We start from the raw sequence: 57,057 nt of genomic DNA on the forward strand, positions 1-57,057 counted from the left end.
GCCACCTGTCACCCAGAAACGTTTCCGCGCACAGAAGCGACAGATTGTGCGATGCGGGCGAGGCCGGCGCCCGGTCGAAGAATAATAAAATCTTCGCGCGCCGCGACCGCCCCTTCGTCGGGAGGTGCAAACCACTCGCGCGCAGCCTCAGAACATGTGATCGAAAGGAAAACATAAGTGCAGGACAGAGCGCGCGCGACCCGGAGGGTCCTCCTGGAATCCGCGGCCCGCCTATTCCTTGAACGGGGCTATGCGGGAACGAGCGTCAACGACATAAGCGAGCATTCGGGAAGGACCAGCGGAGCGATCTATTTCCATTACTCCAGCAAGGAGAAACTGGCGCTCGCCGTCGTACGGGAACAGTTCGCCACGTGGCCGCAACTCGTCATCCCCTATTCGGCACCCGGAATCCCGCCACTGGAGAAACTGGTGACGCTCAGTTTCGACGTCGCCCGGGCCCTCAGCGAGGACACCGTGGCGCGGGCCGGTGCGCGGCTCTGGGCGGAACGCCGCAGCATCGACGCCGCCGTGCCCACCCCGTTCGACGCCTGGGTGCCCGCGGTGACGCGGCTTCTCGCCGAAGCCAGGGTGAGGGGCGAGCTCGCGAGGGGCATCCAGCCGTCGGGAACAGCCGTGACCCTCGTGTGCGCCTTCTTCGGCGTGTGCGCGCTGGCCGACGACGTGCCCGGCGCGCGGGACTGGGCCGACCGGCTGGAGCGGTGGTGGCTGCTGGTACTGAACTCACTTCAGGCACAGCCGGATTCGGGAGCCCTGGTCGCCCGGGCGCGATTCCGGACCCCCGTCCGCCAGGAGGGTCCGGCGTCTTCCGGCGTGCGATGAGAAGAAGCCGGGGAGACCCGGCCGTCTTCGGGCAGCGGTCGTCCTGTTCCTCGTCCGCTCCCGCCCGGGCCTCCCCTCGCCGTCACTCAGGAGGTGGCCACGGGAAGCGCGCCCCGTCCCCTGGATCTCCGGCGTCCCGGCCCGCACCGCATACCCACGACCGGCTCAGAGCGCGGTGAACGCCCCCTCCACGGCCTCGCAGGTCGCGGCGAGTTCGTCCTCGGTCAGGGCCGCCGAGACGAACCAGCACGCCATTCCGTACGCGTTGCTGTGCACACCCCGCTTCAGGAGTTCGTGGCGGAAGGTGTCGTACCGGGTCTGGTCCGCGCGCAGCAGGTCGCGGTAGCCGCGGGTCGGCGCACCGTCGGGGGTGAACACGATCTGGAACATCGCGCCGACGCCCTGCACCGCGCAGGGAATGCCCCGGTCACGGGCCGCCCGCCGGACCGTCTCCATCACCCGGCGTCCCGCCTCGTCGATGCGCTTGGTGACGGCGGGGTCGGCGAGCGTACGCAGTGTCACGAGGGCGGCCACGGCGCACAGCGGGGAGCTGTTGTAGGTGCCGCCGTGCTTCACGCGCCCCTCCGCCACCGGTTCCATGAGCTCGCGCCGTCCCGCGAAGGCGGCGATCGGCAGCCCGCCCCCCAGGGCCTTGGAGTACACGGCGATGTCGGGCACGACCCCGAACAGGCCCTGGGCGCCCGCCGGTCCGGTCCGGAACCCTGTGCACACTTCATCGAAGATCAGCACGATGTCACGCCGTGTGCACTCCTCCCTCAACAGGTCCAGGTAGCCCGGATCGGGCATCGTGCACGCGTTGTTGGCGACGATCGGCTCGCAGATGACGGCCGCCAGCTCGCCCCGGTGGGCGTCCAGGACGGCGCGCAACGCGCTCACGTCGTTCCAGGGGCAGACGATCACGTCGTCGACCACTCCCGCCGGGATGCCGGGCGAGTGCGGCACGGAGCGAGGAGCCTCGTACGGGCCGGCCTCCGCCTCACTCGGCCGGTTCGAGATCGCGAGGGTGTCGGTCCATCCGTGGTAGTGCCCCTCGAACTTCAGGATCCGTGACCGTCCCGTGTACCCGCGAGCGGTCCGTACGGCCCCCTGTACCGCCTCCGAGCCCGAGTTGGCGAACCGCACGAGATCGGCGCACGGCACCATCTGCTGGATCTGCTCGGCGAGTTCGACCTCCGGGACGTTGCAGGTGCCGAACATCGTTCCGGACCCGATGACGTCCGTGAGGGCTTCCGTCAGCAGCGGGGAGGCGTGGCCGAGTACCGCGCTTCCGTAGGAGATGAGGTAGTCGATGTACTCGTTCCCGTCGACATCCCGGATGCGGGCGCCGGAGCCGCTGTGCATGTAGAGCGGGTACGGATGCGGGCCCGTGGAGGTGAGCCTGGAGGACGAACTGATGCCGCCCGCCAGCGACTTCCGCGCCCGTTCGAACCAGGCCCGGCTGCTGTCCGTACCGTGCAACGCCTGGAATCCGCCATTCATGGGGTGCTCCCGTTTTGGTGAGGATGCGGGGGGACAGTCTCGGGTGGCCGGCCGCCGGAGGGGACGGCGGAGAGCATCGGTGCGAGAGGGGTGTGCGCAGTGGCCGGTAGGACAGCTGTCATCACGGGGGCCGGGAGCGGTATCGGCCGGGCCTGCGCACTGGGCCTGCTGGCCGACGGGTGGACGGTGGTGCTGACGGGCCGCCGGGAGCAGCCACTGGAGGAGACCGCCCGGCTCGCCCCGGCCGCGGAACGTGGACGGGCGGTGGCGCTACCGGCCGACATCACCGTGCCGGCGTCCGTCGACGAGCTGTTCGCCGGGGTGGCCGATCGTTTCGGCCGGCTGGACCTGCTCTTCAACAACGCGGCGGACACCATGCCGTACACCCGCACCGAGAACGTGGGTGCGGAGGACTGGCACCGGGTCATGGACTCGATCGCCACCGGCACCTTCCTCTGCTCACGCGCGGCGTTCCGGATGATGAAGGACCAGTCCCCGCGCGGCGGCCGGATCATCAACAACGGCGCTCCTTCCGCCCAGGTGCCGAGACCGGACTCGATCGCCTTCACCGCGGCCAAACACGCGGTCGCGGGACTGACCCGCTCGCTCTCCCTCGACGGCCGCAGGTACGACATCTCCTGCGGCCAGATCGACATCGGGAACGTGACACCCGCGGACCGGCCTCAGCCCGCCGTTCTCCAGGCGGACGGTTCACTGCGGGTGGAGCCCACCATGGACGTGCGGCACGTCGTCGACACCGTCCGCGCGATGGCCGCCCTGCCTGCGGGGGTGAACATCCAGTCGGTGCTGGTCATGCCCGCCGCCATGCCCTACGTCGGCCGCGGGTAGCGCGCGTACGTCGAGGCCCGCCACGTACGCCCTGGCACCGCCCAGGGAGGTCAGCCGGCCGCACCCCTCCCAGGCGAGCATCCGGTGCAGCCCGTCCAGGTGGATCAGGCCTTCCCGGACCGTCAGCCCCTCGTAGTCCTCCCCCGGCACGGCACGGGTGCTGAGGAACACGGGACTGGGCGGCCCGGCCTTCTGCCGGTCCAGTTTGAGCGCGCACAGGGGGTTGGTCCCCGCGTACGACGAGCCCAGTGCGGCCAGGCGTGCCGACGCCGCGCCGAGGGTGAGCCCCGACTTCGGGATGAGCTCGTGCTCACCGCCCTCGCCCAGGTGCCAGGGAAGTACGACGCCCAGCAGCTCGGCGCGGTCCAGCTCCACCAGGTGCCAGCTGCCGCCCAGGGTCAGGTCCGCGTTGTGCAGGTGGGTCAGCGCCTCGTCGTTCGAGTTCGCCGCGTCACTCCCGTCGAGCGGGTGCTCCTCCGCGAAATGCCCGAGCACCGCGGTGAACGTGACGCTCTCCAGAACCTTCATGCAAGCGGTCCTTCACCCTCGTGATCGGTCTCGTAGGCGCGGAAGTGCCGCTCCTCGAACAGGTTCGGCCACATGCTGCGGGCGAGTCCCCGCTCCCGGGCGACGGCCAGCACCTGCCGCCAGTAGGGCTTGACGGGCGGCCACTGTACGCCCGGCCCCGTGCGGCAGTACGAAGCATCGATCATGTACCGGAAACCCGCACCCTCCACGGGCCCCGGTGCGGCGCGCCGGGTGTGGAAGAGCGCCGAGTGCAGGATCACGGTCGATCGGGGCGGTAAGGCGTCGACCAGGACTTCTCCCGGCAGCACCGCTGTCCCCAGCTGGACTCGTGCGTCCTTCTCGGCCACCTCCCGGTGCGACCCGGGTAACAGTGCCAGGCCGCCCATCGCGGGTTCGAGGCCGCCTATGTAGTGCAGGGCGTGGATCATCGGGTGGGTGCGGTCACGCTGGGGCCGCTGTTCGTAGTCGTGGTGCCAGCTCTTCCCGCTGCCTCCGGCGGGCCGCCGGTCGCTGTGCAGGTGATGAAAGACGAAGTGCGGTCCCAGCAGTTCGCCCAGCAGCTTCAACAGCGGTGGGTGGACGGCCAGTTCGCCGTGCGCGGACATGTGCAGCTCGACCACCGGGGGCGGGCCGAACTCCTCGGGCCGACGGCAGGCGTCGATGGACCGTTGCCGCAGCCCGGTACCGACCCAGTGGTCCACTTCCGGTGAGAGGCGCGCGACGAGGGAAGCCGGCAGGAAGTCCGGCAGGACGAGATACCCGTCCCTGGAGAACCTCGCCGCGTCGACGGCCGAACCCGCATAGTCGCTCATGGAGCAAACCTCCCGCGTTCATCAGGGCGCCGGGGAACAGGAGGGAAGCTATCCGGCGCTCCACCTCCTCACGCATCGATTAGAACGAATGACCGAAAGTACGTCCGTGGAAGGCGAGGTGACGGGCGGGAGTCCAGCAGCCCACGGCCGGCACACCGGCGCGGTCGCGGCGGGCGGACCGCGTCACCGTCCACGGGCCGGGCGGGCCGCCCCGGTTCCGCGCAGCCGGCCGTACCGCTCCACGCCGCCGTCCGGGAGCCGGGAAACGGACTCCGCCCCCTGGCCCGAACGAGCCCTACCGAGGAGCCGTTCGCGTGGTGAGGTCCTCGTCCGTGATGGGGCGTACGACGCGGCAGGGAGTCCCGAACGCGACGGTCATCGGGGGAATGCTGCGGCTCACGACGCTGCCGGCGCCGATGACGGACCCGTAACCGATGCGCACGCCGTGGAGGACCACCGCGTTGCTGCCGATCCACACCTTGTCCTCGATCGCGATCGGTTCGGAGAACCGTCCGAAGTCCGCCCGGCGCGAGGGATGCACCGGGTGTCCCGTCGTGGTCAGCGTCACGCCGGGAGCGATCATGACGCCGTCGCCTATCCGGATCTCCACGTCGTCGACTAAGGTCAGGTTCACGTTTCCGAAGAAGTCGTCGCCGATGTGCACGTTGCTGCCGAACCCGGCGTGGAACGGCGGCAGGAGCACGGTGCGTTCACCGACCGAGCCGAAGATCTCGACGAGCAGCGACCGCCGTCTTCCCGGTTCGCCGGGGGGCGTGTGGTTGTACTCGAAGATCTGGTCCGTCCGGCGGCGAGGAGCCTGGAACGCCGCCTCCGACTCGGTGTGGACGAGCCCCTTGGCGATCCGGTCCCGCACCGCCTCGTGATCATCTGTCATGGGACGCTCTCCTCATCTCCGTTTCCCGGGGCGCCGGAGGGAAGCCCTCGGCCGGCCGCTCGCCCCGAGCGTACGGTCCGGAGGCGCATGCTCTCAGCCGATTCCGGTCTGCCCGCCGTGCGGATGCGGCTGGTGCCGAAGGGTCGCGGCACGATCCAGCACCGGTACGGGGCGCGGGGCTTCACGGTGCATGATGTCCTCCGTGATGAACAGCGCGGACCCGTCTCCCGCCCGGATACCCGGCTACGACGGCGGCCCTCTCACGTACCGGCCCGGGCTCCTGGACGAGCCCCTGTTCTGGCTCGGGCACCTCCACTCGTGCGCTCGGAGCGAGAACACCGAGGAGCTGTTGTTCGGTGCGGACCACGACGCGGCCGAGACCTTCCACAGACGGCTGTTCGAGCGGGCCGAATGGCCGGTCTTCACGCTCGCGCTCACCGGGGATCACCGTCTGCACGTCGTCTGCCGCACGTGCGCGGACGACCCCGGGACCGACTACCTCCTCCACCACCCCGGCTGGGACCGCGCCGAGGTCCTCGCGAGGGACGACGGTCACTTCATGGGACCGGGCCTGTCCTGGCCGGAGATCGTCGCCGCCTCGGACAGCCTCCGCCCGTCGGACACCACCGACGACCGTCACGCACGCCTGCTGCTCCTGCTTCCGGCGCTCGGTGACGACGCGGTGCCCGACGACGCCACGGGACGGGTGGCGAAGGCGCTGCGCGCACGGACCGGAGTGGAGGACCCGGAGGCCCTGGCCTCCGCGCTGCTGGAGGACCAAGGGGCCCCCGGCCCCGCGCACTGGACGGCCGCAGCCTACGGATTCTCCGTCAATGACGGCGCGCACTCCTTCCGGAACCCGGCCAACCGCTTCGCCCTGCCGACGGGACGTCTCGCCCGTGTGGCCGCCGCTCTGAGGCCTGCGCCTTGGAGGGGCACGGTGTGACGCCCCCTCTCCCGGCGGGCTCCCGGCGGGCGAGGACGGGGGTGTCGACACCGTGGCCGGATCCTGAACCTGGGCCTGGACCTGGGCCGCCGTATGCCGCTCGGCGTCGAACAGGGGCGCCGGAATGGCATACGGCGGAATTAATCAGGGACTTACGGTGCAGGCGGAGAGCAGACAGAGATTGAATCCCTGGGTATTGCTCGGGCCGGCATGTCCTCCCGGTCCGGAATTCCCCACCGCGCAGCGCGCGAGGAGGCACAGATTGCCTCCCTGGATTCCGCGATAGGAGCCGAGCCGTCCGCCATCGGTCCAGGCGCGGGAGCCGGCCGTGGACCGTGTGTCGGTGGCGGCGTACCCCGTCGGTTCCGTCTGCACGGGGGCGGCCTGACGGGTGGTCGCCGCACCCGCGCCGGGTGCGGCCGCGAGGAGCAGTACCCCTGCGGCGGCGGTGGTGGCCGCCCAGCGCAGGGCGGCGGTAGGGGCAGGATTCATGGGCTCTCCAGACAACGCGGGCAGATGATCGGACGCGGGTGGTTCGTTCCCGCGGTTCACCCGGATGGGTGCCTGGCGGGATCCCGCCACCAAGTTGGCCGGTACGCGCCAGCGAAGTGCAAAACGTCGAGCCGCCCACGTGACCTGTGTCACGTGAGCAATCCGAGGCCCCTGCGCCTACGAACCACTCATGTGAGAGCCCATCGGGGGAAGCGACGACGGATCGGAGGTCGACGGCGTGCACGGGCGTGATGAGAGGTCAGCTTCGCAATCGCGATGCACGGGTCAACCGTTCATGCCGGACGTGCCTCCACGACGGGCGTCCGCGAGCCCCTGTGGCCCGGGCATCCGCGCCGAGCCGGAGTCCTCCTCGTGGTGACGCGGACCGTCTCCGCCACCTGGCCCACCCGTCCTGTTCCGCCCTGCTCCCCGCACCGGCCCACCCGGCCCGTGCTCCCGCAGGTCTTCCACCGAGGTGAAATCGCGTGACCGACGCAGCACACAACGGGACCCCGCCGGACACCCTGCGCCTGACAGCGGGACAGCGGGGAATCTGGTTCGCCCAGCGGCTCGATCCGGCGAATCCGTCGTACAACGTGGCGGAGTACGCCGATATCCGGGGCCGGGTGGACCCCGGTGTTCTGCGGCGGGCCGTGGACATCACCGCGGCCGAATTCGAGGCTCTGCGCAGCACTTTCGCTGAAAGGGACGGAATTCCCTTTCAGCGCGTACACCGGTCCGCCGACATAGAGGTGCCGCTGATCGACCTCTCGGACGCCGCCGACCCGCACGCCGAGGCCGTGCGGCGTATGGAGCTGTCCCTGGCGGAACCCGCGGACCTCGGCAGCGGCCCGCTGGTGCGGATGACCCTCTACCGCCTGTCCGGGACCCACCACCTCTTCCACCAGCAGGTGCACCACCTGGCGCTCGACGGCTACGGGGCCGCGCTCGCGCTGGCCCGCATCGCCGAGGTGTACACCGCCCTCACCGACGCTCCGGACGCCGAACCGCCCGCCCGCCCGGCCACATCGCTCGCCGCTCTCCTGGAGGAGGAGGACGCCTACCGTTCCTCCCAGCAGTACGACCGGGACCGCGAGTTCTGGGACGGCCAGATGGCGGGGCTGCCGGTCCCCGCCGGGATGTCGGGCAGGAGCGGGCCTCCCGGACACGGATCGCTTTCGGTGCGCCGGGAGTTCACGCCCGAGGAGACGGCACGGCTGCGGGCCGCCGCCAAGCGGGCCGGAACGGGCTGGCCGACGTTCTTCATGGCGGCCCTGGCCGTCTGCCTGCACCGGAGCAGGGGGCTGGGTGAGGTCGTCCTCGGTCTGCCGGTCACCGGGCGGCGGACCCCGGCCGCCCGCTCCACGCCCGGGATGCTCAGCAACGTACTGCCGCTGCGCCTCGCGATCTCACCCGCCGACCGGGTGGCCGACCTGGCGAAGCGTGCCTCCGCGGGGGCGCGTGCCGTCCTGCGGCACCAGCGCCACCCGTCGGAGAGCCTGCGCCACCGGCTCGGTACGGCAGGGAGCCGGACGCCTCTGACCGGACCGTCGGTCAACATCCTGGCCTTCGACGAGGCCCTCCGCTTCGGCCCGCACACCGCGACCCTGCACAACCTCTCCATCGGCCCGGTCGAGGACATGGCCGTCGCCGTGCACGCCTCGTACACCGGGGGCGGGATGCACGTGGACCTGCTCGGCAACCCGGACCTGTACGCACGGCGGGAGCTGGCGGACCATCACGCACGCCTGTGCCGCGTGGTCGAGGCCTTCGCCGACGACCCGGAGCGTACGATCGGCTCGCTGCGCATGGTCGGTGACGACGAGCACCTCGACGTCCTTGGCCTCGGGGCCGCCCAGGTCTCCGTGAGGCGGAGCGGCGAGGGAGGCCCGCTGCCCGAGCAGCTCGCCCGGCAGGCCCGCAGCACCCCGGCGGAGACCGCCGTGGTGAGCGCGGACAGCCGCCTCACCTTCGCGGAACTGGACCACCGGGTCGACGTGCTCGCCGGGGTGCTGGCGGCCCGGGGAGCCGGGCCCGGAAGCCGGGTCGCCGTCGGCCTGCCCCGGTCCACCGGTCTGGTGGTGGCGATGCTCGCGGTGATGCGGACGGGGGCCGCGTGCCTGCCGCTGGACCCGTCCTATCCGGCGGACCGGCTGGCCTTCATGATCGAGGACTCCGGGCCGGTCGCGCTCGTCGCGACGGCCGGATCGGCCCGGGCCATCGATCCCCGGGGCAGCGTGCCGCTGGTCGACCCGGCCGGAGCGACGGCGGATGCCGCCTGGACCCGCCCCGTTCCGCCGGGTCCCCAGGACGCCGCGTACGTCATCTACACCTCCGGTTCGACGGGCAGGCCGAAGGGCGTCGTGGTCGAGCACCGCTCCCTCAGCAATCTGCTCGAACACCACCGGCGGGAAGCGCACGCACCGGCCGTGGAGGCGCTGGGACGACGGCTGCGCGTGGCCCTCACGGCGGCCACTTCGTTCGACGCCTCCTGGGACCCGGTGCTGTGGATGGTCGCCGGCCACGAACTGCACGTCGTCGACGACGACGTGCGCCGGGACCCGCAGGCGCTCGTCGAGTTCCTCCTCGCGCGGCGCATCGACGCCGTCGAGACGACCCCCACCTATCTGCGGCAGATGCTGACGGCGGGGCTGCTCACCGGCGCGGACCACCGGCCCAGGGTCATCGCCCTGGGCGGCGAGGCCGTCGACGACGCGCTGTGGAAGGAGCTCGCCGACGACCCCGGGCTGCTGGTCTTCAACTACTACGGTCCGACGGAGACCACCGTCGACGCGGTGACGGCCCGGGTCACCGCGGGGTCCCCGGTCATCGGACGGCCGGTGGCGGGTGCGGGCGCCTACGTCCTGGACCCCTCGCTGCACCCGCTGCCGCAGGGCGCCACGGGCGAGCTGTACCTCACCGGTGAGGGGGTGGCCCGGGGTTACGCGGGCCGCCCGGGGCTGACGGCGGAACGTTTCATGCCCGACCCGTTCGGCATGCCCGGCGCCAGGATGTACCGGACCGGGGACCTCGCACGGTGGAACGAGGACGGCGCGCTGGAGTTCCTCGGCCGCAGCGACCGGCAGATCAAGGTGCGGGGCTTCCGCGTGGAGACCGGCGAGATCGAGGCGGCCCTGCGCTCCCGGCCCGGAGTCCAGGACGCGGCGGTCACCCTGGTCTCGCCGCAGGACGGACCGGAGCGGCTGGCCGCCTACCTGGTGGCTTCGCCGTCGGCCGGCCCGCCCCGGCACGCCGAGGTACGTGACGCCCTGACGGCCGTACTGCCCGCCCACATGGTGCCGGCCGCCTGGGCGACGGTGCCGCGGCTCCCGGTCACCCCCAACGGCAAACTGGACCTGGCGGGCCTGCCGGAAGCGGTGCCCGTCGCCTCCGACGGGGGCGCGCCGCGCTCCTCGGAGGAGTCGCGGATGTGTGCCCTGTTCGCGGAGTGCCTGGGTCTTCTCCGGGCGGGCCGGGACGACGACTTCTTCCTGCTCGGCGGCCACTCCCTGCTGGCGATGCGGCTGATCGGCCGGGTGCGCGGCGAGTTCGGCGCGGAGCTGCCGATACGGGCGCTGTTCGCGTCGCCCACTCCGGCCGGGCTGGTGGCCGCGCTCGGCGACGCCGCACCGGCCCGGCCGGCCGTGGAGGCGGTGAGGCCGCGCCCGGACCGGCTGCCGCTCTCCTTCGGACAGCAACGGCTGTGGCTCCTGGAGACGCTGGGCGACGCGGGCACCTCGTACCACCTTCCCGTCGCCCTGCGGCTGCGCGGTGCGCTCGACCGCAGGGCGCTCGCCGACGCGCTGGCCGACGTGGTGGCACGGCACGAGAGTCTGCGGACGGTGGTCGGCGAGCATCCCGACGGCCCGTACCAGCGGGTCCTGCCCGAGGCGTCCTCCCGGCCGCCGCTGCGGGTCATGGCCGAGGCGGATCCGCTGCGGCCCGACCCCGCGCCCTTCGACCTGCGCAGCGAACTCCCCGTCCGCGCACAGCTGTTCCCCGCCGGGCCCGACGAGCACGTGCTGATCGTGACGCTGCATCACATCGCGGCGGACGGCTGGTCGATGGAGCCGCTGACGCGGGACCTGTCCGCCGCCTACGCGGCACGCCGCTCCGGGTCGGCGCCCGGGTGGTCCGCCCTGCCGGTGCAGTACGCCGACTACGCCCTGTGGCAGCGCCGTCTGCTCGGTGACACCGCGGCGCCGGACGGTCCCGCCGGACGGCAGATCGCCCACTGGGCCGCATCGCTGGAGGGGCTTCCCGAGGAGTGCGCCTTCCCGGCGGACCGGCCTCGCCCGGTCCGGTCCTCGGGGCGCGGAGGGAGCGTCCCGGTCCGGATCGGGGCCGATGACCACCGCGCGCTCGTCCGCCTCGCGGGCGACTGCGGGGCCAGCGGCTTCATGGTGCTGCACGCGGCACTGGCGGCGCTGATGTCACGTCTGGGCGCGGGCCCGGACATCGCGATCGGCACCCCCGTGGCGGGTCGCACCGACGAGTCCCTGTCCGACCTGGTCGGCTTCTTCGTCAACACCCTCGTCCTGCGCGCCGACACCTCCGGCGCGCCGGACTTCCGCGAGCTCGTCCGGCGGGTGGCGCGGGCCGATCTGGCCGCGTACGCGCACCAGGACGTCCCCTTCGAGCGGATCGTGGAGGAGCTGGCCCCCGCGAGGTCGCTGTCCCGCCACCCGCTGTTCCAGGTGATGCTCAGCCTGAACAACACCCCTCCCCCGGAGCCGGTGTTCGACGGTCTGCTGGTCGCTCACGAGGCGTCCGTGGGCAGGAGCGGCGCCAAGTTCGACCTGACCTGGGACCTGACCGAGCTCCGCGACGGCCGGGGAGCCCCGGCAGGGATCACCGGAGAGCTGGAGTTCAGCGAGGATCTCTTCGACCGCGACACGGCGGCACGGTTCTGCGAGCACTTCTCGCGGCTGCTGTCCGCCCTGCTCGCCGATCCGGGCCGTCCGGTCGCGGACGCCGAATTCCTGACGGCAGGGCAGCGCGCCGTCGCACTGGACGAGGTGCCGCGCGGCGTCGCCGAGCCGCTCACCGGCGCGTCGCTCGCACGGCCGGGCGGGCACGACGGGGACTGGACGGTGGTGGACGTCCTGGAGACGCGCGCCGCCGTACAGCCGGGCCGCACCGCGGTGGTGGCCGCGGACGGCCGTCTCGGCTTCGGCGAACTCCTCGCCCGCAGCGACCGGCTGGCCGCCGCCCTCGCGGAGGCCGGGGTCGGCGCGGGCGACCGGGTGGCGGTGGCCCTGCCCCGCACCTCGCTGCACATCGTGGCCGTGCTCGGCGTGCTGCGCGCGGGCGCGGTGTACGTCCCGGTCGACCCGACGCACCCGCGTGCCCGCAACCAGCTGATCCTGGAGACCGCGTCGCCCCGCCTGGTGCTGGCCACGGCCGGGACGCGGGCGGCGCTGCCCGCGACGGCGGACGTGCTGCTGCTGGACGGGGCGGAGGCGTGGCGCGGCAGCGAGGCACCGCTGCCGCCCCCGCCGCGTGGCCGGGACGCCGCCTACGTGCTCTACACCTCCGGCTCCACCGGGGTGCCCAAGGGGGTCGTCGTGGAGCACCGGTCCCTGGCGAATCTGCTGACGGGTCACCGGGAGCGGCTGATGGAGCCGGCGGAGGCGGGCAACAACGGCCTTCCGCTGCGGGTCGCGCTCACGGCGGCGATGACGTTCGACGCGTCGTGGGACCCGCTGCTCTGGATGATCGCGGGCCATGAGCTGCACCTGGTGGACGACGCCACGCGCCGCGACCCGGAGGCGCTCACCGCGCTGCTGCACGAACGGGCGGTCGATGTCCTGGAGACGACGCCGTCCTTCGCCGAACAGCTGCGCGCCTGCGGCCTGTTCGCCCCGGGCCGGCCGCGTCCCCGCGTCCTGGCGCTCGGCGGGGAAGCGGTCAACGACGCCCTGTGGCAGGAGCTGGCCACCCTGCACGACGTCGCGGTCTGGAATCTCTACGGACCCACCGAGAGCACCGTCGACAGTGTCATGGGCCGTGTCGTTCCCGGCTCGCGCCCCCACCTCGGCCACCCCGTGAACGGCACCCGGGCCCGGGTGCTGGACGCGCGGCTCCGGCCGGTCGCCCCCGGCACCACCGGTGAACTGCACCTGGCGGGACCCGGGCTGGCCCGTGGGTACGAGAACCGGCCGGCCGCGACCGCGGCCCGCTTCCTGCCCGACCCGTACGGCGCGCCGGGCACCCGGATGTACCGCACCGGGGACCTGGTACGGCGCAAGGAAGGGCGCCTCGAGTACGTGGGGCGGGCCGACGGCCAGATCAAGGTGCGCGGATTCCGGGTGGAGACCGGGGAGATCGAGACCGTGCTGGCCGGTCACCCCGATGTGGCGCAGTCCGCCGTCGCGGTGCGCCCCGGGGCCGACGGCGAGGGAAGGCTCGTGGGCTGGGTGGTCGCCGCGGACGGCCGTGAGCCGTGCGCCCGGACGCTCCGCACGTTCGCCGCGGGACGGCTGCCCGCCCATATGGTTCCGGGCACCGTCGTCCCGGTCGCGGCCCTGCCGCTGACCGCGCACGGCAAGGTGGACTTCGCGGCCCTGCCGCTGACTCCAAAGGCCCCGGCGAGCACGGACGACGATCCGCCGCGCTCCGCCCCGGAGGAGATCCTCTGCGCCCTCTTCGCCGAGAGCCTGGGGCACGAGCAGGTCTCCCGCGGCGACGACTTCTTCGAACTCGGCGGCCACTCCCTGCTGGCGACCCGGCTGATCGGCCGGATCCGTTCCGCGTTCGGCGTCGAACTGCCCGTACGGGCCCTCTTCGAGTCCACCACCCCCGCCGCGCTGGCCGAACGGCTGGGTGAGGCCGGGTCCGCCCGGCCCGCACTGCGCCGGGCCGACCGGCCGGACCGGCCACCGCTCTCCCCGGCACAGCAGCGCCTGTGGTTCCTGCACCAGCTGGACCCCGGGACCGCCGCCTACCACATCTCGTTCGCCGTACGGCTGCGCGGGGACCTGGACCACCGGGCGCTTCGCCGCGCGCTCTGCGACGTGCTGGCCCGGCACGAGAGCCTTCGTACGCTGGTCAAGGCCGGTGACGGGGAGCCGTACCAGGCCGTGCTGGCCCCCGGTGACGCACGCGTCAGCCTGCCGGTGACGCCGGTGGACGGCACGGCTCTCGACGCGGCGCTGCGGGATTCCGCGGCGGCCCCGTTCGACCTCTCGGCGGAGGTCCCGTTGCGCGCCGCACTGTTCCGTACCGCGGAGGAGGAGCACACACTTCTGCTGACGATTCATCACATAGCGGCCGACGGTTGGTCGATGGGGCCTCTGGCGCAGGATCTCGCCGGTGCCTACGCGGCCCGGACCTCCGGACGCGCCCCGAGCTGGGAGCCGTTGCCGGTCCAGTACGCCGACTACACCCTCTGGCAACGCGGCCTGCTGGGTTCCGCGGACGACCCCGGCTCGCTGGCCGCAGGTCAGCTCTCCTACTGGCAGGGCGTGCTGGCGGGCGCCCCGGAGGAGACTCCGCTGTCCGCCGACCGGCCGAGGCCCGCCACCGCCGGCGGCCGGGGCGGCATCGTCCCGCTGTGTCTGGACGAGGAGACCACGGCGGGCGTGGCCCGGTTGGCGAGGTCTTCGGCCAGCAGCGCCTTCATGGTGCTGCACACCGCGCTGGCCGCTGTGCTGCACCGCACGGGAGGCGGCAACGACATCGTCATCGGTACGCCGGTGGCCGGGCGGACGGACGAAGCGCTCGATCCGCTCGTCGGCTTCTTCGTGAACACCCTCGCCCTGCGCACCGACCTGAGCGACGACCCGTCCTTCGAGGCTCTGCTGGCCCGGGTACGGGAGACCGACCTGGCCGCGTACGCCCATCAGGAGCTGCCCTTCGAGCGGCTGGTGGAGGCGGTGCGGCCGACCCGATCGACGGCACGCCATCCGCTGTTCCAGGTGATGCTCGGCCTGAACAGCCACCGCGCCCCCGAGCTGAACCTCCCCGGCCTGCGGGCGCGGGCCGAGGGGGTGGGCACCGGTGGCGCGAAGTTCGACCTGTCGTTCTCCTTCACCGAGCGGCCCGCCGCCGGGGGTGCGGGAGCGACGCTGGAGGGCACGCTGGAGTTCAGCCGCGACCTGTTCGACGAGGCCACCGCGCGGCGGATCGCCGGCTTCTTCGGCCGGCTCGTCTCGCTCGCCGTCCGCGAGCCCGGCACCCGCATATCCGACCTGCCCCTGATCGGCGCCGAGGAGAGCGAACGGCTGCTCGCGCTCGGCGACGGCGGCGGATCCGGGGAGGGACCCGCCACCGTGCTCGACCGGTTCGCGGAGACCGTGGCCGCGGCGCGAAGCGGTGACATCGCGGTCACGGCCCCCGACGGCAGCGTGTCCTTCGCCGAGCTCGACGACCGCTCCGACCGCATCGCCGGACTGATCGGCGCGGAGGGCGTCGGACCGGGTGAACCGGTGGCCGTGCTGCTGCCGAGGAGCGTCGACTCGATCGCGGCTCTGCTCGGCGTGCTGAAGGCGGGGGCGGTCTACGTCCCCGTCGACGACTCGCTTCCGCAGGCCCGGATCGACGTGGTGCTGGCCGACGCCCGCCCGGGCCTGGTCCTCACCTCCGGTACGGCGGGGGCCCGTGTCCCGGCCGAATGGCGCCGGACGGACCTCGATGGCCGGCTGACCGGCTGCGGGCCGGAGGGGAGCGCCCACCGGGCTCCGGCCGCCCGGCCCGGGGCCACGAGCCCCGCCTACCTGCTGCACACCTCCGGTTCCACCGGCCGCCCCAAGGGGGTGCTCGTCGGGCACGGTTCACTGGCCCGGCTGCTGGAGCACCACCGCCGCCGTGTCTTCGGTCCGGCGGTTCGCGCGAGCGGCAGGCCCCGTCTCCAGGTCGCCCTGACCGCGGCCCTGTCCTTCGACGCCGCGTGGGACCCGGTGCTCTGGATGATCGACGGGCACACCCTCCATGTGCTGGACGACCTGACCAGGCGCGATCCGGAGGCGCTGGCCGAGGCGGTGCGCACGCGCGGCCTCGACGTCCTGGAGTCCACGCCCACCCACGTCCGCCAGCTCCTGGACGCGGGCCTGTTGACTCGGCCGGCGCACACACCGGCCGTCCTGGTCCTCGGCGGCGAGGCGGTGCCCGCCGCCCTGTGGAGCGCGCTGCGGGAGCATCCGGCAGTGCGGGCCTGGAACTTCTACGGGCCGACCGAGGCGACGGTCGACACCCTGGTCGCCGACGTCGCGGAGTTCACGCGTCCGGTGCTCGGCTCACCCGTGGGCGGGGCCCGGGCCTATGTGCTCGACGGCCGGCTGCGGCCGGTGCCGGTCGGCGTGCCGGGTGACCTGTACCTCGCCGGGGACAGCCCCGCGCTCGGATACCACGGCCGCCCGGGCGAGACCGCGCTGGCCTTCCTCCCCGATCCCTACGGCCCGGCCGGAGCACGGATGTACCGAACCGGCGACCGGGCGGTACGCGCGGCGGACGGGGCCCTGGAGTTCGCCGGGCGCGGCGACGGTCAGGTGAAGGTGCGCGGCTTCCGCGTCGAGCCGGACGAGATCGCGGCCGTCCTGGAGACCCACCCCGATGTCGTCCAGGCCGCGGTGGTGTCGCACGGGGACGGTCCGGCGGGGGCCCGGCTCGCCGCGTACGTGGTGACGGGCGCACGGCCCGGCGAGGACGCGGAGGCCGCACCGGTCACGGCCCTGCGGGACCACGCGGCAGCGCGGCTGCCCGCCTACATGGTGCCGTCCGGGTGGCTGACCGTGGACCGGATTCCGCTCACCCCGAGCGGGAAGCTCGACCGCGCCGCCCTGCCGGACCCGTCGGACGGGGCCTCCGCCACCGGCCCGGGCCGCAGCCCTCGAAATCCGCGGGAGGACGTGCTCTGCACCCTGTTCGCGGAGGTGCTGGGCTGCGAAGGGGTACTGATCGACGACGACTTCTTCGCGCTGGGGGGTCACTCCCTGCTGGCCACCCGGCTCATCGGCCGTATCCGGACCACACTGGGTGTGGACGTCAGCATCCGCGGACTCTTCGAGGCGCCGACCGTCGCCGCACTGGCGGAGCGGCTGCTCGACGGCGCCCAGGACGACCCGCTGGCGACTCTTCTGCCGCTGCGCACCACCGGCGGCCGGGCACCCCTGTTCTGCGTCCACCCGGCAGGCGGTCTGGCCTGGTCGTACGGCGGGCTGCTCCCGCACCTGGACGACGACCAGCCGGTGTACGGACTCCAGACACCGAATCTGAACGGCACGGCGCCCTTCCCCGCGAGCATCGAGGAGATGGCCTCCGTGTACGTGGCCGAGCTGCGGAGCGTCCAGCCGCACGGGCCGTACCACCTCTTCGGCTGGTCCTTCGGCGGCAACGTCGTCCAGGAGGTGGCCGTGCAGCTCCAGGAGGCGGGTGAGCGGGTGGCGCTGCTGACCATCCTGGACGCCTTCCCGCTCGCTCCGCTGGACGATCTGGACAGCGCGGACCGCGACACCGTGTTCCGGGCGCTGCTGGCCAACATCGGCGTCGGGGAGGGGGCCCTCACGGACACGAAGGAGGTCGAAGCTGCCGCCGTGCGGGAAGAGTTCCGGCGGGCCGGCAGTCCCCTGGGTTCGCTGGAGCCGGCCACCATCGACGCGATGGTGGACAACTTCGCCGGCCAGGCCCGGCTGATGCGCTCCTACACCCCGCGCACGTTCCACGGTCCGGTGCTGTTCTTCACCGCCACCGAGGGACGCCCGCGCGACACGTTCACACCCGGCCTCTGGTCGCCGTACGTCGACGGGCACATCGAGAACCACGACGTGGCGTGCACGCACGCCCGGATGATGGCGCCCGCCGCGAGGGAACAGATCGGCACCACCGTCTCGGCCGCCCTGCGCGCCACCCATCACACCGCACAAGGAGAACTCTCATGACGAATCCGTTCGACGACCCGCAGACGCAGCACCGTGTCCTGGTCAACGACGAGGGACAGCACGCGCTGTGGCCGTCGTTCGCCGTCGTACCGGCCGGCTGGGACGAGGTGTTCGGCCCGGCCGGGCACGACGCCTGCCTGGAGTACGTGGAGCTGAACTGGACCGACATCACCCCGAGGAGCGCACGGGTGCGGGTCGCCTGACCACGGCCGGCCCGCCCCCTCACCCGCGCGACGAAAGGCACCCATGTCCACACCGCACTCCCGGACGGCGATCCGCGCCGAAGGGCTCACCAAGAGATTCGGGAGGAAGCGGGCGCTCGCTGGCGTGGACCTCCAGGCGGAGCCCGGCACCGTGCTCGGGGTCCTCGGCCCGAACGGTGCGGGCAAGACCACGACGGTGCGCGTCCTGTCCACGCTGCTGCGGCCGGACAGCGGACGGGCCTGGATGGCCGGGCACGACGTGCTGGGCGACCCGGAGGGCGTACGCCGCAGCCTGGGGCTGTCCGGCCAGTACGCGGCGGTCGACGAGAAGCTCACCGGACGGGAGAACCTCTACCTCGTCGCCCGGCTCTACGGCCTCGGGCGGCGCGCCGCGCGCCGCAGGGCCGGGGAGCTGCTCGCCGGCTTCGACCTGGAGGACGCGGCGGACCGGCCGAGCGGCACCTACTCGGGTGGCATGCGCCGCCGTCTGGACCTGGCGGGAGCACTGGTGGCCCGGCCGCCGGTCGTCGTGCTGGACGAGCCCACCACCGGGCTCGATCCGCGCGGCCGGGCGGACACCTGGCGGGCCGTCAGGGATCTGGTGGCCGAGGGCACGACCGTCCTGCTGACCACGCAGTACCTGGAGGAGGCGGACCAGCTGGCCGACACCATCGTCGTCATCGAGCACGGGAGTGTGGTCGCGCGCGGCTCCGCCTCCGAGCTCAAGGCCCGGGTCGGCGGCGAGCGCCTCTCCCTGACCGTACGGGCACCGCGGGCACGGTCCGCCGCGGCCGACATCCTGTCCTCGCTGGGCCCGCACCGGCCGGAACTCGAAGCACGCACGGGGCGCTTCACCGTCACCACGGACCACGGTGCGCAGACCCTGGAGTACGCCCTCGGCTGCCTGCGGCTGGCGGGCATCGCGGTCGCCGACGTGGAACTGGCCCCACCCACCCTCGACGACGCCTTCCTCGCCCTCACCGGGCAGCCGGCCTCGGCCGGTGAGCCGCCGGCCGACGTCGTCGGCGCCGGTGGCCGGGGAGGCACGCGGTGAACACCCTCCGGCGCCTCGGGCGCGACTCCTCGATCATCGCCTGGCGCAACCTGCTCAACCTGCGCCGCACCCCCGGCTCCGTCATCGCGGCCCTGGTGCAGCCGGTCATGTTCGTCCTGCTGCTGGCCTACGTCTTCGGCGGAAGCCTCGGCGGGGCCTCCTACCGGACGTTCCTCATGGGCGGCATCTTCGCCCAGGCCGTCACCTTCAACGCCGCCTTCACCGCGCTGGGCCTGGCCAACGACATGGACAAGGGGATCGTCGACCGCTTCCGCTCGCTGCCGATGCCGGCGATGGCCGTGCTCCTGGGCCGGACCCTGTCCGACCTGACGATGAGCACGGTGACACTGGTCGTCACCTCGCTGTGCGGACTGCTGGTGGGCTGGCGGATCGCCGCGTCACCGGCCGACGCGCTGCTCGCCTACGCGCTGATCCTGCTGTTCGCCTTCGCCATGTCCTGGGTCGGAGCGGCGATCGGTCTGCTCGCCCGCAGCGTCGAGGTGGCGCAGAGCGCGGGGCTGATCTGGCTGTTCCCCGTCACGTTCGTGTCGTCGGCGTTCGTCTCGACGCACACGATGCCGGGCCCGTTGCGCACGGTCGCCGAGTGGAACCCGGTATCCGCCACCGCGACCGCCGTCCGGCAGCTCTTCGGCAACCCCGCGCCGGGCGGCGTCCCGGCGGCCGGCGGCTGGCCGGTCGTCCACGCCCTGCCCTACGCGGCCTTCTGCGCGTGCGTCATCACGGCGGCGTTCATGCTGCTCGCCCTGAGGAGGTTCCGCCGCATCACCCTCGGCTGACCGCGCGTCCGACGGCGGAGGTGCCACGGTCGCGGGAGCCGGTGGTCAGGGGGCGGGAACGGGGCCGCCCGGCCGGAACCGTTCCACCCCGACGATGTGCCGCACCCTGAGCGGACGCACGATCACGGCGACCCGCCGCTCCCCGGGCATGGCCCACTCGAAACGCTCGGCGCCCAGGTACTTCCGGGCCAGCCCGTCCATGTGGTCGCGCGCCTGCTCACCCTCGACGAAGCGGACCACCTCGCCACTGATCTGTACGCGGTCGAAGGGATCCGCGTGGTCGGCGTGCGAGAGGTAGACGCGGGGGTCACGGCGCAGGTTCTCCTCCTTCACCCGGCCCACCGAGGTGTTGAACGAGAGTTCGCCCTCCGCCTCAAGATCGACCCACATGGGGCTGACCCGCGGCGCTCCGTCGGCGAACACGGTGCCGACGTACCAGATGTGAGGGGCTCGCAGCCTCGCGCGGACGGCTGCGTCGAAGGTCGCGGTCATGGGGCGAGGCTATCGGGCAGGGCTGCCCCTCCGCCGAAGGCACCGGCCGGTCAGGGCCGGCCGATCCCCAACTGCCCGACGTGCTCTCCCGGCTCGGCGAGCGCCGCGACTTCATCCGGGCGTGTCGGAGCGTCTCCCGCTCCACCTCGCCCTCCACCGCGAGGAACGGGACGTCCGTGGAGCGCACTCGGGACCCCTACGGTCCCGGTCATCTTTTCGCCGCCCCTGACGACGTGGCAGGTGTGCACACTCTCCAGGTCCGCCAGGTGACCGGTCCGGTACCGGGAAGCCGTGCGGTGTCCGGCCGGCGATCACGTCCGGCCCGGCATGTGCAGGTGAGGGGGCGAGCCCCCGGCGCCGGACCCGTGACCGGAACAACGGGTCCGGTCGGCCGGGCCCTTCGGCGGCTCCTCGGGACGGAGCCGGCAAGCCCGGATCCTCACAGCACCCTGCGGACCAGGGGAAGGCGACGCAGCCCGGCGGCCAGCAGGAAGGCCGACGGCAACGCTGCCCCGGCGGCCGTGAGCCACGCGCCGGTCGCGGACAGCCCGCGGTCGGCGAGGTAGTACTGAACGGTCACGACCAGCGGCAGATGAACGATGTAGACGCCGTACGAACTTGCCGCCAGCTCGGCCGAGAGGCGGCTCCGGCCGGTGACCGCCTCCCGGAACAGCGTGAGGAGCCCGACGCAGAGAGCCACGCACAGGGCGCTTTCACAGGCGGCCCACAGCGCCGAGGGGCCGTCGGCCCCGCCGGGCCCGAAGTGGCCGGCGTCCGTGCCGGTCACGAACAGCACCAGGACACCGGCCACCCCACCGCAGAGCCACCACCACCCGGTACGGGCGTCGAACCGCTCCAGCCAGTCGTACCGGTACGCGAGCACGCCGAGCACGAAGAAGGCCGCGTACTGCGGCAGTCTGGCGGGCTCGACCTGGAGGAAGTCCAGGACGGGGATCCAGGTGTCCAGCGGATACCGCAGCCGGACGAGGAAGGTGGCGGCGGCGATCACGGCGGTCAGCAGGAGGAGCGCGCGATGACCCGGCACCGGGCCCGCGCTCCGGACGCCGCCGCCGCGCTTCCCCAGCAGCCTGCCCGCCTGGCGGCAGACGGCGTACAGCACGCTGTACGCGAGCAGGTTCTGGACGAACCACAGATGACCGAACTGCAGGTCCGGCCAGGACGGTCCGGTCCAGTCCGAGGGCGTGTCGCCCAGCCCCAGGTACACATCCGTGAAGTAGCGCCTGAACGGGATCGCCGGATACCCCCGGTAGTGGACGTAGTACGCGTACATCAGTCCCGGGACGATCGTGAGCGCGCCCGCGACGACCGGGATGCCGAGCCGTGACAGCCGGCCTCCGAGGAAGCGCCGCACACCCCTGCGGTCGTACGAGCCGGGCACGAAGACGGCCGAGACGAAGAAGAAGAGGCTCATGAAGAAGGCGCCGTCGATGGCGGACAGCGTGGCGAGGGCCTGGTTGTGCGGCCGGCCCTCGACGTACCACCAGTCGGCGGGGCCGTAGGGCTGGGCGGCGTGGTGGAGGACGACCAGGACGGTCAGCGCGATCCGCAGGTTGTCCAGCCAGTCGAGGCGACGGCCCGAGGGGCGCGGCGACGGCGGGGGCGTGGCAGTGCCCGAACGGAGTGTGTACATGCATTCAGGATGCTCAACATGTGTACACCCCGCACTGGTGCTAGCCCCCGTTCCCCTCCCCCGGCAAGCCGTACAGGCCCTGGAGCAGGAGGCGTTGATTGGCGGCGCTGCGCTGTGCCAGGACGTCCGGGGCGAACATCGGGGCGGCGAGATTCGGCTGCATGACCCTTTCGAGCAGGAGCGGTCCAAGGATCAGGCAGAGCATCTGGAACGGCGCCCACCGCTCGTCCGGGCGCTCCCCGCCGTGGGCGGCGGACAACCGCTCCAGTTCGGTCCGGGCCCCGCTCAGCAACCGTCCGAACAGGGCGGCACTGGCCTCGCTCTCCTCCAGCAGGACGTGCCGCAGGTATCCACGCAGTACCGGATCCGCTCCGAACAGCCGTGCCGACACCTCGCCGAGGGACGCCATCACCTCGGCCTCCGGATCCAGCGCGGCCAACTGGTCGCGGATGCGGCCCAGTACGTGCTCGTCCACCGCCGCCCGCAGCCCGTCCTTGGAGCCGAAGTGCCGCGTCACCAGCGCGGGGGAGAGACCGGCGGCAGCCGCCACGGCCCTCGTCGAGGTCGCCTCGAAGCCCCGCTCCGCGAAGAGCTCCAGCGCCGCCTCACGCAGCCGGGCCCGCCCCGTCAGATCACTCTTCTCCACCGTCCGCATGCATGGCAGCGTAACGAGTGCCCGGGTCCCCGGTGATCGGTCAGGACCTGCGGCCTGCGCACACCGGCCGCCGGGACCGGCGGTCGGACCCCACGTGCCCTGGCAGCGGACAGCGCTCCGTGCAGGTGTCGCGGGCAGGACCAGCTCACCTTCCCTGACCGGTGCGGGGCCGAAAACGCGTCGCCGTCCGGGCGGAACCGCGACCACGCGGCGATCACCACCGCCCATCCGCTCGCGCAGCGGGCGGAGTTGGCCAGCGCACCGTCCTCCGTGGACGAACAGCAGGGCAACCGTTCCATCAGCCCGCGAGTCCTCCCTGTCGGCCCCGTACGAGGGCCGCACCGTTCGCGTGGATCGAGTGGGGGGCTTCGTGGGTGTCCGCAGGGCGGCGAGGGGCGTCAGCGAGTTTCTGTTGGAGACCGTCGGGGAAGCCCTGGCGGAGGTGATCCTGACGCTGCTCGCCTGCGGCCTCCTCCTCGCTCTGGTGCTGGCCGCCCGTCTGAGCTGGTCGTTCAGCCCGCGCCTGACCCTCGCGGGTGCCGGACTTCTCAGCGTCTTCCTCGCTCACGGCGCCTGGACGGCCTTCCGCGATCGTTCGGAGCGGCGGCGGCGGGGCCTCGCCGCCGTGACCACGGCGGTGTTCGCCGTGACCGCGGCGACGGCGGTCTTCCTGCTGTTCTACGCCACGGACTGCGGCTGCCTGTGAGATCGGCGAACCTACTCCCGCCGGCCGGCGGAAGCCCTCGGCGCGGGGCCGCTCCTTCTGACGGAGCGGCCCCGCGCGACGGGTCCACGGTGAGGGTCAGTGACCCGCGACGACGCCCGACAGCTCGTTGGTGCTCTTCGGCAGGGTGACGGAGGCGAGCTTCTTGCCGGATTCGATGTCGATGGCGTGCAGGGTGCGCTCGGCCGGGTCGGAGACGTACGCCGTGTGATCGCGTACGAAGAGCGTGGGACGGGGCTGCTGCCAGTCCAGCGGCTCCTGCCACCGGCCCACAGCGTCGATCTTCTTCTCGACCTTGCCGGTGCCGGGGTCGATGACGTGGACGGCGCCGTCGGTACCGAGGACGAGGGCTTCACCGTGCGGTCCGCGGGCGAGCGAGCGGAAGGAGTAGCTGGTGCCCAGGTCGACGAGGCGGATCTTCGCCGTCGCGGTATCGATCAGGGAGACCCGGGTCGGCCGTTCCAGCTCCGCGTCGGGGTCGGTCTTGTAGTCGCCGAGCAGGACCGGGGACTGCTCGCTGCCCGCCTGGTTGCCGATCCGCCCGTAGTCGTCGGGGGCCTCGGCCTTGGTGAACCGGCCGTCCTTGTAGATCAGGACGCCGTCCTCGCATCCGACGGCGACGGCCTCTCCGGCGGCCGCGGCCTCACCATGGACTCCGGGGCAGTTCTCGTTGCGCGCGGTCTCCTTGTCGTTCTTGTCCAGGACGAGCGCACCGGTGCGCTTCTCCTCGTTCCCGAGCGTACTGAGGAGCCGTCCGTCGCTCAGTTCGATGGCGACACCGTGGTGGGCCTCGGCCGAGGTGTAGGTGCGGCCCTCCGGCTTCTTCCCTCCGCTCAGATCGGCGGGGTCGAAGACCTCGACCTTTCCGGTCCCGTCGGTGAAGAGGACCGTCTTCCCCGCGTGCCGCACCACGTGCCCGGGCTTGGCGCCCGGGTACTCGATGCCGGTGAGGGCCTGCCCGGTGGCGTTCAGCACGCGGAAGCCGCTGTCGGTGGAGACGACGACGTGCTGGTCGTCCCCGGCGGGATTGACCCGGTTGAAGCCGGGGAGCTCGATGCTCCCGGCGAGGTCGAGGCTCTCTCCGTCGAGGATGTAGAGGCCACCGTCGTAGGTGGCGACGACCGGGTCCTTGACCGCGTCGGCGGGGGTGGCGTCCGGGGTGGTCCTCGCCTCGGCGCCGGCCGGGGCGCCGCTCTGCCCTCCGCAGGCCGTCAGGACCGCGGCCGTCGCCAGGGCGAGTGCCGTCGCGGTGAGGGACCTGTTGCGTATCGAGGTGTTCACGGGTCTGTGTTTCCTTTCCTGGCCGCGAAAGGGCGGCGAGAGGTAGGGGAACGGCCGGGTCGGCCGGTCCCTGTGCGGGCGGGTGAGGAGGTTCAGCCGCCGGTCAGGCCGTCGGTCATGGCCTCGGTGTTGGCGCGCATCATCCGCAGGTAGGTGCCGGCGCCCCCGCTCTTCGCGGTCAGCGACTCCGAGTGGAGCTCGACGACGCGTACCTGACCGCCCAGTTCGGCGCGCAGCACCTCCGCCAGCTTCTTGGGCTGCGAGGAGTCGGCGAACACGGTCCGTACCCCGGCCTTCTCCATGGCCTGGGTGAGGGTGCGCAGGTCGGAGGAGCTGGGTGAGGCGAGGGTCGTCCCGCTCGGGATGACCGCGCCGATCACGCGGAGACCGAAGCGGTCGGCGAGGTAGCCGAAGACATGGTGGTTGGTCACCAGGGCGCGCCGGTCCTCGGGGATCCGGTCGAAGGACTTCTCCATCCAGGTGGAGAGGTCGGCCAGTTGCCGGTCGTAGCGGGCCGCGTTCGCGCGTATCGCGTCGGCGTCCACGCCCGCGACGTGTGCGACGACCTGGTCGGCGATCAGGCCGGACGCCTTGCGCACGCGGTCCGGGTCGGTCCAGAAGTGCGGGTCGGGCTGTCCCGCCTCCTCGTCCGGACCGCCCTCGTCCACCCGGAAGGTGAGCGGGTCGACGGCCCTACCGGCCTCGAAGGTGGCCACCCCCGACGCCCGGGCGGCGTCCACGTGCCGCAGCACGTTCTCCTCCAGGCCCAGGCCGTTGAAGACCACGAGGTCGGCGCGCTCCAGTCCGGCGGCCTGCACGGCCGACAGGCCGAAGGAGTGGGGATCCGCGTCGGGCTTCATCAGCACGGTGACGTCGGCCTCGTCGCCGACGATCTCGCGTGTGATGTCGCCGAGGATGTTGGTGGTCACCACGATGCGGGGCTGATCCTCCCCGGTGGCGCAGGCGGTCGCGGCCGCGGCTGTGGTCAGGGCCAGCAGACCCATGAGCAGGCTGCGCAACCGCGCCACCCGCACTCTCGCGCGCTTCGTCGCCCCGGTCGTTCCCGTGGCCCTCATCGCCCTGTCTCCGCCATGAGGTGCGGCTCGATACCGACGTCGAAGGAGCGTGCGACGCGCAGGTCGTCGTTGTAGTCGATCTCGTACACGCGCCTGCCCCGGGGGTCGTTGACGTAGGCGCGGCTGCGGTCGACCTCGATCACGGGCCCGCTCCCGCCGCTGGCGATGTGCTGGTCTCCCGTCAGGAGCTTTCCGGTGCGGGAGATCTCCTTGCCGGTGGCCACGTCGTAGCCGTGCAACGCCCCGTCGGCCTCCAGGACCAGCAGGGGCGAGCCCTCTCCGGCCGTTCCCACCGCCACGACGGGCCCCGTCTCCACCCGCCTCCAGGTGCGGTCAGTGACGTCCAGGACCCATACGGCCTTCTTCCCGGCGCGTGCCGTGAGGGTGTCGCTGCCGGGCCGGTGACGGAAGGAGTCGGCGCGTTCCCCCTCGGGCACCTCTCCGTCGTACGGGATCCTGTCGGCGGTGAGGACGCCGTCCTTCTCCCGCAGCAGCAGGGCGCCGTCGGCGCATCCGAGGACCACTCCGCGGCGGGTGACGGCGTCGCCGCGCGGGGCCTCGCACGCGGCGTCCGGGGACGCGACGGGCCTGCCCTCGCGGTCGTACACCGCGACCTTCGCCGTTCCGCCCCGGTCCGTGAGGGCCAGCAGGTGTTCCGCGTACGGGACGACGGCGCCGGTGTGCGCCCCGGGGAGGGAGCGGAGCGAACGGATGCCGCCCTTCTCCAGCTCCGTCCGGTCGTACACCCCTGTCCGGCCGTCCTCGTCGGTGACCGCGGTGACCACGGCGTCGCCGCGTACCTGCGCGTCCGCACTCCCGGGGAGGAGGCCCACGTCGCGTATCGCCGCGCGGTAGTAGTGCACGTGGTCACCGTGGTCCACCGTCCAGGCACCGCCGTCGAGCACATGGGTGCCCCGGGAGGTGTGGAGGTAGCCGAACCGGCCGTCCGTGTCCAGCCGGACGGCGCCCGCCACGGCGGCCGTCGGGTGCACCGTGCCGGTGATGAGGTCGAGCACCCGGCTGTCGCCGCTGCCGGGATCGTTGAGCACCAGGCGGGACTGCTGCTCGGCGCCCTCCTTCGCCCCTTCGACGTAGCCGTGCGGTGGAGCGGTCGTGGAGGAACTGGCCTGTGCGGGCTTCTCGGCTCCTCGCCCCGCGCAGCCCGTCGCGAGCAGCGCGGTGAGCGCCAGTGCGGCCGAGGCCCACGGTGTGACGTTTCTTCGGATGGACAAGTCGGTCGCCTCTGGTTTCTTCATCGAACGGTCGGGACGGCGGGGACGGCAGGGCGCGCGCGGCGGTGGCGCAGGCCGGAGGCCAGATGGGAGAGGAAGAACAGGCTCACGGCGAGGGCCGCGACGGTCGCACCGGCGGCGGTGCCGAGGTGCCAGGACAGCAGCAGCCCGCCGAAGGTGGCGGCCCCACCGGTCAGTGCGGCGAGGCCCATGACCCCGCGGACACTGAGGGCCCAGGGCAGCGCGGCCGCGGGCGGGGCGATGAGCAGGCCGAGGACGAGCAGCGTCCCCACGATGTGGAACGACGCGACGATCGCGAGTCCCAGCAGCCCGAGCAGTACGGCGTGTGCGAGACGCGGGCGGAGTCCGAGGGTCCTGGCCTTGCGCGGGTCGAACGTCAGGGCGAGGAAGGCGCGATGGCCGAGGACGGCGACGCCCAGTGCGACCAGCAGCGCCGCCCCGAGGAGGTACAGGTCCTGCTCACGGACGGCGAGGACGTCACCGAACAGGAAGCCGGTCAGGTCCACCGCGAACGACTGCGAACGCGACACGATGATGACGCCGAGCGAGAGCATGCCCACGAACAACAGGCCGATCCCGGTGTCCTGGGACAGCCGCGGCGTGCGCCCGAGGGCGGTCACACCCGCCGTCATCACGACCGCGCTCGCCACCGCTCCCACGAGCAGGTTCCCGCCGGCCAGCGCGGACAGCGCGACTCCCGGCAGCAGCCCGTGGGACATGGCGTCCCCGAGAAAGGCCATGCCTCTGAGCACCACCCAGGTACCGGCCAGGGCGCAGATCGCGGACACCAGGATTCCGCCCCACAGGGCTCGCTGCACAAAGGTCACTTCGAACGGGGTCGTCAACCACTCCATGCCGGTGACACTACAATGAAAATCATGTTCAACAAACCACTCCTCCCGCCCTCCGGACCCTCGGACCCGACGGCGCGCGTCCGCTTCACCGACCTGTGCGCCGGCTACCCGGGCAGGCCCGTCCTCCATGAACTCACCGCCGAAATAACGGCGTTGACGACAACGGCGCTCGTCGGGCCGAACGGCAGCGGCAAGTCGACACTGCTCGGGGTGCTCGCCGGTGTGATCGACCCGACATCCGGGGACCTCCGCCACGGAGGCGGCCGGCCGCCCGCCTTCGTCCCGCAGCGCGGGGCCGTCGGTGACGCCCTGCCGCTGACGGTCCGGCAGACCGTGGAGATGGGGCGCTGGGCCGAACGCGGGCCCTGGCGCCGGCTCACCCGGCGGGATCACGCGAAGGTGGACGCCGCCCTCGGCCGGCTGGACATCGGCGACCTCGCCGGGCGCCAGCTCGGCGAACTCTCGGGCGGGCAGCGGCAACGCACCCTGATCGCCCAGGGACTGGCACAGGAGTCGGACCTGCTGCTCCTGGACGAGCCGACCACGGGGCTCGACCCGGATGCCAGGAGCCGGATCACGACGATCCTGGCGGAGCTGGTCGCCGACGGCGTGACGGTCGTCCACGCCACGCACGACCTGGAGGCGGCGCGCTCGGCGGACACCTGCCTCCTGCTCCGCGACGGCCACCTGACCGGATGGGGCCGCCCCGTGGACGTCCTCACCACGTCGGCGCTCGCCCGGGCCGCCTGGCAGCCGACCTGACGACGGAACCCGCTCCCCCGGCCGGAGCCGCCGCGAGCCCGCACGCGGCACAGCGCTCCGCCGGCGGATCCGCGGCCGGTCACCCGGATGCGGCCGCGCGGCCACGCCCGCACAGCGGTGACGGATCCTCGACCATCCATCGTTCAACCACCGCAGGGCCGCCCGGACACGGCCCGCGGATCCGCGCCCCGGGGGCCTCCGCGCCCCGCCGGGTGCCGCCGCACGCGGCCCGGCGGGACCGTGCGCGGCCCTTACGCGCCCCCCTTCGGCAGCGGGCGCACCGGCCGCCGCGTCACCACGACGGCACAGGACCGGAGGAGCGTCCGCCGGGACCGAGCACGCGCCCCCAGCCTCTCCGTATGGCCTGATTGCCCAGGTTTGGCTAGGTTGATACCGGTTACCGGTACGGCGATGTCTGGAGAGCGGGGAGACACGGTCGGCGGGCACCTCGCCCAGGGGCCCACGCCCGGTCTCGACGTCGATGCGCCGCCCCGTGTCCACGGCCCCGACCACGTTCCGCACCCACACCCCACGACGAAGGGGAAGCGAAAGTGACCAGTACCTCGCACCAGCCGACCACCGCGGACTCCGGCATCCCTGTGGAGAGCGACGAACACTCGCTCACCGTCGGCCCGGGCGGACCGATCCTGCTGCAGGACTCGTACCTGATCGAGCAGATGGCCCAGTTCAACCGGGAGCGCATCCCCGAACGCCAGCCGCACGCCAAGGGCAGCGGCGCCTTCGGGCGCTTCGAGGTGACGGGGGATGTCAGCCGCTACACGAAGGCGGCGCTCTTCCAGCCCGGCACCACGACCGAACTGGTCATCCGTTTCTCCACCGTCGCGGGCGAGCGGGGCAGCCCGGACACCTGGCGCGACCCGCGCGGCTTCGCGGTGAAGTTCTACACCAGCGAAGGCAACTACGACATGGTGGGCAACAACACCCCCGTGTTCTTCGTGAAGGACCCGATGAAGTTCCAGCACTTCATCCGGTCGCAGAAGCGCCGCGCGGACAACAACCTCCGCGACCACGACATGCAGTGGGATTTCTGGACCCTCTCCCCCGAGTCGGCCCACCAGGTCACCTGGCTGATGGGTGACCGCGGCATCCCGCGCAGCTGGCGCCACATGAACGGCTACACCTCGCACACGTACATGTGGATCAACGCGCAGGGCGAGCGCTTCTGGGTGAAGTACCACTTCAAGACGGACCAGGGTGTGGAGACGTTCACCCAGCACGAGGCCGACCAGATGGCGGCGGCCGACACCGATTACCACACGCGTGACCTCTTCGAGCACATCCGCGACGGCAAGTACCCCAGCTGGACGCTGAAGGTCCAGGTCATGCCGTACGAGGACGCGGTGGACTACAGGTTCAACCCGTTCGACCTGACCAAGGTGTGGCCGCACAGCGACTACCCGCTGATCGAGGTGGGGCGGATGACGCTGGACCGCAACCCCACCGACAACCACGCCGAGATCGAGCAGGCGGCCTTCCAGCCCAACAACCTGGTCCCCGGGATCGGCCCGAGCCCGGACCGCATGCTGCTGGCACGGCTGTTCTCGTACGCGGACGCGCACCGCTACCGCATCGGGGCCAACTACCAGCAGCTCCCCGTGAACGCGCCGGTCGTGCCGGTACACACGTACTCCAAGGACGGGGCGATGGCGTTCCGGAAGACCACCGATCCGGTCTACGCCCCGAACTCGAAGGGCGGCCCGGCGGCCGACACCGAACGCTACGGCAGCCCGCCGAGCTGGCACGCCGACGGCGACATCACGCGGGCGGCCTACGTCGACCACGCCGAGGACGACGACTGGGGCCAGCCCGGGACCATGGTGCGTGAGGTGCTCGACGACGCGGGGCGGGACCGGCTGGTGGACAACGTCGTCGGCCACCTGCTCAACGGCGTCACCGAGCCGGTCCTGAAGCGCGCCTTCGAGTACTGGTCGAACATCGACGGGCCGATCGGCCGCCGCATCGAGGAGGGCGTACGCGCCAAGGCGGGCGAGAAGGATCCCAAGGCCTCGGAGCAGGGAAACCCCGCACGCCGGTCCATGCAGGACAAGGCCTGACCAGGGGCGCGTCCGCAGCTCCACGGCCCCCGCGCCCCCGGCCGACGCCGGGGGCGCGGGGGTTCGCCGTGCCGCCGTTCCCGCCCTTCGGCCGTCCGTGTGCGCGGCGGGCCAGGTACGTTGCAGTGACGACCGACGCGAGGGAGCCGTCCATGACCACGGCGGAAGACCTGTTCATCATCGCTCTGGCCCTGGGGCCGCCGGACCGCCCCGTGGGGCAGGGCGACCTTTCGCTCGCGCTCGCGGGGGCCGAGCTCATCGACCTCGCCGCGGCAGGGGCCCTCACCGTGGACGGCGACCGCGTCGTCCCGGGACCGCAGCCGGCGCTGGACGACCGCCTCCTGGGCGAGGCGTCGTCGGCACTCGCCCGGCAGGAACCGTACGAGCGGGTCGAGGACTGGCTGTGGCGGCGGGGGCGTGACCTCTCGGCGGCGTACCGGGGCGCCCTGGAGGAGGACGGCCGGCTGACCCGGAGCAGCCGTAGCCGTTCCCCGTTCGGGGCCGACCGCGTGGAGCCGGCCGACACGCCCTCCCGCCGTCGGGCCCTGAACCGCTGGGAGGACGACGAGCCCGTGCTCTCCGGTCTCGCCGAGGCCGTGGGGGTTCCGGGGCGGCGGACGGAGAGCGTGCCGGACCCCGAGGACGACGTGGCGGCGACCGTCCTGGCCGCTGTCAACGACGCGGTGATGGAGCTGGAGGCCGTGCGCCAGAGGCGGTCCATCGAGAGCGCGGCGTTCGCCAACGTCTGGCGCGGGCCGTGACGGGAGACCGCGCGCCGTCGCCCGGACGCACGCGCGGCCGGACCGTCCGCCGGCGCCACGCCTCACGGGTCCGGACGGGGCGGCGCCGGCCGTCCCCTCGCGTCGCGGACGGCATCCCGTCCGCCTGAAGGGGACGCCTGAAGGGGAGCCTGAAGGGGACGCCTGAACGGCGCGCCTAGACGGGGCGGCGCTCCTCCGGAGCGTCTCCGGGCATCGCGATGCGGGTCAGGGCCTCGGCGGCGGTGGGGAACACCGGGATCAGTTCACCGACCCCGGTGACGTCCAGCAGCCTGGCGAGGTGCGGCGGTACGGACACGAGCGAGAGGGAACCGTGCCGGTCCTTCGCGTACCGCAGGACGCCGATCATCGTGTTCAGGCCGGAGGAGTCGCAGAATTCGACGGGTTCCAGGTCGAGGACGACGTGCGGTCTGCCCTGTCTGATCAGTTCCATCGCCCTGGTCCGCAGGCCGGGCGCGCTGTCGACGTCGATCTCGCCCGCGACGGTGAGGAGCGCGACCGAGTCCGCCGGGTGCCGGACGGTGAGGATGAGGGGCTGGCTGTACGTCATGGTGTCAGTGCTCCAGGCCGGGAGCGGTCGCCGTCGCGGCAGGAGCGGCGGTGACCGCTGGATGATCACACATCGGATGTCACCTGCGGAACCGTACCTGATGACAACTGTTGCCATGCGGCAAGGGTATGGTCCGCAGGCGCGGCCTTCAGAAGCCTGCGGCGGACGGAGGTAGGATACTCGGGGCCACGGGTGTGTCCCGGAGACTTTGTCCTGGCTTTCCATACGAGCGCATCGGACGCCCGGCCTGCTTGCCCGGTCCGGTGGCCAGACGGACGAGTGAAGCAATGCCGGATCGGAGTGTCAACGATATGGGCCTGAACCCCGAACCCGACCATCGGTCCCGGGACGCGGCCCGTGAGGGTTCCGAGTTCGTCGAACTCCTCGAAGTCCTCTGGGAACACGGACGTGAGGCGGTGCCCACCGGTCCGGTCTCCCCCTCCCAGCTCCGCGTCCTGTACACGCTGGACCGGGAGGAGGGCATCAATCTGCGCATGCTCGCCGAAGCGCTGGGGTCGGCTTCCCCTTCGGTCAGCAGGCTGTGCGACCGGCTACAGGCCACGGGCTTCGTGGAACGCGCCCCGAGCCCGGTGAGCCGTCGTGAGCTGGAGCTCCGGCTGACCAGCCACGGCAAGGCGTACCTCGTCGACCTGCGGACGCGCAGGGAGGAGATACTGATGTCCACCATCGACGCGATGCCCGTGAAGGCCCGGCGTTCACTGCTCGAAGGGCTCAGGGCCTTCCGCAGCGCGGCCGCCGCCGCGGGACAGGACAGCGGCGGGGCGAGACCCTTGCGGTCGACCGGATAGGAACAGGCCGACCGGTCGGCGCCGGTCACGCGGACGGGCCGCCGGCGGCGGACTGCCGGCCGAACCAGTCCAGACAGACCACCAGGGCGTCGTCGTCCAGCGGCACGGTCCCGCGATGGTCCCTCAGGTCGCGCAGCACGGCCAGCGGCACCTGCTCGGACGGCAGGAAACGATGCGCGGAGAGCGACCGCGCGAGGGCGCGCTGCCCGTAGAACTCCCCGGCCTCCGACGCACTGTCGTAGACGCCGTCGCTGCCGATGAGCAGCCGGTCGCCGGGCTCGACGCGCAGGCGCTGCGCGACGTACTCGGTCTCCTCGAACATGCCGAGGGGCAGCTGGGCGTCGAAGTCGATCGTGTCGACGCTGCCTCCCCTGAGCCGCCACATGCGGGGGGACCCCGCGTCCACGGCCTCCACCTCACCCGTGGCGAGATCGAAGCGCAGCAGCAGGACGGACGCGTGCAGGGCTCCACGGTGCTGGGTGTAGACGGCCTGGTCGGCGAGGCTGGCCTGGCCGGGAAGGTCGAGGCCGGCGCGCCGGGCGTTGCGCAGCGCGTTGACGACGAGGTTGGTCAGCAGGGCCGCTTCCATCCCCTTGCCCATGCCGTTGGTGACGGTCAGGGTGAGGTGGTGGGCCGACACCGACCAGTCGAAGTTGTCGCCGAAGATGGCGTACGCGGGCTCCAGGTGGGCGCCGAGCCTGAATTCGGGGCGGGACACGGAGCGGCCGGGCAGCAGCTGCCACTGCATCTCGGCGGCCAGGGTCAGCCTCGTGGCGCGGCGGGCGAGGAGGTAGAGGTCGGTGTCCCGCTCGGCGACCAGGATCTCGTGGCCGAGCGCCTCGCAGATCTGCTGCATCTCCGCCAGGTCCGACCGGGAGCAGCCGCCCTCGGGCGCCGTGACGCTCAGGACGCCGAGCCGGTCGCCGCGGACGGTCACCGGCAGGTGCGCGGTCACCGGGCCCGGCGTCGTCCGGGGCTCCACGTACGGCTCCTGCGCGCCGAAGGCCCGCCCCTGAGGGCTGTCGTGCACGGGCACCGGCTCGGCCGTCGGCACTTCGGACACCACCTGGAGCGTGGTCATGCCGTAGTCGGCGAGCCGCAACTTCACGCTCCGCACGTCGAACTGCTCCCGCAGAGCCGTCGTGACGACGTCGAGGAGCAGATGGGGTGCCGCCTTGCGCAGTTCCCGCTCGACCGCGGCGAATCTGTCCACGTGATCCTGTTTCTCGTCATGCTGCGCCGAAACCCGGACCGCTTTCGGGACCCGGCCCCCGGCCTCCAGCGTACGGGGCCTGTACCCGATCCAGCGCGGCACGCCCGAAAGGTCGCACCGGTGGACGGCATGGCTCATCTTACGATGTCCAGGGGCAACTGTTTCCACGCAGCAAGAAAAAGCGGATCCGTGCGCATGGGGTCTCCGAGGCAGGGCAGGGGCTCGTCAGGAAGCACTCGCTACCAGGGAGGGTGGGAACACACAGTGATCGCTGAACATACTGCCGGAGCCGTACGGACCGAGGGAGTGCCGGCACCGGACACCGCGCCCGAACACATCGGTGAGCTGCCCTGGATCGAGGACGCGGGCAAGATCACGCCGAAGGACGCCCGCGCCCTGTCGACCCTGTTCTTCGAACAGCTCCGGGTTCTGGAGGAGGGCACGCACGAGCACCAGTACGCGCGCAACACCCTCATAGAGATGAACATCTCGCTCGTCCGGTTCGCCGCGCGCCGCTTCCGCAACCGGGGCAGCGGCGACATGGAGGACATCACCCAGGTCGGGACCATCGGGCTCATCAAGGCCATCGACCGGTTCGAGCTTTCCAGGGAGGTCGAGTTCGCCACCTTCGCCGTCCCCTACATCGTCGGCGAGATCAAGCGCTTCTTCCGGGACACCACCTGGGCCGTCCACGTCCCCCGCAGGCTCCAGGAACTCCGTGTGGAACTGGCCAAGGCCAAGGACGAACTGGCCGTCCGCCTCGACCGTGACCCGACGGCCAGGGAGCTCGCCGCCCACCTGGAGCTCACCGAGGACGAGGTCATCGAGGGCATCATCGCGTCGAACGGCTACACCGCGGGCTCGCTGGACATGCCGACGGACGCGGGCGAGACGACGGGCGCGACGGTCTCCCGCACGTTCGCCGACGTCCTGGGTGAGCCGGACTCGGCCATGGAGACGGTGGAGAACCTGCACGCCCTGGCCCCGCTCCTGGAGGAACTCGACGACCGTGAGCGCCGCATCATAGAGATGCGGTTCGGCCAGGAGATGACGCAGTCTCAGATCGGCGCCGAGCTCGACGTGTCCCAGATGCACGTCTCACGGCTCCTCACGCGCACCCTGGGCAAGCTCCGGGCCGGCATGCTGGCCTGACCCGCCGCCTGCCCGCGCGTACGGCGTAAGGCGTACGGACCGGGCGGCGAAGCGCCGGGAACCTGCGGTCAGATGACCGCGGCACGACACCAGGGGGCGGCCGACCGCCCCCGGGATCGCCTTTCTCCGCGCACCGGATTCACTCCGGGCGCGCGTCGAGGACCCTCCCGGCGGCCCGCCCCGAGCGGACGCCCGTACATCTCCCCGCCGGAGACCCTCGCTGGCCGTGGAACGTCCCGGAACTGTCCCGGTCGTCGACCTGCGTTCGTTGCCCGCTTCCCTGCCGTGCAATGCTGAACAGCACGTGGATCGTGGCGGACAGCGGAAGAAAGCGCAGGGTGAGGGCAGTGCGGCGGCGGGGCGGGGCCATCATGTGGGATCGGTTCGCGGCGTCGGATCCGGGGCTGCTGAGGCTCATGGCGGGACTGCGGACCGTCGCGGCGATCGCGCTGACCCTGGTGGTGCTGGTGCTGTTCGGCACCGATGTCACACACCTGGTCGCGGGCGCGATGACGGCGATGGCCGCCACGTTCGCGATCAAGGACACCCTCGTCCGCGACCAGGCGGTCACCCTCGCCCTCGGCCTGCCGGTCGCCCTCGCCGCGACGTCGCTGGGCGCACTGCTGGCCTCTCAGGTCATCGTGGGCGACCTCTTCTTCGTGGCTCTCATCTTCGGCGCGGTCTACTGCCGGCGGTTCGGCGAACGGGCCACCGCGCTGGGCCTCATCGGCTTCCAGATCTACTTCCTCTCCCTGTTCGTCGGGGTCACGGCCTCTGCCCTGCCGGCCCTCTTCCTGACCCTGTCCGCCGGGTTCGCCTGCAGCGCGGTGGTGCGCTTCGCCCTCGTCCCGGAGACGCCCCGCCGGGTCCTGGCACGACTGCGCGACGCGTTCCGGACACGCGTCGCGCAGCTCGTCGCCACGCAGATCGAGCTGCTCGACGCGGGCCCGGAGCAGTTGGAGAAGGTGCTCGACGACCTGCGCCGGCGCACCGCGCGACTGCACGAGACGGCCCTGATGATCCAGGGCCGCCTGGAGGAGGGCACACGGGACGCGGACAAGGCGGCCCTGCTCCAGCGCAGGGTCGCCGATGCCGAGATCGCCACCGAGCGGCTCGGCATGCTGCTGCTGAACGCCCGCAGCGCCGAGCGCGCGGACACCCTCACACTCCATCTGCCGCATGCCCCGGTGCCGCTGACCGGGGACTGGCGGCCCGCCGAGGACGACGCGACCATCGCCCTGCGCCGGGACCTCAAGGCGCTTCATCTCCTGGTGGACCGGCCCGCGCCGAACGACGGGGGGACGGCGGTGGCGCACCTGCGCAACCGGCTGCTCGGCTACCGCGACGAGGAGAGGCTCCCGCCGGCGCCCGCGGGGATCCAGGACGCGTTCCGCGGCATCGGTGAGGCGGCGCGGTCCGTCCTGGGGCTGCGGCTCGCGCTGGACGGACCGCAGGACGAGTCCGACGACTCGCCGGCGACCACCCGTTCCCGCGAGGAGTTCGACGCGGAGGACATCGCGCTCGCCTCTTCCGAGGAGTCCGCGGGCGAGGAGCCGTCCGGGTTGCGGCGCCCCACCACGCGGGCCGCCTTCCAGGTGTCGGTGGGCTCGGTCCTGGCCATCATCGGCGGCGAACTCCTCTCCAGCCAGCGCTGGTACTGGGCCGTCCTCACCTGCTGGGTCGTCTTCCTCAACACCGCCTCCACCGGCGAGATCCTGGTCAAGGGCTACCGCCGGCTCCTGGGCACCCTGCTGGGCGCCGTGGCCGGTGTCGCGCTGGCGGGACTGGTCGGCGGCCACACCTGGATAGCGTTCGCGCTGGTCCTCGTCTTCATCTTCGCGATGTTCTTCACCGCTCCGCTGTCGTACGCGGTCATGTCCTTCTTCGTCACGGCCATGCTGGGCCTGCTCTACACCCTGCTGAACTCGTACAGCTTCGACGTGCTGGTGCTGCGGATCGAGGAGACCGCGATCGGCGCCGCGTGCGGTGTCATCGCCGCCGTACTGGTCCTGCCCGTGCACACCGACCGGCGGACCGACGAACTGCTGGGGACCGTGCTCGACAAGCTGGGCGATGTCGCGTCCTCGGCGGTGGAGCAGCTCAGCGGCGGACCGGCGTCCGATCTGCTCGGGAAGGCCCGGGCCCTGGACACGGCACTGGACGAACTGCGCGACTCCACCAGTCCGCTGACCTACCCGATCACCCCGCTGCGCGGTCGCCGGCAGACCGTCCGCTACCTGGTGGCGCTCCTGGAGACGTGCGCCTACCACGCGCGCTCGCTCGCGGCCACCGCCGAACTGGTGCCGCACAGCAAGAACATCGCGGCCGACCCCCGCCTCCAGCGGGCCGGGCAGCGCATCGCCCACAACATCGCGGTCCTCGCCGCGCACGTGGGGGACGAGGAGGGCGCGGGCGAGGTCCGGTCCGGGGCGAGCATCGCCTCGACGCTCAGGGACGACGGGGCCGCCACCCCGCCCTCCGGCACGGTCACCTTCCGCGTGCTGCGTCATCTGCAGCGCCTCGACGAAGGGGTGGTCGGCCTGGCCCGCCCGCTGGACGTGCCGGTCACGGAGCGCACCGGGGAGAAGTCCGCACGGGGGTGAGGGACAGCCCCGCACCTAGCAGGAACGGGCCCGGTCCGCCGTGTACCGGGTGACCGTCCACCTCTCCCCGTCCCCGCGCTCCATCTCGGCGGTGACCGTGTACCGCGACGGCTGACCGGACGGGGCCGGCATCCGCCAGCCCGTCGTCGTGTCGAGCGTCTGCCACCTGGAGGCGTCCACGCAGTCCTCGACGGTCGCGGTGGGCGGCTGTGTGCCGACAGCCAGTGCGGTGACCTCGGGATCATGGCCCAGGCTGCCGCGCATCGCCGTGCCCCGGTCGCGCATACGCGCGAGATCCGCCTCTACGGCGCCGAACGCGTCGGGCGCCATGTACCGCTTCAGCCGCGTCCCGTCGGCCGAGGCCGCTCCGTACGCCTCCTCCCGCGCCGCGGACATCAGGGCGTAGGCCTCCAGCACCTTCGCTTCGGCCTCGGCCGGCGAATCCGCCGCCGCGGGAGCGGCCGAGGAGGCCGGCCTGCCGGGTGAGGACGAGGCGGGAGAGAGGTCCGCCGAGGACTTCCCGTCCGTCTCTCCGCCCTCTCCCCCGCATCCCGCCAGCGCGAGAACCAGCGCCGCCGCCCCGCACCGGAGCATCACGCCCGTCCGGGAGTGTCTCTGCCGAACCGTCACCATCACTGCCCCAAACCGGTCGTCCGATATCGATCACCACCCCAACGACGCCTGCCCTCCGCAGGTCACCGTCCTGGTACTCCGTCAGGTCGTGTCCGCATCCATGGACAGCGGTTGAACTGCGGATCCGTCAGGGACTCTTGACGGCCCGCTGGTCCGTACCTATGGTCACCGACCAGCGCGCGTGTTCAACATCCAGTGCATCGTTCACATAGACGAACGGATGGCCCCCACATGCCCGACACCCACGCAAGCCACCGCCCCAGACGCCGCCCTGCGCTGCTGGTCGCCGCCGCCGCTGTCTGCGCCTTGGTGGCGGGCGCCCTCTCCCTGCCGGGCGCCCAACGGGCCGAGGCCGCGCCCGCGGCCTTCGCCCACCCCGGAGTCACCGTCTCCAAGGCGCAGCTGGACTTCACCCGGGGCAAGGTGAACTCCGGGGCGCAGCCCTGGAAAAGCGCCTACGACCAGCTGGCATCGAGCAGGTACGCCGACCTGAACCGCACCGCCAAGCCCCGTGCGACCGTCGAGTGCGGTTCGTACTCCAACCCGAACAACGGCTGCACCGACGAGCGTGAGGACGCGATAGCCGCCTACACCGACGCGCTCGTCTGGTACATCACGCGCGACGAGCGGTACGCGAGGAAGTCGATCGAGCTGATGGACGCCTGGTCGGCGGTCATCAGGAACCACACCAACAGCAACGCCCCGCTGCAGACCGGGTGGGCAGGCTCCTCCTGGCCCAAGGCGGCCGAGATCATCCAGTACACGTACACCGGGACCTGGGCCGGCTCCGGGCGTTTCTCGACCATGCTGCGCGACGTCTATCTGCCGCAGGTCATCAACGGCTCCAACTCCAACGGCAACTGGGAACTGTCGATGATGGAGGCCGCCGTCGGCATCTCCGTCTTCCTGGAGGACAGGACGTCGTACGACAAGGCGATGGCGAAGTTCCGGACGCGGACCGCCGCGTACGTCTATCTCGCGTCCGACGGAGCCGTGCCCAGGACCGTGCCGAGCCAGAACCTCGACACCACCGCGAAGATCGTCAGCTACTGGCAGGGGCAGTCCACGTTCGTCACCGGGCTCACGCAGGAGACCTGCCGCGACTTCACCCACACCGGTTACGGCATCTCGGCCATCTCCCACATCGCCGAGACCAGCCGGATCCAGGGCCAGGACCTCTACGGCACCGATGTCGGCGAGCGGCTGCGTCAGGCTCTCGGCTTCCAGTCCAAGTACCAGCTCGGCGAAGCGGCGCCGAGCTGGCTGTGCGGCGGATCCCTGGACCTCGGCCTGGGCCCCGTCACCGAGGTCGGCTACAACGCCCTGCACAACCGGCTCGGGACCGCCATGACCAACACCCAGCGGCTGACCGAGCAGAACCGCCCGGCAGGCAGCAACAACCTCTTCGTGGCCTGGGAGACCCTGACCCACGGCGACAACCCGAACTGATCCGGGCGGCGGCCCGCTGAGCGGTGAGCCGCGCCGGGTGGACCGGGGAGAGGCCCCGCGCGTGCGCGGCGCGGGGCCTCTCCTCACGGGCGGGCCGCACCCGGTCCGTGGGCCGCCGGCGGCATGCGGTACGAAGTCAGATGTGAACGAACAGACTCAGCCCGCGACCGTTCGGGTGTTCATCGCCCTCGCCCCGCCCGACCGGGCGAAGGAGGAACTGGCCCGGGAGCTGCGCCCCGCCTACGGCACGCACCCCCAGGTGCGGTGGAACCGCGTCGAGGACTGGCACATCACCCTGGCCTTCCTCGGGGAGCTGCCGACCGGCACCGTTCCGCTCCTGCGCCCCCCGCTCGCGGCCCTCGCGGCGGTCCGCAGGTCTCCCCGCCTGGCACTGCGGGGCAGCGGGACGTTCGACGACCGCGTGCTGTGGAGCGGCGTCGACGGCGACCTCGACGCACTGCACGCCCTCGCCGCCGACGTACGCGCCACCGTCAGGGGGTGCGGGGTCACCTTCGAGGAACGGCCCCTGCGCCCCCATCTGACCCTGGCCCGCGTCCGCAGGGGCGACCGGTCCTCGGCGGCGGAGATCGCGGAAGGGATCGCCGGGTTCGAGGGCGGACCGTGGCCCGCCGAGCGGCTGCACCTGGTGGGCAGCAACGCCGGACGCGGCAGAGGCCCGATCCACTACCGCGACATCGAGGCCTGGCCTCTCGGCGGTGATGACAGCGGTGCGTCCTGAAGGGGACGCCACGGCGCCCGGGGACCCCGCCCAGGGCACTCGTCGTCAGGCCGCGCTCGCCGGCGCGCCGCCACGTCCCGCGCGGCCGGATGACCGCGGGAGCAACGCACCGTCGACGTACAGGTCGACACGCTCGTTGTAGAACGCGACCAGCCCGGCGATGCGGTTGACCTGGATCGTCGGGAAGTCGTAGGCCCAGGCGATGTCCTCGTGGAGCGCGACGCCGCTGTCGAACGACCAGTAGCCGCTCGTGGTCCCCTTGTAGGGGCAGCGGGTCACCGTGTCGGACCATCGCAGACGGGCCCGGTCGACGGACGTGCGGTCGAGGTAGTAACGGGTCGGCAGACCGGTCTCGAACAGCTTGACGCAGTGCGTCGCGTCGGCCAGCGGCACACCGTCCAGCTCCACTCGGACGCTGCTGGTGGAGCGCAGGGCGTCCACCCGGGAGTAGGGACTCCTCGGGTGCACGAAGACCGGCTCGTCCTCCTCGAACCAGGAGTCCAGCGCCTCCCACTCGAAGCGGACCGTGCCGGGCAGCGGAGCGGGGGCCGTGTCGTCCCACACCCACGCCGCGCCCTCACGGACGTCGGACCCGACCCGCAGCGTGTGACGCCGCGCGGGCCCTGCGCCGAGCCGTTCCGTCCGGCCGTCATCGGTGAGCACTCCGTCGACCAGGTCCTCGACCGGGATGCTGAACTGGGGGTAGGCGGGCCGCTCCCAGACGTACAGGGCGCGCCGGGTGTCGAACGCCACGTGTCCGCCGATCGTCCCCCGGACGCGACGCGGCACGGGCTCGACATGTCCGACGGGGACGATGAGACCGGGGTGCAGGACACTCTCGCTCGCCATGGGTGATCACCTCGGTCCACTCGTCCTCTGGGCGTGCGTCGCTCCTGGCAGCCGTCCGGGCGGGCGCGTTCCACCTCTGCGCAGGACCTCCCCCGTCATCCGAAATTCTACTGACCGGCCGCGTGTCGGCACGTCGAGCGGGTGACAGGGCCGAAGGACGCACGCTCAGGGGCCCGCCGTCCCGTCCGAGGGCAGGCCCTGGGGTCGCGGACGGGACGGCCGGGCCATCGATGCCTCGATGCGGGTCAGCTGGTGGCCGAGGCTCGTCATCCACACCTCGAGATCGACGGACAGGAATGCCGGCGAGTACTCCTGAGGTTCCGCCACCGCGAACGGCTCGCCCACCGGGCGGCCGTGGGCGAGCCCTGCGGCGATCCGGTCGGCCTCGGCCTGGAGACCGGCCGCGGTGCCGCGGGCGCGGACCGCCTCCGGATTCGCGGGGCCGGTGCTCGGACGGAGACCGAAGCGGGGCAGCCGGTGGGCGCCCGTGAGCATGTGGTCGGCGGCGATGAGCACCGCGTGCCAGTCGGGACCGGTCTCCTGCGCGGCGGTACCGCTCTCGCTGCGGTACTGGGCGTAGGCCGCCTCGGCGAGGCGCAGCCGGTGCAGGCTCGGCAGCGTCTGCGGTGCGGCCCGCGAGCCGGGCGACGGGGTCAGCAGCGCCTCCGCGGTCGGCGGCACCAGCCCGCCGCAGGTGCGCAGCAGTCCGGCCATGGCGCGGCGGACCTCGCGTCGGGCCCCGGCGGGCCAGGCCAGGAGTCCGCAGAGGAGCCCGACCACGCTGCCGGTCGCGACGTCCACCATCCGGGCCTCCGACAGCTTCCAGGTGACCGGTGCCAGCTGGGCGAAGGCGGTGGCCACGACCAGGGTGAACAGCCCCTGCGTGTACGCGGTCCCCAGGAGCGGTCCCACGGAGAAGCCCACCAGCATGGCGGGGGCGAGCAGCACCGCGTAGGCGTCGGTGTGCGGCCCGAACCCGATCACGAGCGCGCCCGCGACCAGGGCCCCGACCGCGTTGCCGATCAGTGCCGGACGGGCCTGACGCCAGGTCGCCCCCACGGTCGTACGCCCGAGGGTCAGGACGGCCAGGAGTACCCAGAACCCGTGGGCCAGGCCGAGGGAACCAGCGACCAGCCGGGCGGCCGCGAGGCCCAGCGCGGTCCGCACGGCGTTCTGGAAGAGCACCGACCGGAGCGTCACGTTGCCGAGGAAGCGCCGTGCCCACAGCGTCGGGGTGGAGAGCCCGGCGTACCAGAACTGATCGCGAGGGGCGGGCGGGGCCGTGGGCCTGCCGTTGGCGGCGATGTCGAGGCTGATCTCCACGATCCGTGCCGATTCGGCCAGGGCGAGGACCTGGGACTGCCGCCGGAGCACGGCCGCCGGCGGAGTTCGGCCGGCCGGTGGGGAGTCGGGCCGCCGCGAGTCGGGCTCTCCCCGGCCTGGTACGCCGTCAGGGGTGGGCATCGCCGGGGTGTACGGTCCGGAAGCCGCGCGGATCCGTTCCGACTGGAAGTCGCGCATCGCCCGCTCGAGTGCTCCGGGGACGGGCGGGCGGGATCCGGTCCGCAGGGAATGCGCGCAGGCGTCGCTCAGCTCCGCGACCCGGCCGAGGAGGGTGTCGGATGCCGGATCGCGCGGTGTCCGTGGCGTCTCGGCGAGCGTCGCCAGCTGGTCGAGGAGCCGGCGTACCGCGCGGCCGGCCTGTTCCCGTGCGCGGTCCGTCCGGCCCGCGCCTGCGGGGCGTTCCGAGGCGGGGAGGTGTGAGAGCCGCATCCTCGATCCGGCCTCGCGCAGGTCCTGCGGGGGTACCTCGCCGGTGGCCGCCGCGCGGGCGGCCGTCACGAGCGCGCTCGCCAGCCGGTCCCGGTAGGACGGGACGGGCGGGTCGGGCAGCAGGACCTGGGAGAGGGCGACCAGCAGCACTCCCACGCTCAGCCCCGCGAGCCGCTCCCCCAGCACCTCCGGTGCGTAGGGCGGGAAGCAGGCAAGGATGTAGAAGAGCTGGAGGCCCGGGGCAGCGCCCGCCGGCCGGGGGCCGGCCACGGCCGCGAACGCGAGCAGGAAGCCGATGACGAGCATGCCGCCGGTCGCGGCCCAGGTGTCCACCGCGAGCAGGGTTCCCAAGGTCGCCAGGACGAGAGCCGGGGGCAGCGCGCAGAGCGTGACGAGCGCCTGCCGACGGCCGGACCCCGGGATGGCCGAGAGCAGGCCCAGGGCGATGGGGGCGAAGAGCGCGTAGAGAGCGGCGGCGGGCATTTCGGCGGCGTACAGGAACGGATAGAAACCGGCGCTCGCCGCGAGCGTCACCCGGAGGGACCTGCGCAGGATCGCCGCTCTCTCACGCGTGGGTCTCACGCTCGCGTCCTCTCCTCGCCGGTTCTCGCCGGGCCGTCCACGCGGCTTCGGTGGGACGGGTTCCGGGGCGGGTGCACCGCACGGGTCGCGGGCTCGCGGCTCATGCCGCACCCCTCTCTCCCGGGGAGGGTTCGGCGGCACGGGTTCGCGCGGCCCATGGTCTGCCGCCATTGTCGACCGGCGTCGAGCCGCTCGCTCTCCCACTCACCCGCCGGGGAACCGGCCGACCGCAGGCCACCGACCGCCCGGGCGACGCCTGCGATACGGGTGGGCCGCCCCGACCGTCACGCGACTGATCCGCCGCTCCCCGGACGGCCCGGCGGGCTCAGGAGCCGGGCGCCGTGTGCCACGGGGGCGGGCGCACAGGCATGCTCCGCCGGTGAGACCGGTGGGAAGGAGCATGCCTGTGAACCCATGAACCTGTGAACGCGGGAATGGCCGCGGACAGCGAGCCGGGGTCAGCGGATCTCGGTGGTCCGCTGCTCCTTGAGGGCGGCGCAGTTGGAGTTCTCCACCGACACGTACACGTTGTCGATGCTGCCTCCCCAGCTCACGCAGTAGCCCTTGCCGTAGACGTAACCGGGCCCGGCGTACGAGGTGAACTTCCCGTCGTCCCCGGCCCATTCGTCGGTGGCGGGGATGTAGACGTACGCGGACATCTGCTTGGCGGTGCCCGGGTTGGTACGGATGGTCGCGACACAGTTCTTGCCGTTGGACGCGTTGTAGGTCAGGTAGACGGTGCCCAGCGAGCCGACGGCCACGGAGTTCACGGTCTTGTAGTCCTTGCCGCAGACGCCCTGGGGCGTGACGTTCGGCGCGGCGGAGGCCGTCGCACCGAACGCGGCCGTGCCCCCCAGCACCAGCGCGGTGGCCGCCCCGACGGCCGCGACATTACGTACAATTCGCATATTTCCCCCTTGTGTCTTCGAGAGTGGATTACTCCCACTTGTTGTGACCCCCGAACGGCATGGATGGTTGCTCCGCATGCGCGGCGAGGTACGGGAGATCACCCGGAGGAGGGAACCCTCCGGGGATCGTGGCAGGTCGTACGGCCTCAGGCGGCGGGCACCCGTCGGAAGTCGGGGCAGCGGGTTTCTACGCAGCCCACCCCGTCCGCCGATCGGCCGGCGCACCCGATCGGCGCGCCGGCCGTGTCCGCGAGGCGCTCGGGCGCTGAAGGAGCAACGCCGTCCGGTCGCTTCACCCTTCCAGCCGTGCGGGGCACCCCGTCGCACCCCCTCGGAGAGCTTTACGGGCAAGGGCGGATCGCTCGCCCCCATGTCGACCGGCCACGTGCCCACGGCGTACGCGGGCAGCCGACCACCGTCGCAGCCGGTCAGGGCGAGCGCCCCGACGCGCGCCCGGCGTCGGCCGCGCGACTCGCCGTCGCCGGGGTCCGCTTCGACCGGCTACGCGCCAAGGGGTCGGTGGTGCCGGGCAGCCGGATGAGCGCGCGAGGCGCGTGTCTGCGTGCGGCGCAGCGTGCGCACGGTGGGCAGCTCCGCGGCGCAGTCGATGTCCGGAGGCGAGACCCGGAGCGCGCCCGGTTCGCCGAGGCGCGGATACGGACGGCAACCGGACCCGTGACCCCCGTCGGCCCGGAACCGAGCCACCCCGACCGACACGAGATCGCCGGAACAGGGCTCGTCGATACCCATGCAGGGCATCGCAGCACCTGGAAACGGCGAGTCGCAGGAGGTCGCCGACCACGCCCGGCGCCCAGAAGCCTGATCGCCGCACGCAGGGCACCGACGGCCCGAGCAAGGCGTTCGCACGCGCCGCGCCACCCGCAGCGGCGCGAGCGCAAGCGCACCCGGCGGGGCCACGCGACAAGGCCGACGCTCCGGCCGGGGTGCGAACAGATGCGACCGCGGCGTCGAAGGACTCGCGAGGACAGAAGGCCGATCACTTTGCGGAACCTTTACCATCGGCGGCCCGTTGGCCGGTTGAGAGCACGGGCTCGTGACCGACCGATCGAACGAAGACCGAGGTGACCTCGATGGCAGTGTGGGACCGACTCAAGGATCAGGCCAGGACTCTCCAGCAGAGCCAGGGAGCGCGCGGGCAGGCGGCCGGAAGAAGCGGTGGCCAGGGGTCCGGGGGCGGGTCGCGCGCCCAGCTGGTCAGCACGCTGAAGTCACAGCTCGCTTCCCTCAAGACGGAGCTGAAGAGCGGCGCCTACCGGGACGCGAGCATGGCGATGTGTGCCCTCGTCGCCGCAGCGGACGGCCACGTGGACCCAGCCGAGCGACGCCATGTGGAGTCGATGATCCTCGGCAACGAGGTGCTGCAGAACTTCCCTCCGGAGCAGTTGCGTCAGCGCTTCAACAAGCACGTGGACCAGCTGTCCCTCAACTTCCCGCAGGGCAAGGCCGACGCCATGCAGGAGATCGCGAAGACAGCGAAGAAGCCGACCGAGGCCAGGGCCGTGCTTCAGACCGGCATCGTCATCGCGGGAGCCGACGGCAGCTTCTCCCAGGCCGAGCACATGATTCTCCGGGAGGCCTGCACGGCGCTGGGGCTGTCGCCCACCGAATTCCAGCTCTGAATCCGCAGCCCGCGGTGGGGCGGACGTCCGCGGCGACCGTCGGCGCGGCTGCCCGGCACGGTGACATCTCCCGCTGAGCCCCGGCCGGACGAGGTCGGCGCTCAGCGGGGGATGTGCGGGGACGACGTCCGGCCCCCGGGCCGACGGTCCGCCGGAAGTGCGCAGGCAGGTGTGCCGCCCGGCATGCGCTGACGGTTGTCCGCCACGAGCCGGTAGACGCGGCGAGCGATCCAGCGGGCGGGCGGAAGAGTGAGGATCGCCCCCAGGACGGCCCAGCCCTTCCCCGCGTTCAACAGCAGCTTGGCGACTGCCTGCGCGCCTCCGTGGACCACCCCGGTCGGCGTGATCCACAGCAGCTCGTACTCCGCTCGCTCCTGGGTGACTCCGAGGGAGCCCAGATCCGCGAACTGCCAGGGGACGGCCTCGCAGTGCGGCCGGACATGCCGCTCGACGAACATCACGGAGGAGGTACAGAAGGCGCAGTCGCCGTCGTAGACGAGTACAGGTCGCATCCGCATGGCCTCATCATGCCGCACCCGGCGTGAGCGACACCTGGGGCCTCCGGTCGGCGACGCCCCGAGGGCCGGGGGGCTTGGGAGAGCGTGGGGCTACGCCCAGGTCCAGGCTGAGCGTCGGCAGCTGAAGGCGAACCCCGGACACGCCCGGCACAGGGGCACAGACCAGCGCGGCCACGGGAGACCTCCGCACGCCGGACACACGTCGCTCAGCGCGCATGTCCTCTCCTGGACTCCGGCCCCCGGAGCAACCGATCGACCGATGACCAGTGGGCGTGGACCGGCTCCGTACAGCGTGCGCCCTGCCGAAGGATCACGTCCGTGGAGAACAGCACACATGGCCTCGCCCACCCGCCGCGTCCAACGCGGGACCGCGACTGCCGCCGTGCCCGCAATCGCCGGCGTCCACGCTCCGGCCAGGCCAACCACGGCGCGTACCGGTACGTCGCCTTACCCGCACCCTGGGGGTCCGTGCCTCGGGCGCCGGGCCTCAACACATAAGGCCTACGGTCCTGTTCGGTTCACCGAGCGACGGGCCAAAACGGGGGGCACGCGGGCGACTCGCTTCAACTGCCGCCGCTCACGGTCCGCTTCGCCCGACAGGGCCGACACGCGGCCGGTCCCCGAGCAGCGGAGGGGCCCGCCCTAGGGTGGAGAACCAGATCCATGAGGCCGCACACCGCGCACCGAACACCCGCTGGATCGGGGGCAGATGCGCTGTCCAGGCCACGCATCCCTTCGGACTCAGGAAGTCACCCCCCACGTGCACACTCCACTCCCCCGTCGCGCCGCGCTCTCCGCACTGGCCGGCCTCGCGGCCCTCCCGCTGGCCGCGTGCGACACGACCGCGCCGACCGCCGGATCACCGGCCCCCTCCGGACCGGCACCCTCAGGCTCCGAAGAGACAGCTCCACGCACGCGACAGGCGTTCCGGGCACTGGAGCGGAAGTACGACGCCCGGCTCGGCGTGTACGCGCTCGACACCGGAAGCGGCCTCTCCGTCACCCACCGCCCCGACGAGCGCCACGCGTACGCCTCCACCTGCAAGGCGCTGCTGGCGGGCGCGATCCTGGACAGGTACACGCTCAAGCAGCTCGACCGGCGCGTACGGTACGGCCCCGGCGATCTCGTCGCCAACTCGCCGGTCACCGAGCGGCACGTGGACACGGGGCTCACCCTGCGCGAACTGTGCGACGCCGCCATCCGCTACAGCGACAACGCGGCGGCCAATCTCCTCTTCCGTGAACTGGGCGGCCCCCGTGGCCTCCAGGACGCGCTCGTGGCCCTCGGCGACCGCACCACCCGGTGCGACCGCTACGAGACCGATCTCAGCGAGGCCGCGCCGGGTGACACCCGGGACACCAGCACCGCCAGGGCCCTGGCCACAGGGCTGCGCGCTTTCGCTCTGGGTGACGTCCTCGGTGCGCACGAGCGGGCCGCGCTGAACGACTGGCTGCGGCGCAACACCACCGGTGACGCACTCATCCGTGCGGGCGCCCCGGCCGGCTGGGTGGTGGGCGACAAGACCGGAACGGGAGGCTACGGCACCCGGAACGACATCGCCGTCGTCCGGCCGCCGGACTCCGCACCGATCACCATCGCCGTACTCTCACGTCGCGACGCCCCGGAAGCGGAGCCGCAGGACGCACTCGTCGCCGAGGCGGCTCGCGTCGCGCTCACCACCCTCGCCGCTCAGGCACGGAAACGGAGCGGGTGATCGGCGGGCACCTCGGTCAGCACGATGCGATGGCCGTCCGGGTCGGCGATCCACATCTCGATGAGGCCCCAGGGTTCCTGGAGCGGTGGCCGGAGGACGACCGCTCCACGGGCCGCCACCTCCTCGTGCGCCGCCGCGCAGTCGGCGACCTGCATCCAGAGCCGCAACGTGTCGGTCGGAGGCACGTCCGAGTGGGCCGACACCTCCAGAAAGCCCCCGCCGAGGAAGTACACCGTTCCCCGATCGGGGCCGGTCCCGAACTCACGGTAGACGGACAGCCCGAGCGTCCGCCCGTAGAAGTCACGCGAGGCCTCCGGGTCGCGGGGCCTCAGCAATACCCTGCTGCTCAGTACGTGCACCATGCCCCGACCCTACGCGTCCCGACGCGGGCACCCGTCGAACCGGTCCGGACCCCGGGCCCCTGATCAGGAAGCCGAGGCCTCCACCGCGGCCTTGATCCGCTGCCCGAAGGCCGGGGCGTCCTTCCGAGCGGCGGCGACGGCGAACCCGACGAGGAGCTTTCCCAGCCCATGCCCCTCCAGGTCATTGAAAATACGCACTCGCGTTCGATCGTTCGGCAGGGACTCGATGTCGTAGCCCCCTTCCCGAGCCGTCACCAGGTTGGCCGACAGTTCGTTCCAGCGGATGCGCGTCGGGGCGACGAGTTCACTGATACGGAACTCGCGCCGGGTCGTCATGCCGGCGTCCTTCACCGTGCTGCGGAACACGGTTCCCACGGCGGTCGGACCCGCCGGGTCCTTGGAGATGTCCTGGACACGCGGGCTGAACTTCCTGTCGTTCTCACCGTCCGCCAGGAAGGCGAAAACCTCTCCGACGGGACGGTCGATGTCGACGGTCACCTCGAACCGGGCCATGGGGGTCTCCTCCGATACGGCGGGCACGGGTCGTGCCCCTGCTCTGTGGCGACACTGCCTCCCAGGATCGACGCTCCACGGCCACCCGGCAGCCGGGCGGGCACATCCGGCGTGCAATCGGGTGCTCTCGGACGGCGGGAGCAGGTCCTCCGTCTCCGAGCGTCCCGGTACCGCAGCGACGCGCGGGGACCGGGCTGGAGGATGGACTGCCGGGTAGGCGTCCGCGAGGTTCCGGCGGAGCGGCAGACCCGGGCTCAACTCCCCGGTCGCAATGCGGCTCGATCCCGGTCCCCCCTTGTGACAACCTGCCGTCATGCCAACAGAGCTGCGGGAACACGCGGGCCGCCAGTACGCGATCCGGTTCCACTACGCCCTCCCTGACGACGCCTGGGCCGTGGAGCTGAGCGAGGCGGTCCCCGCTCCGACCGCGCGCGCCGGCCTTCCGCAGGCCGCCTCGCACCTGCCCGGGGCGGCCTTTCTGGTGGCATACGTTCCCGACGAGGACCCGACCGTGGAGCCGGCCGTGCACATCCACAGCCACGACGAGCACGTCATCCCCTACGAGGTGATGAACTGGTTCATGGAAGCGGTCACCGACCAGGTGGAACGCTGCCGCCGCGCGATGGCCGAGGGGGTTGCCGACGCGGAGGAATGATCAGGCCCCCGGCCGGTGCGCTCACGGCGTCCTGACCGGTGAAGGCGGTGTCGCAGGGGCGCGTACGGGGTGTGTGGGAGCAGCAGACGCGATGGCGGTCACGCGGGTCCCGGACACGACGACGCGGACCGGGTGAGAGCGGCCCGGCCCCTGTCCAGGCGCTGATCAGGGCCGCTCCTCCGCCGCCCCAGCGGGTGTTCGGCCGTGGCCCCGCAGCCCGTCGGTCTCCGAGAGATCCGTGCTCACCCCATGGGGCAGACCTGCCCTGCTCGGCGCTACCACAACAACCGATCACGAACGGAGGAGGTCCGACGTCCGGATCTTCACCGCTGCGGGCTCTCCCCCCGACCAGGAATGGCGGCGCGGAGGAGATCGATGCGCAGGCCAGACGGGTCGAAGCCGTCCCCGCGCCGGTCACACCGGACGAGGCCAGGGCGCCGGCGGCCTGCTTCGGACCGGACGGCTGTCACGGCGTCGCCCGGTCGGGACGGGCCCGGAGCCGGTGCCGCGTGTGACGCCTTCCGGCGGCGAGTCGGGCCCGTGGCATCACACGCTCCGGGATCGTCAGGGGAAAACGTCCTCCGACGACGAGACTTGACGCTATGTCACTGATTCTGTGCCGCTCGGTCAGTACGGCTCCCGCCTCGCTCCTCGCCCGGGCGTACGGCTCGGCGGCTGACCGCTCGGTCGACGGCCTCGGGCCGGCGTCCGCCCACCGGCCTGGCGAGGCACATCGCCGCGACGGAGGGCGTCGGGTACGCCTTCGCACACACAGGACCTCGGCCCCTGCGCGACGCATCGGCGGGTGTGCGGCAGCGGCCCGAAGGACCCGCCCACGAGATCAGTGGGCGATGGAGTCGATCAGTTCTCGCGCACCCTGGCGCAGCAGCGTGACCGCGACGGAGGTACCGAGGGTGGCGGGGTCGAGCGGCCCGGCCCACTCGTGTGCGTTGAGGACCGTCTTGCCGTCCGGGGTGAACACGCAGGCCCGCAGGGAGAGGTCTCCGTTGCGGTGCGCCCGTGCGTAGCCCGCGATCGGTGAGTTGCAGTGGCCCTGGAGGACGTGGAGGAACATCCGCTCGGCCGTGATCTCCCGGTAGGTGCCGGGATGGTTGAGCGCGCTCACGGCGTCGATGGTCCCGGTGTCGTCCTCGCGGCACTGCAGGGCGAGGACGCCCGCGCCGATCGGGGGACACATGGTGTCCGCGGCGAGGATGTCGCTGATGACGTCGGGGCGTCCGATGCGGTGGAGACCCGCGACCGCCAGCAGCAGGGCGTCGGCCTCGCCCGCGGCGAGTTTCGCCAGTCGCCGGTTGGCGTTGCCGCGGAACGGAACGCAGCGCAGGTGCGGGTGGGAAGCGGCGAGTTGCGCGGTCCGGCGGACGGACGAGGTGCCGATGCGGGTGCCGTCAGGGAGCTGGTCCAGCGTGTGGCCGTCCGGATGGACGAGAGCGTCGCGGATGTCGTCGCGCTCGAGAAACGCGGCGAACGTCGTCCCGGCGGGCAGCGGCCGGTCGGCGGGGATGTCCTTGACGCAGTGGACGGCCAGGTCCGCCTCCCCCGCGAGCAGGGCCGCGTCCACCTCCTTGGTGAAGGCGCCCTTGCCCTCGACCTTGGAGAGGTCTCCCATCCACTTGTCGCCCGTGGTCCGGACGGGGACGACCTCGGTGACGGTGGCGGGATGGAGGGCCGCGATCTCGGTCCTGACGCGCTCGACCTGGGCGAGGGCCATGGGCGAATCGCGCGAGACGATACGGATCAGCTCTGGGGCGGACATGGCCCTCACGATAGACCGCGGCGCTCGAGGGACGATCGTCCGACGCGTTCGGGGCGTTCGCTTTCGGACCACCGCCGCGATGCGCGAGGGCAACAGGCGTCATCGATTTCAGGCCGCCTTGAAGTGCCTCCCGAAACCACGGACACCGTTCTTCCGCATCTCCCATTTCGTAGAGATACAAGAGTCTGAGCAGGAAGAGTCGACACAGGATCATCGCAGGACGCCCGGAGCAGCGAAAGGGGAACGGGTACCCCGGACACCCCGCCGCCCCTCCAAGGTGGCCGGTTCGCCACCCTGCGGGCTTGCCTCACTCCCCCGAGGACTGTCAGCCACCGGGCGAGATCCATAGCATGACCCCTCACGGACAACGACTTCACTCTCAGGGAACCGCGAGGGGCTGGATGAGCAACGGGGACACCTCCATTCCGAGGAACATCGACGTGAACGTGCCGAGCGTCGCGCGGATGTACGACTACTACCTGGGCGGCAAGGACAACTACCCGGCCGACCGCGTCGCGTGCGAGCAGCTCCTGGAACACGTGCCGAGCACCAAGGTCCTGGCGGTGAACAACCGGAGGTTCCTCCGACGGGTCGTGCACCACCTGGCATCGCAGTACGGAATACGCCAGTTCATCGATCACGGTTCCGGCCTGCCGACCCAGGACAACGTCCATCAGGTCGCCCAGCTTGTGGATCCCGCCTCCCGGGTCGCCTACATCGACAACGACCCCATCGTCCTGGCGCACGGCAAGGCCATACTGGAGGAGAACGACAGGACCGCGGTCATCCAGGCGGACATGCGGGACACCGAGGGTATCTTCGGTCATCCGGAGGTGGAGCGGCTCATAGACCTCGACGAGCCGGTGGCAGCGCTGTTCGTGTCCGTCCTGCACTGCATCCCGGACGAGGACGATCCGGCGGGTCTCGTGCGCCGGGTGGCGGACCGTCTCGCTCCCGGAAGCTTCCTGGTGGTCTGTCAGCTCGTGAGCGAGGACGCGAAGACCCGCGACTTCGTCACGGACTTCATGGCGAAGAGCACCGGCAATCAGTGGGGGCGTGTGCGCCGGCAGGCCGATGTCCACGACTTCCTGGAAGGCCTCGACGTCCTGGAGCCGGGTCTGGTGGAGGTCTCCACCTGGCGGCCGGACTCGGATCTGGCTCCGAAGCAGGCGACCCAGGAATGGATCGAGTTCGGCGGCGTCGGCCGCAAGTGGTGAACGGGGCCGCCTGACGGCGGGGTGACGGGGCGGGTGCTCAGCTGTAACGCTCGAGCGCCTGCCTCAGGAGTTCCCTGCTCTCGACCGGACTCGGCGACTGGGCACTGAGCGAGTCGAGGATCCACCGGTACTCGTCCGTGCTCTCCTGCTTGTTAACGGAGGTGGCGTTGGTCAGGTGCTCGATGTACGCGACATCGGGGAGACCGTCCCACGCGAACCGCAGATACGTGATGCCGTTCCCGGGAGACGTATGGGCGGTCACCTCGAACGGGGCCACCTGCACGATCACATGGGGAAGCTGAGTCATCTCCAGGAGGTGGACGAGCTGCTCACGCATCACCCGGGCACCACCCGTCGGGCGCAGGAGAACCGCCTCGTCCAGCAGGACCCAGAGTTTCGGGGCGTCCCGCCGCTGGAGTAACTGCTGCCGTCTGAGCCTGAGTTCGACCCGGCGCCGGGTGACTTCCTCCGACTCCAGGGCGTGCCCGGAACGCACCACCGCATGGGCGTAGTCAGCGGTCTGCAGAAGACCCGGAACGTAATGGCCCTCGTAGGTGCGGATGGAGGCCGCCGCCTCCTCCAGGCCGACCAGCGGCTCGAACCAGTCCGGCAGCACGTCGGCGTAGTTGCGCCACCATCCACGTTGGCCGGATTTCCGCACCAGATCGATGAACTCCGCTGTCCGGGAAGGGTCGTTCACCCCGTAGAGGGCGAGGAGATCGGCGGCGTCACGCTCCTTGCACGGCGAGTGGCCCGTCTCCATACGACTGATCTTGGCCGTCGAGCACCTGATCCGTTCGGCCGCCTCGTCGGGGGTGATGCCGGCCTCACCGCGCATGCGCCGCAGCTGGGCGCCCAGCACCAGGCGCAACGCCGTCGGGCTCGCCCCCGCGGCCGGGGCGAGCGCCGGCTTCCGTGACGGCTGAAGCGGTTCGATGCCGGGCATGCGGACTCCTGAGGACGGGCGTCTCGAGCCAGTGTGCCATCAGGAGCCCCGGGAAGGCCCGGCGGATGCGTGAGTGCCGTACCTTTTCAGCCCGCCGATCCGTTGAATCAGCCTGCCATGGCGTCGAAGTCGCCGTCCCTGACACCCGCCAGGAAGGCGCGTACCTCGTCCCCCGTGTACACGAGTGCGGGGCCCTCGGGGAACCTGGAGTTGCGGACGGCCACTTCACCGCCGGGCAGCAGTGCCATCTCCACGCAGTTCCCACTGGGATTGCTGTGGTGACTCTTCTTCCACTCCACGCCGGTCAGGGAGTTGGCGGGAGCGCCGTTGTCGATGTGCTGCATGCGGTCCATTCCTTTTCGTCGCGCTGACACAGCCTGGTGCGTCACCAGGGCCCGCGCCGGGTGAACAGGTGTCCCCTGCTCACACGCCGGAGTGCAATTCCGGATGCAATTGCACCCCCGGGGCGGACGGCGAGGATACTAGTGGTCATCCGTCCCCCACGACACCACGAACCGGCCTCAGCGGAGGGTGATCAGCACTCATGTACGCGGAGAACACACCACGTCACGGAGCGGCAGCCCAGATGCCCGGTTCGGTCGGCAGCAGCACGGACCCGCACGCCGAACTGGCGAGGGACCTCGGCATCGGGGCCCCTGGGTTCACCACCCGCGGCCTGGACGCGGATCACGAAAGCCTGCGGCAGGCACGGGCGTTCGTCCGTGACGCGCTGGCAGGCTGGGGGCTGCGCTCCTGTGCGGACGATGTGGCCCTCGTCGCGGGTGAGTTGGTGAGCAACGCGGTCTGCCACGGCCTTCAGCCCGCGGCAGGGCACTCCGGACGGTCCGCGGCCCGGCTCGGCCTCGCGTGCCAGGACGGCACGCTCGTCTGCGCGGTGAACGATCCGAGTCCCGAGGTGCCCGTCCTGCGCCGGGCGGACGAGTGCCTCGAACGCGGGCGGGGGCTGCGCATCATCGACGCGCTGAGCAGTTCCTGGGGCTGGTCGCGGCCCACCCGGACGGGCAAGACCGTCTGGGCCAGGATTCCGGTCCTGCGGGCTCCCGCGCGCTACAGCCCCACCAGCGCCGTCCAGGCCTCCGCCAGCAGCTCATGCCCGTACGGGGTCGGGTGGACCCCGTCACCGGCGACGCACTCGGCGCCGCCGGCCGCGCGGGCGGCCTCGTTGAGCAGGCCGTCCGCCGCCAGCAGCGCCGCGCCGAACTCGTCCGCCAGCCGCCGGACCGTCTGAATCCTCGGCGCGAGGTCCTCACGCCAGGCCCACTGCTCGTCCCGCACGGGCACGAGGAAGGGTTCGATGAGGACGAGCTGCACGTCCCGTCCGTCCCGGAGCTGGGTGAGGACGGCGCGGTAGTCGCTCTCGAAGGCACGGGGCGGGACGACGACCCCGGAGTCGTAGCGGCGCCAGGTGTCGTTCACGCCGATCAGGACCGACACGACGTCCGGCTCCAGGTCGAGCGCGTCCTCACGCCAGCGGGCACGCATCTGGGCCACGCCGTCGCCGGCGACGCCCCGGTTGAGGAACGTGATGCCGTTGTCCGGCCGCGCGGACCGCACACGTTCGGCCGCCATCCGGACGTAGCCGTTGCCCAGCGGGCGGTCACGCTCGGCGAGCCGCCCCACATCGGTGATGCTGTCGCCCTGGAACAGGACGGTGGCCGAGTGGTGCAGGGTGACGGTCACGCGGTGCTCCGAACGGTGAGGATCCAGGGGCCGTCAATGATCCTGCCCGCCGGGACCCGGCACGACCCACCGCCCACGCGGACGGACCGGCGTGGCCCGGTGCGCTCAGCGCGCGGCGGCCGGAGCCCGGACCGCGCTGAAGTCGAGCGCGCTCTCCACCTCCAGCAGGGTCTCCTCGGCCACCCGTCGGACCTCGGCCGGTACGTCGCCCTGCTCCTCCACCAGACCGGCGTAGATCGGTGCGTCGGATGCCTCTGCGGAACTCACGTCAAGCTGCCTATCGATCGGTTATGCCCGCCAATCAGCGGAAACGGGAGCCGAGTGTACGCGGCGCCCGATGACCCCCGGGAGGCCGACCCCGGCGTAGGCCCCGGGCGGAGCGGGAAGCCGCCTGCGGCTGACCGCGCCGAAGAGGTGCAGCTCAGAGGGCGGAGCACCGGACTGCGGCTCAAACCACCCCGGGTCCGACCCCGCCCCCACGCGGCCCTGGACCCCCGCCCTACGCCGGACGGGGGAGCCGTGATTCCTTTACTCGATGACGAGTTCGACGTCGATGTTCCCGCGCGTGGCCTTGGAGTAGGGGCAGTAGGCGTGGGTCGCCTCGACCAGACGCCGGCCGGTCTCCCCCTCCAGCGCCTCGGGCAGTTCCACCCGCATGACGACCGCGAGGCCGAATCCCGTGTCGTCCTTCCCGATCGAGACCTCCGCCGTCACGGAGACGTCCTTGGTGTCGACCTTCATCTCGCGGGCGACCGAGCTCATGGCACTCGCGAAGCAGGCGGCGTACCCGGCGGCGAAAAGCTGCTCCGGGTTGGTGCCCTTCCCGTCACCCCCGAGGGCCGGCGGCAGGGCGAGCGTGAGGTCGATCTGCCCGTCCGAGCTGACTGCCCGGCCCTCGCGGCCGTTGGCGGTGGCGGCAGCGGTGTACAGCGCGTCCATGGGGTGGCCTTCTCTCGTACGACGGTGACCGCGGACCGGCCACCCCATGAGACTTGCACACAATTCAATTGTGCACAACTCAATGACACGCGGCAGGTTATCCTTGACCCATGACGCCACCACCGACCCCCGACCTGACCGACCTGGCGGACGCGGACCTCCTCAGGCTGGACCACCAGGTCTGCTTCTCCCTCCAGGCGGCCTCCCGCGCCTTCGGCGGCGTCTACCGGGAGGCGCTGAGGGACCTCGGCCTCACCTACCCCCAGTACCTGGCGATGATGGTCCTGTGGGAACACGGACCGCTGCCCGTCAAGACGATCGGCGAGCGCCTGCACCTGGACTCCGGCACGCTGTCGCCGTTGCTGAAGAGGCTGGAATCGGCCGGACTCGTCAGGCGTGAGCGCAGCGCCGAGGACGAGA

The 57,057-nt window shown here is 72.0% G+C and carries 47 protein-coding genes and 2 pseudogenes (1 of these 49 only partly in view); 22 read left to right on the plus strand and 27 right to left on the minus strand.

The annotated features are described in order from the left end of the window. The first annotated feature begins 177 nt into the window (after nt 1-177). The gene (locus ACFVS9_RS13630) at nt 178-840 is read left to right on the plus strand and encodes a ScbR family autoregulator-binding transcription factor (protein WP_383115201.1); all 663 of its coding nucleotides are present in this window, start codon (nt 178-180) and stop codon (nt 838-840) included. Between the two features lie 165 nt (nt 841-1,005). Here the strand turns inward: ACFVS9_RS13630 and ACFVS9_RS13635 are convergent, their stop codons facing one another. Beyond that, nucleotides 1,006-2,340, minus strand: coding sequence for an aspartate aminotransferase family protein (locus ACFVS9_RS13635; protein ID WP_383115200.1), 1,335 nt, complete (start codon nt 2,338-2,340; stop codon nt 1,006-1,008). Between the two features lie 99 nt (nt 2,341-2,439). Here ACFVS9_RS13635 and ACFVS9_RS13640 point away from each other — a divergent pair, with 99 nt between their 5' ends. Continuing rightward, a complete protein-coding gene (locus tag ACFVS9_RS13640; RefSeq protein ID WP_389931938.1) occupies nt 2,440-3,189 on the plus strand; it encodes an SDR family oxidoreductase in 750 nt (249 codons plus the stop codon). A 39-nt stretch (nt 3,190-3,228) separates the two neighbouring features. Here the strand turns inward: ACFVS9_RS13640 and ACFVS9_RS13645 are convergent. From ACFVS9_RS13645 to ACFVS9_RS13655, 3 genes and pseudogenes are all read right to left on the minus strand, one after another. Beyond that, nucleotides 3,229-3,717 (minus strand): annotated as a pseudogene (locus ACFVS9_RS13645) (DUF6309 family protein); the annotation flags it as partial. After that, nucleotides 3,714-4,529 carry a phytanoyl-CoA dioxygenase family protein gene (locus ACFVS9_RS13650; RefSeq protein ID WP_389931940.1) on the minus strand — a complete coding sequence of 272 codons (816 nt, stop codon included), beginning with the start codon at nt 4,527-4,529 and terminating at the stop codon, nt 3,714-3,716. The gene ACFVS9_RS13650 and the pseudogene ACFVS9_RS13645, both read right to left, overlap by 4 nt. A 295-nt stretch (nt 4,530-4,824) precedes the next feature. Next, nucleotides 4,825-5,424: a sugar O-acetyltransferase gene (locus ACFVS9_RS13655; RefSeq protein WP_389931942.1), complete on the minus strand. Its 600-nt coding sequence runs from the start codon at nt 5,422-5,424 to the stop codon at nt 4,825-4,827. Between the two features lie 205 nt (nt 5,425-5,629). On the opposite strand from ACFVS9_RS13655, the gene ACFVS9_RS13660 reads away from it, so the two are divergent. After that, a complete protein-coding gene (locus ACFVS9_RS13660; protein WP_389932069.1) occupies nt 5,630-6,370 on the plus strand; it encodes a hypothetical protein in 741 nt (246 codons plus the stop codon). 144 nt (nt 6,371-6,514) lie between these two features. Here the strand turns inward: ACFVS9_RS13660 and ACFVS9_RS13665 are convergent, their stop codons facing one another. Next, entirely contained in the window at nt 6,515-6,862 is a 348-nt protein-coding gene (locus tag ACFVS9_RS13665; protein WP_389931944.1) for a hypothetical protein, read from the minus strand. 485 nt (nt 6,863-7,347) lie between these two features. On the opposite strand from ACFVS9_RS13665, the gene ACFVS9_RS13670 reads away from it, so the two are divergent. From ACFVS9_RS13670 to ACFVS9_RS13685, 4 genes are read left to right on the plus strand one after another with little or no spacing between them, the layout of a single operon-like run. Next, a complete protein-coding gene (locus ACFVS9_RS13670) occupies nt 7,348-17,739 on the plus strand; it encodes an amino acid adenylation domain-containing protein (protein ID WP_389931946.1) in 10,392 nt (3,463 codons plus the stop codon). Then, on the plus strand, nt 17,736-17,942 hold the full coding sequence (locus ACFVS9_RS13675) for an MbtH family protein (RefSeq protein ID WP_383115192.1): 207 nt from the start codon (nt 17,736-17,738) through the stop codon (nt 17,940-17,942). Before ACFVS9_RS13670 ends, ACFVS9_RS13675 begins: the two co-directional genes overlap by 4 nt. A 43-nt stretch (nt 17,943-17,985) precedes the next feature. Then, nucleotides 17,986-18,996, plus strand: coding sequence for an ATP-binding cassette domain-containing protein (locus ACFVS9_RS13680; RefSeq protein ID WP_389931948.1), 1,011 nt, complete (start codon nt 17,986-17,988; stop codon nt 18,994-18,996). Next, nucleotides 18,993-19,793 (plus strand): ABC transporter permease, encoded by an 801-nt coding sequence (locus tag ACFVS9_RS13685; RefSeq protein WP_383115190.1) that lies wholly within the window; start codon nt 18,993-18,995, stop codon nt 19,791-19,793. Before ACFVS9_RS13680 ends, ACFVS9_RS13685 begins: the two co-directional genes overlap by 4 nt. 45 nt (nt 19,794-19,838) lie before the next feature. Here the strand turns inward: ACFVS9_RS13685 and ACFVS9_RS13690 are convergent, their stop codons facing one another. From ACFVS9_RS13690 to ACFVS9_RS13700, 3 genes are all read right to left on the minus strand, one after another. Beyond that, nucleotides 19,839-20,285 (minus strand): TIGR03618 family F420-dependent PPOX class oxidoreductase, encoded by a 447-nt coding sequence (locus ACFVS9_RS13690; protein WP_389931950.1) that lies wholly within the window; start codon nt 20,283-20,285, stop codon nt 19,839-19,841. A gap of 439 nt (nt 20,286-20,724) precedes the next feature. Beyond that, nucleotides 20,725-21,936, minus strand: coding sequence for an acyltransferase family protein (locus tag ACFVS9_RS13695; RefSeq protein ID WP_389931952.1), 1,212 nt, complete (start codon nt 21,934-21,936; stop codon nt 20,725-20,727). 40 nt (nt 21,937-21,976) lie between these two features. Then, a complete protein-coding gene (locus ACFVS9_RS13700; protein ID WP_383115187.1) occupies nt 21,977-22,591 on the minus strand; it encodes a TetR/AcrR family transcriptional regulator in 615 nt (204 codons plus the stop codon). A 349-nt stretch (nt 22,592-22,940) separates the two neighbouring features. Here ACFVS9_RS13700 and ACFVS9_RS13705 point away from each other — a divergent pair, with 349 nt between their 5' ends. Next, nucleotides 22,941-23,297, plus strand: coding sequence for a lysine transporter LysE (locus ACFVS9_RS13705; protein ID WP_389931954.1), 357 nt, complete (start codon nt 22,941-22,943; stop codon nt 23,295-23,297). 96 nt (nt 23,298-23,393) lie between these two features. Here ACFVS9_RS13705 and aztD read toward each other — a convergent pair whose 3' ends face one another. The 4 genes from aztD to aztB form a co-directional block, all read right to left on the minus strand. After that, on the minus strand, nt 23,394-24,596 hold the full coding sequence (aztD, locus tag ACFVS9_RS13710; RefSeq protein WP_389931956.1) for a zinc metallochaperone AztD: 1,203 nt from the start codon (nt 24,594-24,596) through the stop codon (nt 23,394-23,396). 92 nt (nt 24,597-24,688) lie between these two features. Beyond that, a complete protein-coding gene (gene aztC / locus ACFVS9_RS13715; protein ID WP_389931958.1) occupies nt 24,689-25,672 on the minus strand; it encodes a zinc ABC transporter substrate-binding protein AztC in 984 nt (327 codons plus the stop codon). Beyond that, nucleotides 25,669-26,904, minus strand: coding sequence for a hypothetical protein (locus tag ACFVS9_RS13720; RefSeq protein WP_383118897.1), 1,236 nt, complete (start codon nt 26,902-26,904; stop codon nt 25,669-25,671). The genes aztC and ACFVS9_RS13720 overlap by 4 nt, the downstream gene beginning before the upstream one ends. A gap of 20 nt (nt 26,905-26,924) precedes the next feature. Further along, on the minus strand, nt 26,925-27,779 hold the full coding sequence (gene aztB, locus ACFVS9_RS13725) for a zinc ABC transporter permease AztB (RefSeq protein WP_389931960.1): 855 nt from the start codon (nt 27,777-27,779) through the stop codon (nt 26,925-26,927). Nucleotides 27,780-27,794: 15 nt separating this feature from the next. Here aztB and aztA point away from each other — a divergent pair, with 15 nt between their 5' ends. From aztA to ACFVS9_RS13740, 3 genes are all read left to right on the plus strand, one after another. After that, nucleotides 27,795-28,541, plus strand: a complete 747-nt coding sequence (aztA, locus tag ACFVS9_RS13730) for a zinc ABC transporter ATP-binding protein AztA (protein WP_389931962.1) — start codon at nt 27,795-27,797, stop codon at nt 28,539-28,541. A 551-nt stretch (nt 28,542-29,092) separates the two neighbouring features. Then, a complete protein-coding gene (locus ACFVS9_RS13735; RefSeq protein WP_383118900.1) occupies nt 29,093-30,616 on the plus strand; it encodes a catalase in 1,524 nt (507 codons plus the stop codon). A gap of 152 nt (nt 30,617-30,768) precedes the next feature. Next, nucleotides 30,769-31,377: a GPP34 family phosphoprotein gene (locus ACFVS9_RS13740; RefSeq protein WP_389931964.1), complete on the plus strand. Its 609-nt coding sequence runs from the start codon at nt 30,769-30,771 to the stop codon at nt 31,375-31,377. Between the two features lie 175 nt (nt 31,378-31,552). Here ACFVS9_RS13740 and ACFVS9_RS13745 read toward each other — a convergent pair whose 3' ends face one another. Continuing rightward, nucleotides 31,553-31,945, minus strand: coding sequence for an STAS domain-containing protein (locus tag ACFVS9_RS13745; protein WP_383113759.1), 393 nt, complete (start codon nt 31,943-31,945; stop codon nt 31,553-31,555). Nucleotides 31,946-32,256: 311 nt separating this feature from the next. Between ACFVS9_RS13745 and ACFVS9_RS13750 the strand changes: the two genes are divergently transcribed. Beyond that, on the plus strand, nt 32,257-32,754 hold the full coding sequence (locus ACFVS9_RS13750) for a MarR family winged helix-turn-helix transcriptional regulator (RefSeq protein WP_383113760.1): 498 nt from the start codon (nt 32,257-32,259) through the stop codon (nt 32,752-32,754). Nucleotides 32,755-32,779: 25 nt separating this feature from the next. On the opposite strand, the gene ACFVS9_RS13755 is transcribed toward ACFVS9_RS13750, so the two are convergent. Next, a complete protein-coding gene (locus ACFVS9_RS13755; RefSeq protein ID WP_383113761.1) occupies nt 32,780-33,967 on the minus strand; it encodes a PP2C family protein-serine/threonine phosphatase in 1,188 nt (395 codons plus the stop codon). 306 nt (nt 33,968-34,273) lie between these two features. On the opposite strand from ACFVS9_RS13755, the gene ACFVS9_RS13760 reads away from it, so the two are divergent. After that, a complete protein-coding gene (locus ACFVS9_RS13760; protein WP_383113762.1) occupies nt 34,274-35,119 on the plus strand; it encodes a SigB/SigF/SigG family RNA polymerase sigma factor in 846 nt (281 codons plus the stop codon). A 371-nt stretch (nt 35,120-35,490) separates the two neighbouring features. Beyond that, nucleotides 35,491-37,722, plus strand: a complete 2,232-nt coding sequence (locus tag ACFVS9_RS13765; protein WP_383113763.1) for an FUSC family protein — start codon at nt 35,491-35,493, stop codon at nt 37,720-37,722. 15 nt (nt 37,723-37,737) lie between these two features. Here the strand turns inward: ACFVS9_RS13765 and ACFVS9_RS13770 are convergent, their stop codons facing one another. Next, a complete protein-coding gene (locus ACFVS9_RS13770; RefSeq protein ID WP_389932071.1) occupies nt 37,738-38,316 on the minus strand; it encodes a secreted protein/lipoprotein in 579 nt (192 codons plus the stop codon). A 270-nt stretch (nt 38,317-38,586) separates the two neighbouring features. Between ACFVS9_RS13770 and ACFVS9_RS13775 the strand changes: the two genes are divergently transcribed. After that, nucleotides 38,587-39,804: an alginate lyase family protein gene (locus ACFVS9_RS13775; RefSeq protein ID WP_389931968.1), complete on the plus strand. Its 1,218-nt coding sequence runs from the start codon at nt 38,587-38,589 to the stop codon at nt 39,802-39,804. Nucleotides 39,805-39,946: 142 nt separating this feature from the next. Beyond that, nucleotides 39,947-40,543 (plus strand): RNA 2',3'-cyclic phosphodiesterase, encoded by a 597-nt coding sequence (gene thpR / locus ACFVS9_RS13780; protein WP_383113765.1) that lies wholly within the window; start codon nt 39,947-39,949, stop codon nt 40,541-40,543. 45 nt (nt 40,544-40,588) lie between these two features. On the opposite strand, the gene ACFVS9_RS13785 is transcribed toward thpR, so the two are convergent. The 3 genes from ACFVS9_RS13785 to ACFVS9_RS13795 all read right to left on the minus strand — a co-directional run bounded on the left by ACFVS9_RS13785 (nt 40,589) and on the right by ACFVS9_RS13795 (nt 44,655). Further along, nucleotides 40,589-41,392, minus strand: a complete 804-nt coding sequence (locus tag ACFVS9_RS13785; protein ID WP_383113766.1) for a DUF427 domain-containing protein — start codon at nt 41,390-41,392, stop codon at nt 40,589-40,591. A gap of 165 nt (nt 41,393-41,557) precedes the next feature. Then, nucleotides 41,558-43,747: an FUSC family protein gene (locus tag ACFVS9_RS13790; protein ID WP_389931970.1), complete on the minus strand. Its 2,190-nt coding sequence runs from the start codon at nt 43,745-43,747 to the stop codon at nt 41,558-41,560. Nucleotides 43,748-44,205: 458 nt separating this feature from the next. Beyond that, on the minus strand, nt 44,206-44,655 hold the full coding sequence (locus ACFVS9_RS13795) for a spore-associated protein (RefSeq protein ID WP_383113768.1): 450 nt from the start codon (nt 44,653-44,655) through the stop codon (nt 44,206-44,208). Between the two features lie 1,091 nt (nt 44,656-45,746). On the opposite strand from ACFVS9_RS13795, the gene ACFVS9_RS13800 reads away from it, so the two are divergent. After that, complete coding sequence (locus tag ACFVS9_RS13800) at nt 45,747-46,295, plus strand: tellurite resistance TerB family protein (protein ID WP_389931972.1); 549 nt, start codon at nt 45,747-45,749, stop codon at nt 46,293-46,295. A 101-nt stretch (nt 46,296-46,396) separates the two neighbouring features. Here the strand turns inward: ACFVS9_RS13800 and ACFVS9_RS13805 are convergent, their stop codons facing one another. Next, complete coding sequence (locus tag ACFVS9_RS13805) at nt 46,397-46,813, minus strand: thiol-disulfide oxidoreductase DCC family protein (RefSeq protein WP_383113770.1); 417 nt, start codon at nt 46,811-46,813, stop codon at nt 46,397-46,399. Between the two features lie 760 nt (nt 46,814-47,573). Here ACFVS9_RS13805 and bla point away from each other — a divergent pair. Beyond that, entirely contained in the window at nt 47,574-48,527 is a 954-nt protein-coding gene (bla, locus tag ACFVS9_RS13810) for a class A beta-lactamase (RefSeq protein ID WP_389931974.1), read from the plus strand. On the opposite strand, the gene ACFVS9_RS13815 is transcribed toward bla, so the two are convergent. Both ACFVS9_RS13815 and ACFVS9_RS13820 read right to left on the minus strand, forming a co-directional pair. Then, nucleotides 48,503-48,889, minus strand: coding sequence for a VOC family protein (locus ACFVS9_RS13815; protein ID WP_383113772.1), 387 nt, complete (start codon nt 48,887-48,889; stop codon nt 48,503-48,505). The two genes, bla and ACFVS9_RS13815, sit on opposite strands and share 25 nt — an antisense overlap. Nucleotides 48,890-48,952: 63 nt before the next feature. Then, nucleotides 48,953-49,402, minus strand: a complete 450-nt coding sequence (locus ACFVS9_RS13820) for an SRPBCC family protein (protein WP_389931976.1) — start codon at nt 49,400-49,402, stop codon at nt 48,953-48,955. A 313-nt stretch (nt 49,403-49,715) separates the two neighbouring features. On the opposite strand from ACFVS9_RS13820, the gene ACFVS9_RS13825 reads away from it, so the two are divergent. Next, on the plus strand, nt 49,716-50,057 hold the full coding sequence (locus ACFVS9_RS13825) for a hypothetical protein (protein WP_389931978.1): 342 nt from the start codon (nt 49,716-49,718) through the stop codon (nt 50,055-50,057). A gap of 841 nt (nt 50,058-50,898) precedes the next feature. On the opposite strand, the gene hemC is transcribed toward ACFVS9_RS13825, so the two are convergent. Next, nucleotides 50,899-51,834: a hydroxymethylbilane synthase gene (hemC, locus tag ACFVS9_RS13830; protein WP_389931980.1), complete on the minus strand. Its 936-nt coding sequence runs from the start codon at nt 51,832-51,834 to the stop codon at nt 50,899-50,901. Between the two features lie 401 nt (nt 51,835-52,235). Between hemC and ACFVS9_RS13835 the strand changes: the two genes are divergently transcribed. Further along, nucleotides 52,236-53,051 carry an SAM-dependent methyltransferase gene (locus ACFVS9_RS13835; protein ID WP_383113776.1) on the plus strand — a complete coding sequence of 272 codons (816 nt, stop codon included), beginning with the start codon at nt 52,236-52,238 and terminating at the stop codon, nt 53,049-53,051. Nucleotides 53,052-53,088: 37 nt separating this feature from the next. On the opposite strand, the gene ACFVS9_RS13840 is transcribed toward ACFVS9_RS13835, so the two are convergent. Both ACFVS9_RS13840 and ACFVS9_RS13845 read right to left on the minus strand, forming a co-directional pair. Further along, nucleotides 53,089-53,997: a helix-turn-helix domain-containing protein gene (locus tag ACFVS9_RS13840; RefSeq protein ID WP_383113777.1), complete on the minus strand. Its 909-nt coding sequence runs from the start codon at nt 53,995-53,997 to the stop codon at nt 53,089-53,091. A 107-nt stretch (nt 53,998-54,104) separates the two neighbouring features. Further along, the gene (locus ACFVS9_RS13845; RefSeq protein ID WP_383113778.1) at nt 54,105-54,341 is read right to left on the minus strand and encodes a DUF397 domain-containing protein; all 237 of its coding nucleotides are present in this window, start codon (nt 54,339-54,341) and stop codon (nt 54,105-54,107) included. Between the two features lie 242 nt (nt 54,342-54,583). On the opposite strand from ACFVS9_RS13845, the pseudogene ACFVS9_RS13850 reads away from it, so the two are divergent. After that, nucleotides 54,584-55,027 (plus strand): annotated as a pseudogene (locus ACFVS9_RS13850) (ATP-binding protein); the annotation flags it as partial. Between the two features lie 38 nt (nt 55,028-55,065). Here ACFVS9_RS13850 and ACFVS9_RS13855 read toward each other — a convergent pair. The 3 genes from ACFVS9_RS13855 to ACFVS9_RS13865 form a co-directional block, all read right to left on the minus strand. Then, nucleotides 55,066-55,698, minus strand: a complete 633-nt coding sequence (locus ACFVS9_RS13855) for an SGNH/GDSL hydrolase family protein (RefSeq protein ID WP_383113779.1) — start codon at nt 55,696-55,698, stop codon at nt 55,066-55,068. 105 nt (nt 55,699-55,803) lie between these two features. Beyond that, nucleotides 55,804-55,965: a hypothetical protein gene (locus tag ACFVS9_RS13860; protein WP_383113780.1), complete on the minus strand. Its 162-nt coding sequence runs from the start codon at nt 55,963-55,965 to the stop codon at nt 55,804-55,806. Nucleotides 55,966-56,226: 261 nt separating this feature from the next. Next, the gene (locus ACFVS9_RS13865; RefSeq protein ID WP_383113781.1) at nt 56,227-56,637 is read right to left on the minus strand and encodes an organic hydroperoxide resistance protein; all 411 of its coding nucleotides are present in this window, start codon (nt 56,635-56,637) and stop codon (nt 56,227-56,229) included. Nucleotides 56,638-56,747: 110 nt separating this feature from the next. On the opposite strand from ACFVS9_RS13865, the gene ACFVS9_RS13870 reads away from it, so the two are divergent. Then, nucleotides 56,748-57,057, plus strand: the 5' portion of a protein-coding gene (locus tag ACFVS9_RS13870) for a MarR family winged helix-turn-helix transcriptional regulator (protein ID WP_389931983.1). It continues 161 nt past the right edge of the window; only the first 310 of its 471 coding nucleotides appear in the window; it begins with the start codon at nt 56,748-56,750; its stop codon lies off the right edge, out of view.

It is taken from the genome of Streptomyces sp. NPDC058008 (genome assembly GCF_042886395.1).
Lineage (GTDB): Bacteria > Actinomycetota > Actinomycetes > Streptomycetales > Streptomycetaceae > Streptomyces.

Bases quoted from the DNA above. Each gene is read 5' to 3' on its own strand.
- ACFVS9_RS13635 (WP_383115200.1), bottom strand. From the start codon at position 2,340: ATGAATGGCGGATTCCAGGCGTTGCACGGTACGGACAGCAGCCGGGCC.
- ACFVS9_RS13650 (WP_389931940.1), bottom strand. From the start codon at position 4,529: ATGAGCGACTATGCGGGTTCGGCCGTCGACGCGGCGAGGTTCTCCAGG.
- ACFVS9_RS13655 (WP_389931942.1), bottom strand. From the start codon at position 5,424: ATGACAGATGATCACGAGGCGGTGCGGGACCGGATCGCCAAGGGGCTC.
- ACFVS9_RS13660 (WP_389932069.1), top strand. From the start codon at position 5,630: ATGAACAGCGCGGACCCGTCTCCCGCCCGGATACCCGGCTACGACGGC.
- ACFVS9_RS13665 (WP_389931944.1), bottom strand. From the start codon at position 6,862: ATGAATCCTGCCCCTACCGCCGCCCTGCGCTGGGCGGCCACCACCGCC.
- ACFVS9_RS13675 (WP_383115192.1), top strand. From the start codon at position 17,736: ATGACGAATCCGTTCGACGACCCGCAGACGCAGCACCGTGTCCTGGTC.
- ACFVS9_RS13680 (WP_389931948.1), top strand. From the start codon at position 17,986: ATGTCCACACCGCACTCCCGGACGGCGATCCGCGCCGAAGGGCTCACC.
- ACFVS9_RS13690 (WP_389931950.1), bottom strand. From the start codon at position 20,285: ATGACCGCGACCTTCGACGCAGCCGTCCGCGCGAGGCTGCGAGCCCCT.
- ACFVS9_RS13695 (WP_389931952.1), bottom strand. From the start codon at position 21,936: ATGTACACACTCCGTTCGGGCACTGCCACGCCCCCGCCGTCGCCGCGC.
- ACFVS9_RS13700 (WP_383115187.1), bottom strand. From the start codon at position 22,591: ATGCGGACGGTGGAGAAGAGTGATCTGACGGGGCGGGCCCGGCTGCGT.
- aztC (WP_389931958.1), bottom strand. From the start codon at position 25,672: ATGAGGGCCACGGGAACGACCGGGGCGACGAAGCGCGCGAGAGTGCGG.
- aztB (WP_389931960.1), bottom strand. From the start codon at position 27,779: ATGGAGTGGTTGACGACCCCGTTCGAAGTGACCTTTGTGCAGCGAGCC.
- aztA (WP_389931962.1), top strand. From the start codon at position 27,795: ATGAAAATCATGTTCAACAAACCACTCCTCCCGCCCTCCGGACCCTCG.
- ACFVS9_RS13740 (WP_389931964.1), top strand. From the start codon at position 30,769: ATGACCACGGCGGAAGACCTGTTCATCATCGCTCTGGCCCTGGGGCCG.
- ACFVS9_RS13745 (WP_383113759.1), bottom strand. From the start codon at position 31,945: ATGACGTACAGCCAGCCCCTCATCCTCACCGTCCGGCACCCGGCGGAC.
- ACFVS9_RS13750 (WP_383113760.1), top strand. From the start codon at position 32,257: ATGGGCCTGAACCCCGAACCCGACCATCGGTCCCGGGACGCGGCCCGT.
- ACFVS9_RS13765 (WP_383113763.1), top strand. From the start codon at position 35,491: ATGTGGGATCGGTTCGCGGCGTCGGATCCGGGGCTGCTGAGGCTCATG.
- ACFVS9_RS13770 (WP_389932071.1), bottom strand. From the start codon at position 38,316: ATGCTCCGGTGCGGGGCGGCGGCGCTGGTTCTCGCGCTGGCGGGATGC.
- ACFVS9_RS13775 (WP_389931968.1), top strand. From the start codon at position 38,587: ATGCCCGACACCCACGCAAGCCACCGCCCCAGACGCCGCCCTGCGCTG.
- ACFVS9_RS13785 (WP_383113766.1), bottom strand. From the start codon at position 41,392: ATGGCGAGCGAGAGTGTCCTGCACCCCGGTCTCATCGTCCCCGTCGGA.
- ACFVS9_RS13795 (WP_383113768.1), bottom strand. From the start codon at position 44,655: ATGCGAATTGTACGTAATGTCGCGGCCGTCGGGGCGGCCACCGCGCTG.
- ACFVS9_RS13800 (WP_389931972.1), top strand. From the start codon at position 45,747: ATGGCAGTGTGGGACCGACTCAAGGATCAGGCCAGGACTCTCCAGCAG.
- ACFVS9_RS13805 (WP_383113770.1), bottom strand. From the start codon at position 46,813: ATGCGGATGCGACCTGTACTCGTCTACGACGGCGACTGCGCCTTCTGT.
- ACFVS9_RS13815 (WP_383113772.1), bottom strand. From the start codon at position 48,889: ATGGTGCACGTACTGAGCAGCAGGGTATTGCTGAGGCCCCGCGACCCG.
- ACFVS9_RS13820 (WP_389931976.1), bottom strand. From the start codon at position 49,402: ATGGCCCGGTTCGAGGTGACCGTCGACATCGACCGTCCCGTCGGAGAG.
- ACFVS9_RS13825 (WP_389931978.1), top strand. From the start codon at position 49,716: ATGCCAACAGAGCTGCGGGAACACGCGGGCCGCCAGTACGCGATCCGG.
- hemC (WP_389931980.1), bottom strand. From the start codon at position 51,834: ATGTCCGCCCCAGAGCTGATCCGTATCGTCTCGCGCGATTCGCCCATG.
- ACFVS9_RS13835 (WP_383113776.1), top strand. From the start codon at position 52,236: ATGAGCAACGGGGACACCTCCATTCCGAGGAACATCGACGTGAACGTG.
- ACFVS9_RS13840 (WP_383113777.1), bottom strand. From the start codon at position 53,997: ATGCCCGGCATCGAACCGCTTCAGCCGTCACGGAAGCCGGCGCTCGCC.
- ACFVS9_RS13845 (WP_383113778.1), bottom strand. From the start codon at position 54,341: ATGCAGCACATCGACAACGGCGCTCCCGCCAACTCCCTGACCGGCGTG.
- ACFVS9_RS13865 (WP_383113781.1), bottom strand. From the start codon at position 56,637: ATGGACGCGCTGTACACCGCTGCCGCCACCGCCAACGGCCGCGAGGGC.